The organism is Acinetobacter sp. Q186-3, from assembly GCF_013420655.1.
In the GTDB taxonomy this organism is placed as follows: domain Bacteria; phylum Pseudomonadota; class Gammaproteobacteria; order Pseudomonadales; family Moraxellaceae; genus Acinetobacter; species Acinetobacter indicus.
Genome location: NZ_VOXS01000018.1, coordinates 1 through 49199, shown reverse-complemented (window position 1 = coordinate 49199; position 49199 = coordinate 1). Strand labels below are relative to the sequence as shown.

The window sequence follows — 49199 nt, the reverse complement described above, 5'->3', positions numbered from 1 at the left end:
TCACGTAATTCATTTAATCACATGACAAAGTCCCCCTTTGAAAAAGGGGGATTTAGGGGGATTTAGGGGGATTTTTAGTTCCCCCTTTAATAAAGAGGACTAGAGAGATTCTTAAGAAATCGAATCATCCAAATTTGGCGCTAACCAACGTTTCGCTTCATCCAGTGTCCAACCTTTACGCTGCGCATAATCTTCAAGCTGGTCGCCTGCGATTTTACCCACGTTAAAGTACTGGCTTTCAGGGTTGGCATAGTAGAAACCACTGACTGATGAAGGTGGCCACATCGCAAAGCTGCTGGTCAGTTGCGTACCAATCTTGTCAGTTGAGCCTAACCAGTCAAATAAAGGCGCTTTTTCAGAGTGCTCTGGGCAAGCAGGGTAGCCCGGTGCAGGACGAATCCCGACATACTTCTCTTTAATCAGCTCTTCATTTGACAGTTGTTCATTGGCCTGATAGCCCCAGAACTCTTTACGGATACGTTCATGCAAATGCTCGGCAAAGGCTTCGGCAAAACGGTCACCTAAAGACTGTACCAGAATGGCATTGTAGTCATCGCCTTTGGCTTTGTACTCATTGGCCATTTCTTCTGCACCAAAGATCGACACGGTAAAGCCACCTAAATAGTCTTCCGCTTCACCTTTTGGCGCGACAAAATCGGCCAGTGACAGGTTCGGTTTGCCAGTGACTTTGTCTGACTGCTGACGAACGTGCTGGAAAGTATGCGTGACATGCGTACCTGTTGCATCATACACTTCGACTGAATCTGCACCGGAACGGTTGGCCGGATACAGGCCAAATACCGCGCGCGCATCAAAGCGTTTATTGTCGATAATATCTTTTAGCATCGCCTGCGCCTGATTGTATAAATCGGTCGCTGCTTCACCCACCACTTCATCGGTCAGGATGGCTGGGAATTTACCGGCCAGACTCCATGAAATAAAGAATGGCGTCCAGTCAAAATATTCAACCAGTGTTTCCAGCGGATAGTTGGTCAGGGTCTGGGTACCAATAAAGTTTGGTTTTACCGGTGTATTGGCTTTAAAGTCAATTTTCAGGCCGTTTTCAATTGATTCTGCATAAGACAGTTTCGCCGCTTTAGGCTGCTTGTTGGCAATCCGCTCACGTACTTTGGCATATTCAGCACGAGTGTCTGCTACAAAGGCTGGTTTCATGTCTTGTGACAGCAGGGTGGTTGCCACACCAACAGCACGTGAAGCATCAGCCACATAAATCACCGCATCATTGGAATATTGTGGATCAATTTTCACAGCCGTATGCGCTTTCGAGGTGGTCGCACCGCCAATCATCAATGGAATATTGAAGCCTTTACGCTGCATTTCTTTGGCCACAAAGACCATTTCATCCAAAGATGGGGTGATCAGACCCGACAGGCCAATAATATCGACTTTTTCATCAATCGCGGTTTGCAGGATTTTCTCTGCCGGTACCATCACGCCTAGGTCAATAATGTCATAGCCGTTACAGCCCAAGACCACACCGACAATATTTTTACCAATATCGTGGACATCGCCTTTTACCGTGGCCATCAGCACTTTACCTTTGGACTCGCCCACAGTTTTTTCTGCTTCGATGTACGGGTTTAACCAGGCCACCGCCTGTTTCATCACACGGGCCGATTTCACTACTTGCGGCAGGAACATTTTACCGGCACCAAACAGATCGCCGACCACGTTCATACCGTCCATGAGTGGACCTTCAATCACATCTAGCGGACGTTTGGCTTTTAAGCGGGCTTCTTCGGTGTCTTCATTAATAAAGGTGGTAATTCCTTTGACCAGCGCATATTCCAGACGTTTTTCCACCGGCTGGTTACGCCATTCCAGGTTTTCTTCTTCTTTTTTAACGCCCGACTGACCGCGATATTTTTCCGCGACTTCCAGCAGTTTTTCCGTAGCATCCTGACCGCTGGTACCCTGATTCTGGTTCAGAATCACGTTCTCAACCACATCTTTCAGTTCCGGGTCAATATCATCATAAATGGCTAGCTGACCAGCGTTTACAATACCCATGGTCAGGCCCTGTTTAATCGCATAGTACAGGAACACGGCATGAATTGCTTCACGCACTGGCTCATTACCACGGAAAGAGAACGACACGTTAGAAATACCGCCAGAAATCATGGCATGTGGCAGATTCTGTTTAATCCAGCCCGTCGCTTCAATGAAATCTACCGCGTAGTTGTTGTGTTCTTCAATACCGGTTGCAACCGCAAACACGTTCGGGTCAAAGATAATATCTTCAGCCGGGAAGCCCACGTCATTGACCAGCACATCATAAGAACGTTTACAGATTTCTTTTTTACGTGCGGCAGTATCGGCCTGACCATTTTCATCAAAGGCCATTACGATCACGGCAGCACCATACTGACGGCATAGACGCGCTTTTTCGACAAACTCGTCATAACCTTCTTTCAGGGAAATCGAGTTGACGACAGCTTTACCTTGTACACATTTCAGACCGGCTTCAATAATTTCCCATTTAGATGAGTCAATCATGATTGGCACACGGGAAATGTCCGGCTCAGAGGCCACCAGATTCAGGAAGTGCACCATCGCGCCCTGTGAATCGAGCATGCCTTCATCCATGTTGATGTCGATGACCTGTGCACCGCTTTCAACCTGTTGACGGGCCACATCCAGCGCTTCGGCAAAGTTTTCTTCACGAATCAGACGCAGGAATTTTTTCGAACCGGTCACGTTGGTCCGCTCACCGACGTTCACGAACAAGGAATCTTTGGTGATGTTAAATGGTTCTAAACCACTTAAACGGCAGGCAGGTTCAATTTCTGGCAGTTGACGCGGTGCAATACCTTCAACGGCTTGTGCAATGGCACGGATATGATCCGGCGTGGTGCCACAGCAACCACCGGTAATATTAATTAGACCGCTTTCGGCAAATTCTTTTAAGAAGGCAGCAGTTTGTTCCGGGGTTTCATCATAACCGCCAAAGGCATTTGGCAAGCCGGCATTCGGGTGTGCAGAAACAAAGACATCGGCCACATCGGATACGGTTTTTACGTGTGGACGCATGGCATCTGCACCTAAGGCACAGTTAAAGCCAATAGAGAGTAAATCACCATGACGCACCGAGTTCCAGAACGCTTCGGCAGTCTGGCCGGTTAAGGTACGGCCTGAGGCATCGGTGATGGTGCCGGAAATCATCAGCGGTAATTCGCGGCCCAGCTGTTTAAAGACTTCTTTTACCGCAAAAATTGCCGCTTTACAGTTCAGGGTATCGAAAACGGTTTCAATCAGCAGAATATCGGCACCGCCTTCAATCAGGGCGTGCGCAGCTTCAATATAGTTTTCTTTGAGTTCATCAAAAGTGATATTACGGAATGCCGGATCATTCACGTTTGGTGAAATTGAACAGGTGCGTGAGGTTGGCCCCAAGACACCCGCCACAAAACGTGGTTTTTCCGGTGTTGAATATTTTTCACAGGCAGCTTTGGCCAGACGCGCAGCTTCACGGTTAATTTCCGGAACCAGCGTTTCCATGTGGTAATCCGCCATGGAAACACGTGTGCCGTTAAAGCTGTTGGTTTCAATAATATCGGCGCCGGCATCTAGGTAGGCTTCATGAATGCCTTGAATAATCTGCGGCTGGGTCAGTACCAGCAGGTCATTGTTGCCTTTCAGGTCATAGGCCCAGTCAGCAAAACGCTCACCACGATAATCGGCTTCTTCCAATTTATGGCGTTGGATCATGGTACCCATGGCACCATCGATAATTAAAATTCTTTTGGCAAGAAGTTCTTTCAGGGTAGCAAGCGTGGACATAAAAAACCCTTGTTTTGATGAATCAGAAATGCGCAATATTTTAGCAGAGTTCGACTGCTTTTTTCCGCAATTGATGGGATGGAACGGAACTTTGTGGCATCTTTGCTGAAAAAGTATACGTTTTCATGGGCTTATTTTGAAAATATACACATCGTTATAAATAAATCATTGTAAGGATTCATAAAATTGTCATATAGCTATGGCAGTATGAGAGAGTCTAAAAATGGGCCGGGTTTTGCTGTACTTGTAATATTTCAGGCTCATGAAAGATGACAGCAGTGACAGAAAACCGGATGAAGATGAGATGGTGGTTTATAAGTTTTTGATTTATTTTAAATATTTTGATTTTTTGTCTATAAAATTATCAGGAAATTGTGGCAAATAAAGTAGAAAAATTACTTTATTTGACCTGCTTTTGTCATATAATTGTCACAATTTAACTGAACAATAAGGGGATTTTGTATCCTCTTTTCCTGCTTGCATGAATTCTAATCAAACTCCCGTAGATTCAGCACACCAGTCGGCTCCGAAAAAGTCGACCAATGTTCATGTGCCAACACCGAAATTCTTTATGCCGGTGTTTCTAACGCTTATTATTTCAACGCTTATTTATATTGGCTTTCAATTATCGGCAGATTTATCGCATGTTCCGGCGCTTAGCCTGTATTCGGTGATTCTGCTGGCCACCGCTTTATTTATTGCGCTGGGCTTTGAATTTGTTAACGGTTTCCATGACACCGCCAACGCGGTGGCTACGGTCATTTATACCAATGCCTTGTCTGCACCAGTTGCGGTAATGTGGGCCGGTTTCTGTAACTTCCTTGGGGTGATGGTCGCCAGTGGTGCCGTAGCCTACGGTATTATTGCCTTACTACCGGTCGAGCTGATCATGAATGTTGGCTCAGGCGCAGGTTTTGCCATGGTCTTTGCCATGCTGATTGCGGCCATTCTCTGGAATTTAGGTACCTGGTTCCTCGGTATTCCGGCTTCAAGTTCGCATACCTTAATTGGTTCCATTCTGGGTGTGGGGATTATGAACTACATCCTCAATGCGGGCGCTGGTGCATCCGGCGTGGATATGGAACAGGTGATGAAAGTCGGTAAGGCTTTGCTGTTCTCGCCATTAATTGGTTTTGCCTTTGCTGCCGTACTGTTCCTGCTGGTGAAAAAGATTTTTAAACGTCAGCTGGAATTGTTCCAGCCGCCTGAAGGTAACAAACCACCACCGCCATTAATCCGTGCCATCCTGATCTTTACCTGTACCGGGGTGAGCTTTGCCCACGGTTCCAATGACGGCCAGAAAGGCATGGGCTTAATCATGCTGATCCTGATTGGGATTGTGCCATTGGCTTATTCCTTGAATAAGGAACTGGACAATCAGCATATCCAGTCTTTCCAGCAATTGTCGACACAAACTGCGTCTGCAATTTATGCCAACCATACCGATATTCCGGATGCGCAGGCCCGTGAAGTGATCACCAAGTACATCCAGACCAAGGAAATTACCCCGGAAGTGGTGCCGGCCTTGGCCAGTTTGACTGATCATTTAGGTGAGCGTGTGGGTCAATACGGCGATTTGAAAAATATTCCGGAAGCAGAAGTGGCAGCATTGCGTAATGATATGTACCTCAGCACCACGTCATTCAAGCGTCTGGATAAAGCGGAAGCTTTACCTGCCATGAGCAAGGAACAGGAACAAGTGGTCGATGATTACCGTGACCATCTCGATTCCTTCCTGCAATATATTCCAACCTGGGTTAAAGTTGCGGTGGCACTGGCACTGGGCTTAGGAACCATGGTCGGCTGGAAGCGTATTGTGGTCACCGTGGGTGAACGGATTGGTAAACAGCACATGACTTATGGTCAGGGTATGTCAGCCGAGCTGGTGGCGATGTCGACCATTGCTGCAGCAGATGGCTTTGGTATGCCGGTATCGACCACGCATGTCTTGAACAGTGCGGTGGCCGGGACCATGGTGGCGAATAAATCTGGCCTGAATTTCCAGATGGTTAAAACCATTCTATCGGCGTGGATTTTCACCTTGCCTGCAACCATCTGTTTATCGGGTGGCCTGTTCTGGTTATTCCTGAAAGTATTCTAAGCCGGTTCATCCGCAATAAAAAACGCTGCCTGGGCAGCGTTTTTTTATATCTGTAGATGAAACAGATGATCCAAATGCTAAGTCGTGACGTCCTTTATTTTTTAGATAGACAGCAAATCTACAATGCATTCTCTCAAGGGGTGAGGGCTGGGGGTAAGGAAATAGCCTAAGCAATATCAAAGCTTCTCTTTCTTTAATGAACCTATCCACTCTTTTATCTTTCAGGTAGACAGCAGGTCTCTAAAAAAATCTCCCTCTCCGTTTTGGATACGTAGCACCGCTACACAAGAGAGAGGGAACGATCGAAGAGAGATTAAAATCTCTTATTTCTTTAACTTGGCCAGTAAGCCTTTAGGCAGCTTCTCGGTAGCAAAACCATATAAGGCTGCAAAAGGCAGGGCAGTACGGGCCAAATATGCGACACGCCATAAACCGCCATGGTTGGCCCCTTCCATCATCAACTCTAAAGGATGGTTCAGAGTCACTTCCGGATTGGCCACGGACTGTGGATTACGCAGGTCATGAATCCAGAGTGCGGCCATAATCGCATTGGTGGTTTCTGGCGCAAAAGCTTCTACATCAAACAGGCTGGCACCATTAAATGCCGCTTTTAATAATGGATTTTTAGTCACCGAATAGGTCGTGGTTGATGGTGCAATATTAATGCTGACGCGTTGTCCCTGATGACGGGCGAGGGTGGCGCGCCATTGCTGAATACGTTTGGCCAGCGCATAGTTCGGTCCTTGTTCCACCACCAGACAGTCGGCAATCCCGTAATCCTGTCCATTGTCTGAATGCACCAGATCATGCAGGTTTTTCTGGAAGAAATGTTGCGCCGTGACCGTTGAAACCCCACGGGTCAGCAGTTGCTGGGCTTTCGAGCGTTGCTGATACTTGTCTTTTGAGGCCTGAATCACATCGGCAGGCACTGCATAGACATCAGTTGGGGTGCACATAAACATCAGGCTGGTCTCGGCTTTTTGCGCGCTGACGGCCTGCATAATTGCATCCATCGCCATGGCCACACGCACGTGTTTTTCACCATCTAAATAGGCAATTGCAGCCAAATCCAGCTGCTGTTCAAACTGGGTTAGCCACTGGGCAATTTCAGGAGTTTGAGTCAGTAAATTGGCGCCAAGCTGCTCTTTTAATAGCTCAGTCGTGCTGTTTTCATCTAGCGCTTCAGTCGCTGGTGCATACAGGGTGGCATTACCCTGTTGCACGGTCTCTAGAATTTTGTTCCAGACCCGGGCATTGGGTAAATCGACCGCGACAATATTGGCTTTCCATTTCGATAGCCAGGTCAGAGGGCCAGCTTCAGAAGCAGCGCCAAACAGCACCATGGTGCGGTCCGATAAATCAAACCATTCCGGATGAGCCACTGCTGCACGTAAAGCTTGAGCATGACTGTGTTCGATAATCCCGCCATCTTCCCAGCGCTGGATTTGCTCAAGCAGTGCCTGACCTTGCAGTTTCTGTCCCTGATACGGCACATACCACTCTGGTGCTGCCGTGCTTTGGCCCTGGATTTTAACTGTGTGCAAAGGCTGGGCATCGAGGCTCATCACATCTTTCAGCAGATGTTTTTGACCATGTCGATAAAACTCGAAACTGCCATGTGCTTTATTCAGGCCCTGTTCAGCAATTTGAATCGGGTTCTGGCAGGTCTGAATGCCGTATTCGACCAGCGCCTTAAAATATTTGGGATACTGTTTGCGCCAGTTTTTTTCAGACAGGGTTTGCTGGGACAGTTGCGGTGCAACACCGGCCAGTGCCTCGGCAATAATCGCACGTCCTGTGCGTGAAGTACTGGGTTTCTGGTTTTCGAAATGTGGAAATTGTAGGCCGTCTAATGTGGACATGCAAAAACTCGCAGCTTGAAAGCAAATTAATATACAGATGTATACATTATCTATGCCAAATTGTGAGATGGGGTGGCATTAACTACCAAAATTGTATGAATTATCCAATGAAATTGCAGTTTATGAGGACGCAGTAAAAAGCCTCCATTCTGGAGGCTAAATGGAAAAATGGGCTTAGCAGCGGCCTTTTTTGGCCTGACCTGGTGGGCAGAAATCTCCTGGATGGCCATAAATACGTGAGTCAGGATCAATCACCAAACGGCCTTCTGGGGTATGGACGGCACAGGCACTCAAGCTCAGTAAACAGCCAGCAATCAGAAATAACTTTTTCATCTCTCATCTTCCATCTTCGTTATTATTCGAGTTATTTTAGACGCCAACCGCTGCGGCATACTGTGTTAATTTGTAGTTATGCGTTGTCAAAATATACCGCAGGCGCTTCAGATTGCTCAAATTTAGAACGGAAGCTGGCTAAGTTTATTCAGGAAATGTGGAATTAAACGCGGCTCAATCATGATGGTGATAATCACCCCATAGGCTGCTCCCCACAAATGCGCGCTGTGGTTAATATTGGAATTGCCACGTTTACCCGACCAGATGCTATAGGCCACATACAGCACCGCAAAAATAATAGCCGGAACCGGAATAAAGAACACGAAAATCAGTTTCCACGGTTCAAACAGAATATAGGCAAACAGTACTGCAGACACCGCACCGGAAGCGCCTAGACTGGCCCAGCGATGATCATTTTTGTGTTTCAGATAACTCGGTAAAATTGCGGCAATCAGACCGCCTAAATAAAACAGTACAAAGCCCAGATCATACAGATACTGACGGTAAAAGCTTTCAATAATGCTGCCGAAGAAAAACAGGGTAATCATGTTAAACAGCAAGTGGGTACCATCGGCATGGACAAAACCGTGGGTAATGAAGCGGTCATATTGACCACGTTCCAACGCCGGTGGCCAGAAAATCAGCCGGTTCATGACTTTTTCTTTGGAAAAAGCAATAAAGGAGATAATCGCTGTAATCACAATCAGCGTAACAGTATGATTAAACGGTAAATCTAACATAAACAGATGTTCTTCTTTTCGGGTTTCCTGATCATAATGCCATTAAAAAACAAATGAAACAGAACTTTCATAGGATAATTCCGAGAATTTTAGTTGAATTTTTTTAATTCCCCCGCATCTTCAGTTAAAATGGCAACTTCAGCATGAGGAAATATTGTTATGTCGACTGAGAACCACAGCACTGCAGTTGCAGAAGAGATTCCAAACTTATTGATCACCCCAAATGCTCAAGAGTATTTAAAAGATTTATTGGCAAAGCAAAATACACCGGGGATTGGTGTGCGTGTTTTTGTTGAGAATCCTGGAACGCCGCGTGCTGAGTGTTGTATGGCTTATAGTGCGCCAGAAGAAGTCGTACCAACAGATTATAAGCAGGATTATCCGGATTTTCCGGCCTATATCGACACCCCGTCTATTCCATATTTACTGGATGCGGTTATTGATTACAACAAAGACCGTTTTGGTGGTCAGCTGACCTTCCGTGCGCCTAACTCGAAAGTGCCACGCGTGGGTCCGGATGCCTCAATCGAAGAGCGTATTACTTACGTGTTACAGTCTGAAATTAACCCGGGCCTTGCCGGTCACGGCGGTAACTGTGCCTTGGTGGAAGTGGTTGAAGATCCGGAACACGGTTTAACCGCGATCCTGAAATTCGGTGGCGGTTGTCAGGGCTGTTCAGCGATTGATGTCACGCTGAAACAGGGTGTGGAAACCACATTAAAACAGCATGTGCCTGAATTAATGCGTGTGGTAGACCAGACTGACCACAGCCAGGCCGAAGGTGCTTATTTTAAATAATAAATAAGTTTCACTTCAGCAAATGAGCCTCCCATCGTGGAGGCTTTTTACTGTCTTAAATAAATATAATAATGATAATAATTATCAGTATTAATTGAATTATCAGTCAAGATTGTTACAATGCGCAACGAAATACACAGAATTTCTCCTTAATTAAATTGGGATAACCTGATGAATAAAACTCTGAACCAGTCAGCATTATCTTTTGCGGTCCTTGCCGTGATGAGCAGCCTTGCTCAAGCAAATCCAGACAATAGCACTGCAGATGCGACCCAGTTAAATACCATTGTGGTAACCGCTACCGGCTATGAACAGGACCTGTCCAAGGCGCCGGCGTCCATTACCGTGATTGATCGGGAAGAGCTGGAAAAGCGTGAATATAATGATATTACAGATGTACTTAGACATACTCCCGGCGTGGTGGTGTCCGGTTCTGGCTCGGCACAAACCATCAGCATTCGCGGTATGAGCTCGAATTACACCTTGTTTCTGGTCGATGGCAAACGTCAATACGGCCGTGATGTCAATCCAAATGGCGATGATGCCGGTTTTGAGAAAAATATTTTGCCGCCGGTCTCCGCGATTGAGCGAATTGAAATTATTCGTGGGCCGGCCTCAACACTGTATGGAACAGATGCGATGGGCGGGGTGGTGAATATTATTACCAAGAAAGTCAGTGACCGCTGGTCGGGCAGTGTCGAACTGGGCAGTGTCATTCAGGATCAGGGCAATGCCGGTGATATTCAAAATGGCTCGGTCTATCTGGCGGGTCCATTACTAGAGAACAAGCTTGGTTTACAGCTGTCGCTGAATAAGCAAAAACGTGAAGAAGATGCCTATGTTGGCGGTTTTCGCGGGACTGAACGGGAAAGCCTGAACAGCCGCTTGAGTTATATACTCAATGACAATCATGATCTGCAACTGGAAGCCAATTTTGTCCAGCAGGAATCGGAAACCACGGTGGGTAAAACGGTTGCACCGGCCAACAATGCCGCCGATTCCAGTTCACGTAATTATCGTCATGTTTATGCCTTAACCCATCATGGCCGTTATAGCGATCAGCTTGATAGTACCACCTATCTGCAGTATGAAAATTCTAAAAACCCCGATCGTGGTAATACCCAGTTGGGCACCAAAGGCATTGAACTGGATACCTGGACCTTTAATAACCAGTGGAACTGGTTGCTGGGCAATCATACACTGTCTTTTGGTGCGCATTATAAAGATGAGAAACTCACCGATAAGGCCACCAACCGTAATCCGAATGCGCCGGAGTTTAGTGAATTAACCCGCTGGTCGGCCGCGGCTTTTCTGGAAGATACCTGGCATTTGAGTGACCGTTTCGATTTAACCGCCGGGCTGCGCTATGACCATGACGAAAACTACAGTGGTCATGTTTCGCCGCGCTTATATGGCGTGTATAGCCTGAATGACCAATGGACCGTGAAAGGTGGGGTGTCAACCGGTTATAAACAGCCGGATATTCGTGCTGCCACGGAAGGCTTTTATAGCGTCACCGGCGGTGGTGGTTCACCGTTAGCCACCGGACGCGGCATTATTCGCGCCAATCCGGACCTAGACCCGGAATCGAGTCTGTCTTCAGAGCTGGGCGTGAACTGGCAAAATGACAGGGTCAAGGCGTCCTTAACCGCTTATGTCACTCAGTATAAAGACCGGATTACCGAAGTGCGTGCCTGCGAAACCGATACCGATGGCAGCTCGACCAACCGGGATAACTGGCAGGAGTGGAAATGTTTTGAAGGCGATACACCGTTTTATTTCATCAGTGAACGGATTAATGTCGATGAAGCCGAGTTAAAAGGTGTGGAAGCGACTCTGGAAGCCAGCCTGAGTGATTACACCACGCTCATGGCCAACTATACCTTTACCGATTCCGAATTTAAGACAGGTGAGTTCAAAGGCCAGCCTGTAAACCAGATGCCGGAGCATATGCTGAATATTACGGTCGATCATGAAATTAATGATGCCTTGAATATCTGGTCACGCCTGCATTATCGTTCAGAAACATCTGCCTATTTAAGCCGGACTTCTGTTGCCCAGCCAAATCCGGGTTATGAGTTTTTAGATGTGGGTCTGAACTATAAATTTACCCCAAATATCAGTGGTAAATTTGGCGTGTATAACCTGCTGGATGAAAAAGCTGAAGACCGTGATGGTGATCAGCTTTTAGATGGCCGCCGTTATGGCATTAGCCTGATGGCCAAGTTCTAATCATCAACGGCTAAACATTACGTTTCAATGATCAAGCAAGAAAAAGCCGCAATTGCGGCTTTTTTTGAGGCTTAGGTACGGGTGTTCAGAATTTTCTGTGCCGGCTCGGAATAATAAAACTTTTCTAGATAGAGCCGCGCACGTTCCCGTAAATACTGCTGCGACAGTATCTGCTGAATCACGGGGTTTAACAGCTGCTGTAATTCTTGCTGAATCAGGGCTTCATCAATATTCAGATCACGCAATAACAGGTCAAAAGTGCGTTCCTGATTACGGACATACCAGGCGTGTACCCCATCATGTAGCTGCTGTTTTAAATAATCACTCTGGCGCATAAAGTCCCAGATTTCATGACCCAGCGCCACAGTCTGTGGCAGATCCTGTACTTCAATATAGTTTTTTAAGACCGACAAAGGCAGGTCTTTAATCTTGTGCCAGATATTGGCCTGCAGATGATAGAGCTTGTCATCATCAAAATGCTGGTTCAGGACCGATTCACTCATCAGGCTAAGCTTTAAGATATTCTTTTGCAAATAGGCGCTGACTGCACTGTCTAAACTGGAATCGGTCACTGTTTCCAGTACCGATTTACCCATTTTCATAAAACGCGATACACCAGGCACGCTTTTGGCAATCAGTGAATTGTCCAGATAATCCTGAATCGAGTGCTGGATTAACTGGCTGATCATTGCAGAAAAGGCCGGATTGCTTACTACGGTTTTAATCAGACGCTGACGATGACCACTTTTGCTGGCCACATACTGGGCAATTTTATCAATGGTCAGTACCGGAATGACATCGGCAATTTTGGCGCTGTCATTCACCGGATGCACTAGGGCAAAGCGGATGTGTTCTGCAATCTGTTCAATCAGAAAGGCGCTGGCCGGCGTGTCTAGAATCTGTTTTTGCAGCAGGGCATTCAGCTGTTCGCAGCTCCAGAGATCTTTCAGATGCTGCTTGCGGAACCAGTGATAAAAATGCAGAAATTCCTGCTGTACGGTTTCAGGCTGAGAAAACTCATGTGCTAAAAAGTCAAGATGAGCTTCAATCAACTGCTCAAGCATCGGGTTTTGCTGCATACAATCTCTGGAACTTAGTTTAAAGGAATCAGTTTATCAGCTAGCGGGTTTTTTAGGTTCTGTGTTTTGGCCAGGAAGGGTAAATAATGTTGTACCACCTGCTGTTCGGCTTCCAGCATTGGCACATGACCGACATTATTTAAAATGACCGGCGTTTCCGCGCGTTTAAACAGACCCTGTAATTCTTTGGCGACTTCAACATTAATAATTTTATCGTGCTTGCCCCAGAGAATCAGGGTCGGTGCTTCAATATTGCGGGTGAGGCGGGCAAAGCTGTCCGGGGTATAAATCCGGTTTAGGGTTACCATCTGATCAATAAATTTTAAGGATTGACTGGCCCGTGAAATTAACAGTTTTTCCTGGGCAGATTTAAACTGCTCTGGCACTTTCGGCGGGTTTTGCATCAGCTGATGCGCAATATGGTCTAAATCGCCCGGCGCGGTGACCACCAGATTTTTCAGTAACAGCGGGTCTTTGGTATAAGGCGTATTGGAGTGTTTGTAAATACCGGCACTGTTCAGCAGGAACAGGCTTTGGGTATCAAACGGATATTGGGCCGCATAGACCGTTGCCACAGAGCCACCCAGAGAATGCCCGGCAATATTCAGCTTGTCGGCAATATTCAAGGTTTCTACCAGCTGACGCAATTGCGCGCTCATGCTCGGTACAGACAGGTCAAAATTGCCCGAACTCTGGGTTTCACCGGTATTGGGTAAATCGGGGATAATCACATGATAGGACGGGGTGAGAAATTTGGCCACCCGGTTCCAGTTGTCGCGGTGTCCGGCAAAGCCATGTAACAGCAAAATGGTTGGCCGATTAACATCGCCGCCTTCATTATAGCGCCAGGTAATATTGCCAATTTTCAAGCTTTTCGAGACCAGACCCGCCGCCTGGCGTTCAGTCTGATAATAATGCTGCACCACCTGCTGTTCAGGCGAGAGTTTGGCGGCAGAGCTGAGCAGAGGCGCAGACAGTGCCAGTGCCAGGACTACCAGTCGTGGCCAAGACAAAAATCGCGAAGAATCCTGCTTCATTGACGATATCCCCAAGAATATTTTTTAAATAGGCGTCGGCTTGGCTTGTTTGAATTGTGTAAATTTTCGCCTTAAGTCGAATTGAAAATGCTGTTTCTGGTTATTGTAAGGGCTTTGCAGAAAATGTCACCTAGCTGTTTTTTGATCGGGTTGGTGTGCTGCTTTTGAAGTGTGATGTAAATCGCAATTACTTTAGGAAAATTTGAAAAAATTTATCTTATAAAAATTGATCAGCTATTTTTTTTGCAAGTGACTTTGCCCCGGCAGAGGATTAAAATGCTGAAAATTCAAAAACTGGTGGTAACAAGAATGCTCACAGCTCAAGAGGCTTTAGAACGTCTTAAACAAGGAAACCAACGTTTTGTTTCGGGCAATACCAATCATCCGAAACAACTAACCCACCATCAACGTGCAGAGATGGCCGAAGACCAGAATCCTTTTGCGATTGTGCTCGGTTGTTCTGATTCACGTGTACCTGCAGAAATGGTTTTTGATCAGGGACTCGGCGATCTGTTCGTGATTCGTGTGGCAGGGAATATTGTTGCGCCATCTCAGGTCGGCAGTGTTGAATTTGCGGCAGAGCGTTATGACTGCGCCGTGGTTGTGGTTTTGGGCCATAGTCACTGTGGCGCGATTCAGGCCACCATTGATACCTTGATGTGCCCGGACTGTCCACCATCTGCCAATCTGATGTCAATTGTGAACCGTGTTCGCCCGTCCGTAGAAACGCTGATGCAGACTGAACTGAAAAATGATTTGGCCAAGCTGTCGAAACATGCGGTTCGTTCCAATGTGTTTGCCTCAGTCAATCAGCTACGTCATGGTTCAGCAGTGTTAGAAAACCTGATTGAACAGGGGCAGCTGAAAGTCGTAGGTGCAGAATATTCATTAGAAACCGGTGAAGTAACTTTCTTTGATTTTTAATTGATTCTAAAAATAATCAAAAAGCGGGCATTGATGTCCCGCTTTTTTTATGGCTGAAATCCGGATCTTGAAAACCATCTCAGCGTTGAATCGGCTTTATTTTAATGCTGCCTGAATGAAGGGATAGGCATTTTTCAGCAAAATGGGCTGGGCTGCAGCCGACGGATGGATCAGATCTTTTTGCATCAGGGTATTTTTACCGGCGACACCGTCTAGGAAGAAGGGCAGTAATTTGACCTGATAACGCTGGCTCACCACTTTGTAGTTATTTTCAAACGCCTTGCTGTAGGCGCTGCCATAATTGGGTGGCATTTTCATGCCAAATACAATCACCTTGGCTTTGGCCTGTTGACTGTGCTGAATTAGCCGCGCCAGATTATTTTGAATCAGCTGCGGTGGCTGACCACGCAAGCCATCATTACCGCCCAGTTCAATTACCACCACATGCGGCTTATGCGTTTGCAGTAATTTGGGCAAACGTGCCAGCGCGCCGCTGGTGGTTTCGCCACTCACACTTGCATTGACCACTTTATGCTGTTTCGGATACTGTTGCTCTAAACGTTTTTGTAACAGATGGACCCAGCCTTGTTGTGGTTGCAAACCGTAACCGGCACTTAAGCTGTCACCCAGAATCATGATGGTTTTGGCAGACACCAGCATGGGCATGAAGGCAAGCCCCGCCACAGCGAAATAAGCAAAACAACTCATTTTGAAATTGCGAATGTGCATTTAAGGATACTATGACTCAATTCACTACAGATACCGCCATCATGCCACAAAGCATTATTTCTGCCCAACAATTGACACAAAAGATACAACTTGCACAAAAAACACTGATGATTTTTGAAAATTTAAATCTGGAGATCCGGGCGGGGGAGCAGGTGGCGATTACTGGTCGTTCCGGTTCAGGCAAATCGACCTTATTGGGGATTCTGGCGACCTTGGATCAGGCCAGTGCCGGGCAGTTAACGGTCTGTGGTGAATCAATTCAGGAGCTGAATGAAGAACAGCGTGCGCTGGTGCGGCTGAAATATATTGGTTTCGTATTCCAGTCGTTCCAGTTATTGCCGCATTTAACCGCACTGGAAAATGTCATGCTGCCGCTACGCTTGCAACCGAATTTTAAATTTGCCGAGGCCGAACACAAGGCGCGTAATCTACTGAAAAAAGTCGGACTGGAACGGCAGGCAGAGCAGACCCCGAAAGTCCTGTCGGGTGGTGAGCAGCAACGGGTGGCGATTGCCCGGGCTTTAATCAGTGAGCCTAAAATCATTTTTGCCGATGAACCGACCGGGAATTTAGACGGCGAAACCGCCAAAGAAATTGAACAGCTGTTATTTCAACTGAACCGTGAACTGGGGACCACCTTGGTGCTGGTGACGCATGATCCGAAACTGGCGCAGCAATGTCAGCGTCATTTTGAACTCAGTCAGGGACAATTGCTGGAACACCCGGCAGGAGGATGAGATGAACCCGTTATTTCGTCCTTTACTGACCCAGAGTTTTAAAAGTACCGGTGTTTATCTGTTACTGATTGCGCTAATTCTGGCAATTAGTGCCACAACCGCGCTGAAATTCAGCAATGAGCAGATTCAAAATGCGGTGGCTTTGCAGGCGGCAGAAATGCTGGCCGGTGATCTGGTGCTGTCTGACAATAAACCGATTGCACCGCGCTGGGAAGCGGCGGCCGATGAGTTAGCGCTAAAGCAGTCGCATGTTACGGTGTTTAGCTCGATGGCGCACACTGGCGATGAATTTGTGATGGTGAATGTCAAAGCCATTGATCAGGCCTTTCCGTTACGCGGCGAACTACGGGTTGCACCGCAGCCTGCTGCTGCCATTCAACCGGGCGAGGTCTGGGTCAGCCAGCGCGCGATGGAGCTGCTGAAAATTCAGGTGGGCGATACCTTAAATATTGCCGATGGTGCCTTTCAGGTCACGGCCAGCATCGAGCATGATTCCAATCAGGAACTGGGCTTTAGCGGTTTTTCACCGACGGTGATCATTGCCCAGCAAGATGTGGCGCGTACCAATGCCATTCAGGTCGGCAGCCGGATTAATTACCGCTTGCTGATGGCTGGTACACCCCAGCATACCCGCCAGTTCGAGCAGGATTTTAAACAGTATCAGGAGAGCTTGCCTAAGACTCAGGAAGTCGATGGGCAGAATATTAGCGAACCAGATGGGCTGCGCCTACGCAATGCCAGTGAAGGCAATACCCGCTTGATGCGTCCAATTGCCAATCTGGATACCTTTTTACAGCTGGCCAATATTCTCACCATTTTACTGTGCGGCATTGCCATTGCCCTAACCAGCCAGCGCTATGTACAGCAGAATCAGGATCATATTGCTTTAATGCGTTGCATTGGCGCGACCAAGAAGCAGATTCTGGGCGCTTATCTGACCTTGTTGGCGGTGGTGCTGTTACTGGCGATGCTGCTCGGTAGTGCGGTCGGCATTACGCTAGGCTATGGGCTGTTGCAATTGATGTTACAGCTGATTCCGCATTTGCAATTGCAGTTTTCCGCTGTCGAGATGCTGCTGGGGCCACTCCCGATTGCCATGCTGACCAGTGCCGTGGTACTGCTGGGCTTTATTTTGCCAAGTCTGTGGCAGCTGCTCAATACCCCACCAATCCGGGTGATTCGCCAGCAGGAAAAATCGGTTCAGTCGATGTTGTGGATGCTGCTGACCGGCACACTCAGCCTGATGCTGTTTAGTGTGGTGCTGACTGAAAATATCGTACTAACGCTATGGGTCATGGGCGCCATCATCCTGCTGTGCAGCGTACTCTATGCTGTAGTCTGGAGCTTCCTGAAACTGATCCGCAATTTAAAAAGCGGCATCTCGGCCTATGTGCGCACGCCGTATCAGACTGCATTTCAGATTACCGCACTGGCGCTGGGCCTTAGCCTGATTACCGTGCTGGCAGTATTACGTACCGATCTGCTGGATCGCTGGCAGCAGCAATTGCCGGAAGGTACGCCAAACCAGTTTGTCTATGGTTTACCACCGTTTGATATGCCAGAGTTTCAGGCGCAACTTGAACAGCAGGGCTGGCACAGTACGCCGCTGTACCCAAATGTGCGCGGGCGGCTGGTAGCGAAAAATGATCAGCCCTTTGCAGAAGCGCTAATCCAGCACAATAATTCGCTCCGACGTGAACTGAACCTGACCCAGGCCGAACGCTTTCCGGCCGATAACCTAATTGTGGCCGGACAGGAACAGTTTAGTCAGGTCGGGCAGGTTTCGGTTGAAGCCAATACTGCGCAAGAACTGGGCATTGAGATTGGCGATACGCTGACCTTTAGTTTGCCAGAAGGCTTGTTGCAGGCCAAAGTCATTAATCTGCGCAGCGTGGAATGGGAAAGCTTTAGTCCGAATTTCTTCTTTATTTTTTCACCGCAAACCATGGATGAAAATGCCGGCAGCTATCTGGGCAGTTTCTATGTGCCGGAGCAGGACCGGCCGGCACTGGTGCAGCTGATCCAGCAGTTTTCCAATACCGTATTTATTGATGTCAGTCTGATTCTGGAAGAGATTAAACGGATTGTGAATGTGTTGGTACAGATTATTACCATTCTGGCAGTGTTGGTGGCGGTCTCCGGGATTCTGGTGCTGATTGCCTGTTTAAACCTGCTGATGGATGAGCGGAAACGTGAGGTGGCCTTGCTGCGTTCTTTTGGTAGTTCCAAGCAGAAATTAAAACGGATGATGAGTCTGGAAATTGGCCTGATTGGCGGGATTGCCGGAGTGGTGGCCTGTCTGTTTGCCGAGGTGATTAGTGCGATTGCCAGTTACCGGATGGAACTGGCAATTCAGCCACACTGGGAAATCTGGCTAATCTTGCCGGTTGTAATGACTTTATTGTGTGCTTTAATTGGCCGTTATCGGCTTAGTTATTTATCGGATATTCCGCCTTTGCAAAGTCTGCGAGAGATGAATCAATAAGTTTCATCTCTGCATTAAAATGGTGGGGTATGCGTTACAGCTGCAATTGCTGGCGCATCATCTGTAGAATTTCCTGCCACAGCGGGGCAAGCATCTGTACCTGTTGCAGACAGTACTGATAAAACAGCCAGCTGATGATGGCGGCGCCGGTCAGCGCCAGCAGTGAAAACAGCGCTGACTTGTGCAGCTTCTGGCCGATGTACCAAAGTGCTGCCAAGGCTGCACCCATCACCATGCCGCCAATATGTGCGGCATTGTTAATTCCGCTAATCATAAAGCCCATAAACAGGTTCAGGCCCATCACCAGTAACAGGGTTTTCTTATCCAGCAGAAAACGCTGTTTCGGCAGGCGTGGCAATAATGATAAAACCGTCAGGGAAGCACCCAAACCCATCACCGCACCGGATGCACCAGCGCTCACACTTGGCAGTAAATCCGGGCTGGTCAGGCCATGCGCGAGAATCTGTAAGGAATCCTGAATCTGTAAATAGCCACTGAGCAGGCTGCCCATCAGTCCGGCCAGTACATACAGGCCTAAAAAATACGGCCGGCCAAAAAGCTGTTCGGCCACGCTGCCAAAAATATACAGGGCCCACATATTCAGCATCAGGTGAATCATGCCAAAATGGAAAAACATGCTGCTGAACAGACGCTGCGGCTGTTCGAGAAAGGTCAGGGGAGCATAGTCGGCGCCCCAGAGAATCGCATCTCGGGTGCTGGGCTGGCTGGCATCGACACCGGTCAGGATTTGCCAGGCAAATACACCAATATTGAGGGCAATCAACAGGGCCGTCAGCCACCATAAATGCGTTTCGGGTTTACGGTGAATCAGCGGCGGTGAATATTCAGACATGCTATTTTTATACAATGATGATTTATTTCGTTATAAGCTTAACACGAAAAATTCACGCCTCAGGAGCCCCAAGCTGACATGAAAGCTTTTATTGTCCGTACCTTATTAATTCTTGTCAGTCTGTTTTTATTGATCCAGTTGTGGATTTTCTCGAGTCTGGCCTGGTGGCGAACCCAGCCGGTACAAAGTACCATGATGATGCGCCTGGACTACTGGTCAGATACTTCCCAGCCTATCCGGCATGAATGGCGTGACTATGACCAGATCAGTGAATATCTGAAAAAAGCCGTGGTCGCTGCCGAAGATGGCAAGTTTATGCAGCATCATGGCTTTGACTGGGAAGGTATTCAGCATGCACTAGAACGTAATAAAGATCAGGGTCAGGTGGTGGCTGGCGGTTCGACCATTTCCCAGCAGCTGGCGAAAAACCTGTTTTTATTTAACCAGCGTTCGTTTTTGCGTAAAGGTCAGGAAGCGATTGCCACTTGGATGATGGAACGCATGTGGAGCAAGCAGCGGATTCTGGAAGTGTATTTAAACTCGGTAGAGTTTGGCGACAACATTTACGGCATTGAAGCCGCGACCCAGCATTATTTTGGCAAGTCTTCACGCAGCCTCAGCCGTGAAGAAGCGATTTTTCTGGCTGCGATTTTGCCGAATCCAAAATATTATCAGGACAACCGTTCCGGCCGTGGTCTGGAACCACGTAAACGCATGATCCGTAAATACATGCGTTACAGCGAGATTCCTTGAGTTGTAAAATTGAAAAAAAGCCCACAGCAGTGGGCTTTTTTTATGAAATTGTCACAAAATTGAAGCATACTTATGAATAGTGAATACTTGAGAAAAAGTCATAGGGTGCATATGAATACGGCAGCGAGCGCGACCCCTGCGCAAATAGACTATACCTATAATGATCGATACATCAATCGTGAGCTTTCTATCCTCGATTTCCATTTGCGCGTGCTGGAGCAGGCAGTCGATCCTTTGCATCCGTTGCTGGAACGTATGAACTTTTTACTCATCTTTTCACGTAACTTAGATGAGTTTTTTGAAATTCGTGTTGCAGGTGTCATGGAGCAGCTGGATCTGGGTAATGAAAGCCGTAGCCCGGATGGCTTGACTCCAAAACAGGTACTGGAGCAGATTTCCCAAACTGCCCACGCTGCCATTGAGCGCCAATACCGTATTTTAAACCAGGAAATTCTGCCTAAACTGCGTGAAGAAGATATCTGTTTCTTGCGCCGTGGTGAACTAACGCCAGCCCAATCGGCCTGGGTGAAAAAATATTTTCAGGAACAGGTGGCACCGGTTTTAACGCCAATCAGCCTGGACCCGGCTCATCCATTCCCGCGTCTGGTCAATAAAAGCCTGAACTTTATTGTAACGCTGGAAGGGAAAGACGCTTTCGGTCGTCAGATTGACTTGGCCGTGGTGCCAGCACCGCGCTCTTTACCACGTGTGGTGCGTTTACCAGATGAATTGACCGGTGGTAAAGAACATCACGTGATGCTGTCTGCGATTATTCATGAGCATGTATCGGACCTGTTCCCGGGCATGACTGCGACTGGCTGTTATCAGTTCCGTGTCACCCGTAATGCTGACTTGGCCTTAAACGAAGATGTCGAAGATCTGGCCAAAGCGCTGAAAGGCGAGCTGAACTCCCGCCGTTTTGGCCGCGCGGTGCGTCTGGAAGTGACCCAGAACTGTCCGCAACCGATTTATGAATATCTACTAAATGAGTTCGATCTGCATGAAGACCAGCTCTATAAAGTGGATGGTCCAGTGAATCTGGCGCGTTTATTGTCTAACTTTAAACGTCCGCATTTACGTTATGACTCACATACGCCAGTGATTCCGAAAGTGTTGAAAAAGTCCGAGAATATTTTCTCGGCCATGCAAAAGCAGGATATCTTGCTGCATCATCCGTTTGAATCCTTTGCCCCGGTGATTAACCTGCTGCGTGAAGCGGCGCGTGACCCGCAGGTACTGGCAATTAAACAGACCCTGTACCGTAGTGGTGCCGATTCTGAAATCGTACAAGTCTTAGCGGAAGCGGCGCGTAATGGTAAAGAAGTGACCGCGGTCATTGAGCTGCGTGCGCGTTTTGATGAAGAATCCAATATTGCCGTGGCCAACGTGCTGCAAGAAGCCGGCGCGGTGGTGGTCTATGGCATTGTCGGTTATAAAACCCATGCCAAAATGATTCTGGTGGTACGCCGTGAAAATAACAAGCTGGTGCGTTATGTGCATTTGGGTACCGGTAACTATCATGCCGGTAATGCGCGGATTTATACCGACTACGGCTTGCTGACCACAGACAAGGAACTCTGTGAAGATGTACACCGCATTTTCCAGGAACTGACCGGCATGGGTAAAATGGCCAAGCTGAAAAAGCTGCTGCATGCGCCGTTTACCCTGCATACCCAGCTGATCAACTTTATTGATGATGAAATTGCCAATGCCAAAGCTGGCAAACCAGCGCAAATTATTGTGAAGGTGAATGCCTTAACCGAAATGCAGCTGATCAATAAACTGTATGAAGCTTCCCAGGCTGGCGTGCAGATTGACCTGATTATCCGTTCGATTTGCTGCCTGCGTCCGGGCTTGCCGGGGCTGTCGGAAAATATCCGGGTACGTTCCATTGTCGGCCGATTCCTGGAACATACCCGCGTGTATTACTTCAGCAATAATGGTGATGCACGTATTTACTGTTCAAGTGCTGACTGGATGGACCGTAACCTGTTTAACCGGGTGGAAGCCTGCTTCCCGATTGAAGATCCGGCACTGAAAAAACGCATTTATCAGCAAGGTCTGCAAATTTATCTGCAAGATAACCAGCAGGCGTGGCTACTCCAGGGGGATGGCACCTGGGTTCGTGCACAGGCCGCAGAAGGTGAGCCGGCTTCCAATGCACAGCGCACCCTGATCGAGATGATTCAGTAAGCGAAGCAAGCCTGATATTTAAAGAATGTCAGGCTTTTATCCGCTAAAAAAATAAGGAGCTGATGCTCCTTATTTTTATGGGTATTGAAGAACTTAGCTGTGCGAGATTTTTTGCAGAATTTGCAATAACACATCAAATTCGCTTTGCAGCGGAGTACTCTTACGCGTTACTAAGGCCAGGGTACGGGTAGGTGCCGCGTCAATCTGTTTCACCACCAGCTCTGAATTGGCCTGAATCATATTGGTATGAATGGCAATTTCAGGCAGTAAGGTAAAGCCGAGGTTGGCTGATACCATTTCCACCAGAGTTGGTAGTGAGCTGGCTTTTAAACGATGATCATTTTTACGCTCGCCAATCGGGCAGGCACTTAAGGCATGATCACGCAAGCAGTGGCCTTCTTCCAGCAGCATCAGGCGAGACAGGTCCAGATCTTCTAAAGATTTGGCCTGAGCCGAGTGTGCATCGGATTTATGGTGGACCAGTACCAGATTTTCTTTGGCAATTTCGGCAACTTTCAGACTGCGGGTATCAAACGGCAGCGCCAGTAACACCATATCCAGGTTACCATGTTCCAGTTTTTCTACAATTTTTTCACTTTGTGCTTCATGCAGGTGTAACTGGATTTTTGGCAGTTGCTTATGCACTTCATCTAACAGCTGCGACAAAATGAACGGTGCAATGGTTGGAATCACACCTAAATGCAGGTCGCCGGTTAAGGGCTCGCTCATTTCACGGCTTAGGCGCATCAAGTCCTGCGCATCGGCCAATAGAACACGCGCTCGGGCTACAACTTGTTCACCGAGAGGAGTCAAACGTACATTCTGGCGATCGCGTTCAACCAATACGCCACCCAATAAGCGCTCTAACTCCATGATCCCGCCCGACAATGTCGATTGAGTCACGAATGAACGGCGCGCCGCTTCTGTAAAATGCAACGTTTCAGACAGTGTAACGAGGTATGACAGCTGTCTTAAGGATGGTAATGCAGCCATAGTGTCCTAATGCTTATAATTTAAAGTGATGAGCAAATAATTCGCTAAGATATGGAATGAAATGCGGAGGGATATCATGCCCCATTCCTTCAATTAATTCAAATTTAGCGTCAGGTATTGCTTTCGCAACAGCCTTACCATGTGCAGGTGGAAGTAAGCGGTCACGAGAACCATGAACAACCAGCGTGGGCTGTTGGATCTGCTTGTCCAGACTGCGCAATGAGCCTGTACATAATATTGCTAAAAACTGCTGAAGTACACCCGCTGGATGGTAACTTCGCTGATATAATTTACGGGCGGTCTGTACCGCTTCCATTTCATTCAGATAACCTGGCGAACCAATCACTTTAAACAGTTTCAGGCTGTGGTTAATAATACCTTCTTCATCATTGGATGCCGGCTTGCCCACTAAGCTGAACAGCTGTTTTGGGAAAGGAGGCGGTAGGAAAGGCTGGTTGTTGCTGGTAAACAATAGTGCCAGTTTTCTGACCTTGTCCGGATAGCGGGCCGCCAGAATCTGTGCAATCATGCCGCCCATTGAAGCGCCAATCACATCAACCTGTTCCAGCTCCAGTTTATCAATCAGCAGGGCCACATCATCGGCCATATCATACAGGTTATAAGGCGCCCCCTGATTTTCTAAACCCAAGGCAAAACGGCCCATCAGTTTTAGGGTATTCAGGCGCTCGCCCTGATGGCGTACTTTGGAGGACAGGCCAATATCGCGGTTATCAAAACGGATGACCCGAAAGCCTTGGTCAATGAGTGACTTGCAGAAAAAGTCCGGCCAATACAGCAGCTGCGCGCCCAAGCCCATGACCAGTAAAATGGTCGGATTGCCAATTTCGCCGCCCATTTCGACATGCAATTCAATGCCATTGCCCAAGTCGACTTTGGTTTCGTGCATAAAACTGCTGTAAGGTGAAACATTTAACCGCAAACTATTCATTCTTATATTCCTTTCTTCAAGGTGAGCGCGCACCCCTGATGGATTAAAGCGCTAAACTGCCGCTGGAATCAAGTCAGGAACAAGTTTACTTAAAGCCAGGCGCTGTTTGCCGGCTGTTGGCCCGAGCAGCACAAAGCCGCGTAAGGTGGCAGTGCTGTCAAAGGCTTTGGCAATCATGCCATCGTCCAGTTCTTCATTTTGCCATGTCACTTCCACATCTACCGGGGCCGGTAACACCGTTAATGGTGCCGCCGGGGTTTTCACTGCAACCGGCATAGCCGGGTAGTGCACTTGTGTGGTTTCACCATTTAAGGTTTTGGCCAGGGCACGTGCCTGCTGCATGATTGGCATGACATACGGCAATAAAGTCCCGTTGACTTCAGCGCAGTCGCCCACTGCATAAATATCAGCCAGGTTGGTTTCCAGTAAGCCATTGGTGAGCACGCCGCGACTGGTATGAATGCCAGCTTCTTTGGCTAAAGTAATATTCGGCTGTAAACCGACGGCGGACAGTACCACATCAGCGCTCAGGCTACGGCCATCGGCCAGTGTCACCAGATAATCACCCTTATCCAGTTTTGATACTTTATCGACCGTGGTGCCCAAGACAAAATGAATCCCAGTTTCTTCCAGGTTCTGTTTAAATGCAGTGGCAATAAATTCAGGCAATAAACGGCCCAGCGGTTGAGGTGCCAGATCAATCACCGTGACTTGATGCTCGGTATTTTGCAGGTCATTGGCAAATTCACAGCCAATCAGGCCCGCGCCTAAAATCACCACACGTTTGTCCTGACGCGCTGCCAGCTGTTCGCGGAAGGCTTTATAGTCATTTAAATTATTGACCACGTGAATATCATCACTGCCATCACCTGAAATGGCCAGACGAATCGGGTTGGCACCGACTGCCAGTACCAGTTTGGCATAGGCTTGCTGGCTTTCGACGCCATCTTTCTCTAAAGTCAGCAGATGCTGCTCGGCATCAATGGCTTTGACCCAGGTATGCACTTCAATACGCATATTCAGCTGTGCCCCCATTTTTGCGGCATCCCCCAGCGCAATCTGTTCGGGTGCTTTTTTGCCGGCCAGGGCATTGGAGAGGGTAGGTTTTGCATAGTTGATTGCATCATCTGCGCAAATCATGACCAGTTCCTGTTCAGGGTTCAGTTTGCGAAATTCACGGGCGACTGTATAGCCAGCCATACCAGAACCAATGATGACAATCGGATGCATTATTTTCTCCATAAAAGGTTGAGCATAAGTTTCAAGACATAAAAAAAGACCATGCAGTTATGGTCTTCGAGGCGTACTTAGATTTCGACCATTTCAAAATCGACTTTAGATACGCCACAGTCCGGGCAGGTCCAGTCATCTGGAATATCTTCCCATTTGGTGCCCGCGACGATGCCATCTTGCGGCCAGCCTTCTGCCTCGTCATAAATCCATCCACAAACGATGCATTGATACTTTTTCATTTGACTCTCCAAAAGCCGATCTTCAATAAACCTGACCGGCAAAAAATTCCCTAACCAGCATGACTCAGTTGATATGATTTTAACACTTCATATTCGCTTAAATTTTTACGCAGTTATGAGGTTAAAGTAAAGTAAATATCGGAGTCTAATGCTTCATTTCTAAAGCTGAATGGCTAAGAAGGACAAAATTTATCTTTAAAATCTCAAACATTGCATAGTGTCGGACAATATGCACACTAAAAACCAGCGCAAATCTTTTCAAAATATATGAGAGATCATCTAAATTTCGACTAAAGTCGGACAGCTATTTTTGCTTAAATAGGCTATTCTATAATTAGAATAATCTATATTGGTTATTTAGTATAAAAATACCAATAATAAAAACAATGATTTACTAATTTTAATCAGGTTTTATTTAAACCTGAAGGGCGGATTTTGGCTGGTCTTCGCGGTCAAGACGCTGTAAAATTCACCTATTCTTTTTAATCTCTCTCCGATCTCCTTATGAGCAAGCTGTCTACAACGTTGTGGTCTCACATTCGTACTGTCCAAAACTTTCCTAAAGCCGGTATTTGTTTTTATGACTTGACCCCTTTATTCATGAAAAATATTGGTCCGTTGACAGATGCTTTAATTGAAAGTATTCCTGCAGAAAAGCTGGCTGAAGTAGATAGCTTTATTGCGGTAGAAGCACGTGGTTTTGTGCTGGCCAGCCTGTTGGCACAGCGTACTGGCAAGGGCTTATTGCTGGTGCGTAAAGCCGGTAAATTACCACCACCGGTAGTGGGTGTGGGTTATAGCCTGGAATACGGTCTGGACCGTCTGGAAATGGCGGCGGATGTCACCGGTCAGAAAGTTATTATTGTGGATGATGTATTAGCGACTGGCGGTACCTTAAAAGCAGTGAAACAACTGGCGGAAAAATGTCAGCATGAAATTCTGGGTGCGAGCATTTTCCTGGATTTACCAGATTTACACGCAGATTTGGGTCTGAACATCTGGTCGGTACTGGATGAACGCTCTAAGCCGATGGAAGCAGTTGCTTAAGTCTGAGCACTACCCTGTGAAACATAGAAAGCCTTGCCGAGTGCAAGGCTTTTTTATTTGTGCAGTGATTGCTGTTCCAGTTGCCAGATTAAAGGATTGATATTTTCCGGACATACCAGTCGATGATGACCGCCTTTAAAAGCATGAATTGGCATGTAATTTTCCAGCTGGGTTTGTACCCAGTGCATGTCCAGCTGTTCATCGCCGAGTTCCAGATAGGCCAGCTGCGGAATATCATGGTCCAGTTCCTGTTCGGAAATCTGCGGATAGTCCGGTCGAAAGTCGGGCTGTAAACTCGGATTGGCAATCACGCAGGGAATACCATGCAGCGCCGACATCTTTAAGGCCCAATAGCCGCCGAGGCTATGTCCGACAATAATTTCAGGCTGGATTTTAACAATAATATCGTTATAGAAACTGGCCACCGTCTGGTAGTTCAGATTGCGATAATCCACGGTAATACAGTATTTTTTATCTGCGCAGATGGCATGAAACTTACTCGATTCACGTGAGGAATCCAGCCCATGCAGAAATAGGATTTTCGAGGTGCATCTATTCATTGTTTTCATTCACACTCAAGCATCTATTGAATAGTTGAAAAGTTCCCTTTTCAATTAATTTCTCCTGCTTATTGTAAGAGTGGTGGCGCAAGAAAGAAGTTAGCTATTGGTCTAACAGTTCAGCAAAAGGCGAGGTGCTGTTTAGCAGAGGTTTAGAAAATGAAAAAAATGGCTTAGGATTCAGCAGAGCATACGAAAAGCCAAATAAATCTGCTATGCTATTGCACTTCATTTTTTAGTAATTTTCGAGGCAGAGATGACGCAACCAAACGCTCAGTCGACTTCTGAACCCACTATTTCCGAAAACGATTTAATTGCACAGCGTCATGCCAAGTTAAAGCAAATCCAAGAAAAGGCTCAGGAAAGCAACAGCAGCCCATGGCCGAACACCTTCAAGCGTGAACATTACGCGCAAGATTTACAAGAACAGTTTGCCGACAAATCTAAAGAAGAAATTGAAGGCGGCGACAAGGTGTATGTGTCGGTGGCTGGCCGTGTCATGCTCAACCGTGGTTCGTTTATCGTAATTCAGGACATGACCGGTCGTATCCAGCTGTATGTGGCCCGTAAAGAACTTAGCCCTGAAACCTTGGAAACCATTAAAGGTTTGGACCTGGGCGATATTATTGCTGTTAAAGGTTATATCGGCCGTTCAGGCAAAGGCGATTTATATGTGCATATCGAGCACTTTGAATTGCTGACCAAATCGCTGCGTCCATTACCAGACAAGTTCCATGGCCTGACCGATACTGAAGTGAAGTATCGTAAGCGTTATCTGGACCTGATTGTAAACGAAGAAACCCGTAAGACTTTTGAAATTCGTGCCAAAGTGGTATCGGGCATCCGTGCGTTTTTAACTGAAAAACGTTTCATGGAAGTTGAAACCCCAATGATGCACGTGATTCCAGGTGGTGCATCGGCGCGTCCATTTGAAACCCATCATAATGCACTGGATATGCCATTATTCCTGCGTATTGCGCCAGAACTTTATTTAAAACGTCTGGTGGTGGGCGGTTTTGAACGCGTGTTCGAAATTAACCGTAACTTCCGTAACGAAGGTGTATCGACCCGTCATAACCCGGAATTCACCATGATTGAATTCTATCAGGCTTATGCAGACTACAAAGATTTGATGGAACTGACCGAGCAGATGCTGGAGAAACTGGCCATCGACATCTTGGGTTCGACCGATGTGCCGTATGGCGATGAAGTGTATAGCTTCAAAGGTCCGTTCAAGAAAATCTCGATGTTTGATGCGATTCTTGAGCACAACCCGCAATTCACCCCTGAAAACGTGAATGACCGTGAATTTCTGGCCAACTTCGTACAAAACGAATTGAAAGAGCAGGTAAAACCAGGATTTGGTTTAGGCAAGCTGCAAACCATCGTGTTTGAAGAAACAGTTGAAACTCAACTGCGTCAGCCAACCTTCATTACTGAATACCCGGCAGAAACCTCGCCGCTGGCACGCCGTAATGATGAAAACCCGCACATCACTGACCGTTTTGAATTCTTCATTGGTGGTCGTGAGCTGGCAAACGGCTTCTCAGAGTTAAATGATCCAATTGATCAGGCAGAGCGTTTCCAGGCACAGGTAGCTGAGAAAGATGCTGGTGATGATGAAGCGATGCACTACGATGCAGACTTCGTTGAAGCACTGGAATATGGCTTGCCACCTACAGCAGGTGAAGGGATCGGGATTGACCGTCTGGTGATGTTGTTCGCCAATGCACCAAGTATCCGTGATGTGATTTTGTTCCCGCATATGCGTCACAAGAACTAAAATCTGCTACATCAAATAACCCGCGAATCTCGCGGGTTATTTTTTTGTTTGAGTATCATCAAGCTATACGTAAAGCACAGATCAGAAGAATCGCTTAGATTAAACTGGTCTGAATACGCACTTTCATGTTCAGGCTTTGCTGCACAATAAACGATTTCATCCACTGCACCTGTTCACCCATTGGATTGGTTTTGACTGCGGTGTCGAGGAAGGCCAGTTCCGGGCGCTGGAACAGTTGCTGTTCAATGGCCTGTTCCAGCTGGCTTGAGGTGGAGGCCAGTGGCATGCTGACCAGATAAAAGGCCTTTGGATAATTATAAAAGGCATACATCAGGTTAAAGGCTTTCTGGTCACCTTTTAAATTGCCGGCACCAATTTCATAACCGCGATCCTGATTACTGTGGGTCAGACCAATCAAAAACTCGATATTATGGTCCGAAAGTCGTAGACCAAATTGCAGCCCGATCTGATCGGCACTGAACTCGTGCTGGACAAAGGTATTTAGTGCAGAACCATCTTCATCAAACGCTTCCTGCAACACCAGCATGTGCTGCTGATGCTGATACAGAAAGCCGGCAAGCTGCGCCTGTTCCAGCTGGGCTTTTAAGGTGGCTAAATCGTAATGACTATAAGGCATGGGAGCAATCAGAAAAAATTAAAATTTGTTTTATTTTAGGTGTTTCACTTGGAAAATGAAGCGATCTATTAGAGCTTTTAACAATAACTCAATAGATAGAAGTGAGCATAAAAAACGGCGACTGGAAAATAGTGATTAGGCTAAAAATAAGCGATGCTGTGCAGGGTATGAGTAAACTTTGATAGCAATATCAGTAATCCTGTATATGACGTTTTTGCATATTAATATAATAAAACAAGCAATAGTACAGATAACTAAATCTCTATAATGAATATAAATTTTATAAAGTGTAATAAGTACACGTTGATTTAAGCTGGTGTTGTCCATGTCATTAAATGAGGAAAGACTTACTCATCTGAAACAGCTTGAAGCTGAGAGTATTCATATCATCCGTGAAGTTGCTGCCGAGTTTGAAAATCCGGTTATGCTGTACTCGATTGGTAAAGATTCTGCGGTGATGCTGCATCTTGCCTTGAAAGCCTTCTATCCTGCAAAACTTCCATTCCCTCTGTTACATGTCGATACAGGCTGGAAATTCAAAGATATGATTGAATTCCGCGACAACATGGCCAAGAAACATGGTTTTGATCTGATTGTGCATCAGAACCAGGAAGGCCGTGACGCCGGAATCAATCCATTTGATCATGGTAGCTCAAAATACACCGACATCATGAAAACCCAGGGGCTGAAACAGGCGCTGGACAAATACGGTTTTGATGCTGCATTTGGTGGTGCGCGCCGTGACGAAGAAAAATCACGTGCCAAAGAACGTGTCTATTCTTTCCGTGATTCCAAACACCGTTGGGACCCGAAAAACCAGCGTCCAGAACTGTGGAACCTTTATAACGGTAAGGTCAACAAGGGCGAAAGCATTCGTGTGTTCCCATTGTCGAACTGGACCGAGCTGGACATCTGGCAATACATTTATCTCGAGCAGATTCCAATTGTTCCGTTGTACTTTGCTGCTGAACGTCCAGTGGTAGAACGTAGTGGCACGCTGATTATGGTTGATGATGAGCGTATGCGTTTACATGAAGGCGAAGTACCACAAATGAAATCGGTACGTTTCCGTACACTTGGCTGTTACCCACTGACCGGTGCAGTTGAGTCAGGCGCAGATACCTTGCCTGAAATTATTCAGGAAATGTTGCTGGCCACCAGCTCGGAACGTCAGGGTCGTATGATTGACCATGATGAAGCCGGCTCGATGGAGAAGAAGAAGCAAGAGGGCTACTTCTAATTTCTCCCGACCTCTCTTTAGACAAGAGAGGAAATTCCCTCTGGGTAAAAGGGGGATACAGGGAGATTAAACCGGTTTCTAAAGAATTTGTGGAGTTTGAGCAATGTCTCATCAATCAGAACTCATTAGCCAAGATATTTTGGCCTATTTAAAACAGCACGAAAATAAAGACTTATTGCGTTTCCTGACCTGCGGTAACGTCGATGATGGTAAATCGACCTTAATTGGTCGTCTGCTTTATGATTCAAAACTGATTTATGAAGATCAGTTGCAAGCGGTAACCCGTGACTCGAAAAAAGTCGGGACGACAGGGGATGCACCTGACCTGGCTTTACTAGTCGATGGCCTGCAGGCAGAACGTGAGCAGGGTATTACCATTGATGTGGCGTATCGCTATTTCTCGACTGAAAAGCGTAAGTTCATCATTGCCGATACCCCGGGACATGAGCAATATACCCGTAACATGGCCACTGGTGCATCAACTGCGGATCTGGCGATTATTTTAATTGATGCACGTTATGGCGTGCAGACCCAAACCCGTCGTCATACCTTTATTGCCAGCCTGCTGGGTATTAAGAACATTATTGTTGCCATCAACAAAATGGACCTGGTGGAATTCTCTGAAGCGCGCTTTAATGAAATTCAGGCGCAATATAACGAGTTCGTGAACCAGCTTGGTGACCGTAAACCGGCCAATATCATTTTCACGCCAATTTCTGCCCTGAATGGCGATAACGTGGTGAACAAGTCGGCCAATACTCCGTGGTACAGCGGCGAAACTTTGATGGAAACGCTGGAAAACGTGGAAATTAGCCGGACTTCAGGTAAAAACGAATTCCGCTTCCCGGTGCAATATGTCAACCGTCCAAACCTCGACTTCCGTGGTTTTGCCGGCACCATTGCTTCGGGCGACATCCGTGTGGGTGATGAAATTGTCGCTTTACCATCAGGCAAACGTTCTACCGTCAAAGACATTGTAACTTTTGATGGCAATTTAGAACGTGCATTTGTCGGTCAGGCGGTTACCCTTACCCTGAATGACGAAATTGATATTTCACGCGGTAACCTGCTGGTCAAAGCGGGCGATCAACCGGAAATTTCACGTTCTGCACGCGCAACTGTGGTGTGGATGAATGATCAGCCACTGGTCAAAGGCAAGCTGTACAACATTAAGCTCGGTACGCAAACTGTTCCAGCCAAAATTGCTGAAATTAACTATCGTGTAAACGTGAATACGCTGGAAAAAACTCAGGTAGAGCAGCTGGAACTGAACGCGATTGCTGATGTTCAGATCGAGTTTGATGCGCCAGTGGTATTTGACCGTTATCAGGACAGCCGTTATACCGGCTCGTTTATTTTCATTGACCGTTTAAGCAACGTGACCGTTGGTGCGGGTATGGTGGAAGCGGCGGTAGAATGGACCGCACATGATGAACCTGTGACTGCGGAAGACCGTGCTGCCCGTTTAGGTCAAAAACCTGCTGCGGTGACTGTCACTGCACAAGCACTGGAAAATGCACAAGCGCTGGAAAGCCTGCTGATTCAGCAAGGTGTAGTTGCAATTGCAAAAGCGGGTCTGAATGCTGCTCAAGTGGCATTACTTCGTGAAACTGGTGTTGTGGTGGTCACCGATGTTGCTGAAGGCACTGACGTAAGCTATGGCACCGAAGCCGTTGAAGAACTGGCTGAGAAAATTGTGGAGCTGGTTCGTCTATAAGACTGGGCTGGTTAAAGAAAACCTACCGCAAGGTGGGTTTTTTTATGGCTTTTAGATTCTTGGTGGTACTGCTGTGTCTATTTTAAACTTAATGATCTACGCGAATATTCTTACTCTATACAATCTGGTGTAGAGCGGGAAGATACACAAGATTTTATTTATATTGCGCTTATGTTTGGCTGTGCCAGTAGAGTTCAGGCAGAGCAATCAAAGTGTGGTTACGATTAAATGACGAATAATTGAAAAATCCATCGAGAGTGATCAGGAGAATTTTCAATCTGCTTATCATAGTGCAAAAAATAGCAGTCGCTGCGCTAAGCATAGTGCTGATCATCGGGCGGATGACTATTCACCACTTTACTATCCGGAGGAGAGGGGTGAGCGTATGCTCAAGGGCGATCAGACGTGGTTTTAACCCACTAAATTTTAAGGTGGGCAATCTAAACTTCAGTGAAATAGAAAATAGCATTTATTCTCTTAAATCTACAGGCTGAGAAGAATCATCCAAAAGCTGCGCTAGAATAGATTTCATCTCTGTCAGACTTTTGACCCCTGCAATTCTGTGGATGATCTGTCCCTGCTTGAAAATCAGGGTCGAAGGTAATCCATAGACATGATAACGCAGGGTGAGAATAGGAGATTGATCGACATTGATCTTGCCAAATTTAATCTCTGGCTGATGGTGGGCATAATAGCCGGCCAGTTCGGCAAACACCGGAAAATTCTGTACGCAGGGTGCACACCAGTCTGCATAAAAGCGGATCACGGCAAAGCCATCAAACCATTCAAATTCACTGTAATTATTTTCGTTATAGTCGATGACTTGGGTCATGGCTCACCTGAGTTATCAATCTGCGAAATATACATCTCATTATACATAAGTCCGGCTTGGCTTCATTCCGTCATTTATCTATGTTCAAATAGAGCACAGAAAACTTGCACTGAACAATTAAGGAAAATCCATGTCACAAGCGACGATGCAGCAGGTCATTATTACAGAACCAGGCGGCCCGGAAAAACTGGCCTATGAAAGTGTGGCTATTCCGACACCGGCAGCCAATGATGTGCTGGTTAAGGTTCATGCCTTTGGTTTAAACCGCCCGGATATCTTGCAGCGCCAAGGCCTTTATCCAATGCCGAAAGGGGTGACGCCTGTGCCGGGGCTGGAAGTGGCAGGTGAAGTGGTAGCGGTAGGCGAAGAGGTCAGCAAATTTAAAGTCGGCGATAAAGTTTGTGGCCTGACCAATGGCGGTGGCTATGCAGAATACTGCGTGGTTCCGGAAAGCCAGACCCTGACCATTCCTGAAGGCTTGGGTTTTGTACAAGCTGCGGCTATTCCAGAAACCTTCTTTACCGTATGGGCCAATGTGTTCCAGATGGGACAAGCCAAGGCTGGCGAAACAGTACTGGTACATGGAGGCAGCAGCGGTATTGGTACCACAGCGCTGATGTTATGTAATGCGCTGGGCATGAAAACCTTTGCCACTGTGGGTTCAGATGAAAAAGTTGCAGCTATTTCACACCTGACCACCGCCATTAACTACAAGACACAAGATTTTGAGCAGGTGATTAATGAGCAGACTGACAATGGCGGCGTCGATGTTATTTTAGATATCGTTGGTGCACCTTATCTGGAACGTAACCTGAACTTGTTACGCCGTGATGGTCGTCTGGTTTATATCGCGTTCTTGGGCGGTGCCAAAGCCAAAGATGTGAAACTTGGCCCGATTATGATGAAGCGCCTGACCATTACCGGTTCGACCATGCGTGCGCGTAATACTGCAGAAAAAGCTGAAATTGCCCAAGGCTTGCAAGACACAGTGTGGCCATTATTGAGCAAAGGTGAATGTCTGCCGATGATTTTTAAAACCTTTAAATTTGATCAGATCCAGGAAGCGCATGCGGCCATGGATACCGGTGATCATATTGGCAAGGTTGTGGTAGAAATTATTTAATTCGGCATCTAAAAAAGACCGGCTATAGCCGGTCTTTTTTATGCTCATCTCAAGTTAGTACATTGATGTTTATTACTTAAACTGTACAAGTTTTACTAAAAATTAAAATATATGTGATGTATTTGACACAACCTGTCGAAACTGTGTTGTACATTAGCCCACATCCAAAACAGACATCATAAAAATAAACTGGATATTTCAATGAAGAGACAGAGGGCAAAATCATGAGAATTTCATCTACAGCATATACCACCACCCAGAATATACGTGCTTTAAGGCGCATTCATCGGGCCATTATCCGTCAAAAAATAGGTCTGGCAGATATCCACCGGGTGTATAGTGCCATGCTGCATTTAGAGCGTTATGTTGATCGCCTAGATCAGAATAAGCCTTAAGTCTAAGCTGAATGCAGCCTTGTGATACGTATTTTGATTTACTTTTAACGTAAATGTATTTAAAGTTTTGGTCTAATTATTTATATGATTTTTATTTAATAAATTTTAATTTACGGTTGTTTAATTGATAGAAAAAACAGTGCCTTAAAACAGCACCATGAGGGTATCATGAAGTGTGTTACTTCAACACATGAACGACTGGCTGAACGGCTGGTCAGTATTTTAACCAAACTCAATGTAGGGCATCAGCTGAGTATTCCGGAACTGGCCCAGGAATTTAAAGTCAGCACCCGCACCATTGAACGTGACTTTGATCGGCTGAATGCCTATCTACCTTTATTGCAGGACAAACGCAGCAAAAAATACTATCTTGATGCTTCCTATTTGGGACGGTTTAAACTTCAGGATATCCAGAACTTTGCCCAGTTGTCGGGCATTAGCGATCTTTATCCCTCGCTGGATATTTCGTTCCTACGTGAGCTGATGGATCATCGTGCCAATCTGGTGTTTTCCGCCAAAGGTTATGATTATGAAGACAGTAGCCAATATGCCGAACATTTTAAAACCCTGACCCAAGCCATTCAGCAGCGTCAGTACATTGGCTTTGTCTATAAAAACAAGTCCCGTCGGGTGCAGCCTTATCGCCTGATTCATCATCATGGTAACTGGTATCTGGCTGCGGTGCATTCGGATACCTTAAAAGTGTATCGCCTGAGCCTGATTGAGCAGATTGAACTCAGCTATGAACTGGATCCGTTTGAGCATGATCCGGCTATTCTGCAACAGCTGGAAGATGAAGAAGGCATCTGGTTCGGTCATGAACAGCAGGAAGTGCATTTATCGGTTGCGGCAGATGCTGCAGTGTATTTTAAACAGCGCCGGCTGTTTCCAAAGCAGCAGATCCTGGAAGAAAAGCCGTGTGGCAGCCTGCTGATTTCCTGCCAGATTCGCCATCATATTCAGCTTTATCCGCTGGTGCGCTACTGGATTCCCTATGTCAAAATTGTAGCGCCGCTGTATTTACAAACTGAGCTGGAGCAGAGCCTTAGCCATTATCTGCATTAATTCGTATTGTGGGTATGCATTTGAGTTTTGATGACCATTAAAACTGGCCCCCTTATTCCTGTCATAATTGCTACGGAATCTGTCGAGCTTTAAGCGAAATTATGCGAAAATAGTCTTTTACTTTTTGCCCAAGGCTATTTCATGATTGACCAGTCTCCTGAATCTTTAAGCGATATTGAAATTATAGACATCCTTCAGAGTATGAAGAATGATGTGCTCAATAGCGAAGCCAAAGAGATTATCCGCAAAGGTGGAAAAGTGGGACGTCAGGAAGCGCATAAACAGGCCTTGGTGGCATTGCATCAATCTTTTGAAGAAAAATTTGTTGAAGCGGTGACGCTGGCATTGAGCCTAAATGAAGCCCAAGCCAAAAAAATCCGCTATAAAAAAGACCGGATTCGTATTTTAAAAGCCCGTCAGATTGATTATCTGGCCATTGATGGCGCAGAAACCGCCCAGGTACTGGCACAAATTGCACAAGCTATTGTCCGTGAAGATGCGATTGTGACCCATGACCTGCACAATATTTTCCCGTTCTGGAAAGAAGGCTGGCCAATGGTGCAGTTCGACAGCGCCTATAAAATTCTGGAAGATGACATTGCCATTCACTATCAGGCGGTGCTGGATGAATTGCTGCGTCAGTTTTAAGTGAATTGCTGCATGAAAAAAACCTTCTAGAGTCTAGAAGGTTTTTTTATCGCTCTTGATTAGAGAAAGATAGATTATTCCTGTTCCGGCGGTTGGTTATTTTCCAGTAAACGTGTCACCAACAGCTGGTCAATTTTAAAATGATCGACATCGACCACTTCAAATTTATAACCGCCATATAACACGGTATCGGCTGGACGCGGAATCTTGCGCAGTTGATACATCATAAAACCGGCCAGAGTTTCATAGTTTTCTTCATCGGGCATCTCTTCAATTTCAAGCGCATGTTTCATGTCTTCAATTGGAGTACTGCCATCAATCAGCCATGAATTATTATCACGTTTAATAATCTGCTGTTCTTCTTCAATAGGGGTTACCCAGTCGCCCATTACGGTAATCATAATATCGGACAGGGTAATGACGCCGACCACCAGTGCATATTCATTAATCACCACCGCAAATTTTTCTTTGGTTGAGCGGAAGCGGTCCAGCACTTCAGACAGAGTCAGGGTATCGGGAATGGTGAGTACATTACGAATGGTTGATTCATTCAGCTGGTTAATTTTCTGGTTATTTAGAATCCGTACCAGAATGTCTTTGGCATCGACATAGCCAATCACCTGATCAATATTTTCATTACAGACCAGAAATTTGGAATAGGGAAATTCGGCCAGTTTCTGGCGAATGCTGTCTTCGGCTTCATTTAGGGTAAAGTACACCACATTTTCACGCGTGGTCATGCTGGATGGGACATTACGTTCTTCCAGTTCAAACACGTTTTCAATAAAGTGATGTTCCTGTTTTTGCAACACACCCGCTTGGGCGCCGGCATCCATCACCGCGGAAATATCATCAAAGGTAATATTGTCATCGCGGATGGTATTGACCTTAAACAGCCGGAACAGCATATTGGCGATGGCATTAATAAACCAGGCCAGCGGTTTGCAGACGGTAATAAATACCTGCACCGGATTGATCACGGAAATAGAAATTTTCTCTGGTGCAATCATGGCCAGGCGTTTCGGCATCAGGTCGGCGAACAGAATAAATAAAGAGGTGACTAAGGTAAAAGACAGCGCGAAGCTGAGGGTTTCGGCCCACGGTCCGGTATAGAAGCGGGTGACAAAATCGTAGAAATACGGGCGAAAAGCACCTTCACCTAAAATACCGCCTAAAATGGCAATCGCATTCAAGCCAATTTGCGAGGCGGCAAAAAAGTCTGCCGAGTTTTCCTGTAAATCCAGCACTTTTTGCGCACGTTCATCTCCGGCTTCAGCCAGAATTTTTAATTTGACCTTACGCGCACCGGCCAGGGCGATCTCGGTCAGTGATAAAAAACCTGCTCCTGCAATCAGTATGAAAATAATAACAATGTTCTGGAAGAGGCTCACGAATCCACCTGCGGATTTTTATTCTGAATATTTTTAACGTCAAAAACATCGAGTAGTGCACCGGGCACTACTCATGTTCATCTTAGTATAAGCTTTAAAAAGAGAGATTTATGAGCGTTTTTTGTCAAAATTGAGAAAATTGTGAGTTATTCATTAAAAACTCACGGTTTTCTTCTTCAATCATTTGACGGGCCACATACAGAATCAGCTGGCGTAACCAGCGATGCGCCGGATGATGATGCAGTAACGGACACCAGGCCATCTTCAATTCAAATTCCGGAATATAAAACGGCGGGTCTTTAATCAGCAGATTCTGGCTTTTGGCCTGTAAACGGGCAATTCGGGTCGGTAAGGTAGCTACCAGATCCACATTGGATGCCAAGAGTGCCGGCATCTGATAATGACGGGTAAATACCGAAATCTTACGTTTTTGACCAATCCGCTCCAGTGCCTGATCAATCCAGCCTAATCCGGCCTGTTTTTCCGGATTAACGCCAAAGCCAACGCCCATACCGGTTTTAGAGACCCAGATATGCTGTGCATCTAAATAGCTTTTGAGGTTCAGGTTACTGGCCGCCGGGTGTTTCTGATTGAGTAGACAGGAAAAACTGTCACGCCAGACCAGTACCTGGTGGAAACTTTGCGGAATTTCATTAAAGCGGTTGATGGCTAGGTCTACCTTGCCTTGTTCCATGTCACGATAGGAGACATCACTTGGGGTCAGAAAGTCGAGCACCACATTTGGCGCTTCAGAACGCAAGGCTTTGACCAGACGCGGCACCAGAGTGGCTTCGGCATAGTCTGAAGTCATAATCCGGAATACGCGATTAGAGGTATACGGGCGGAACTCGGTACGGGGTTCCAGAATCATGGATAAATCGGACAGGGCATCACGAATACGCGGTTGTAATTCAAGTGCGCGTTCGGTCGGGGTCATCCCTTCAGATGAACGGATGAGCAGGGGATCATTAAATAAGTTACGTAGACGACGTAAAATGTTACTCATGGCGGGTTGGGTAACGCCCAATTGTTCAGCTGCTCGAGTGACATTTTTTTCGCGAAGTAATACGTCCAGGTAAATTAGTAGGTTGAGATCGACCCGCTCCAGATTCATAAAAAAAATACCGAAAATAAACCCAAGAAATTATTTGGATTATGCCATAAGCCTGAAGGCTTGGGTAGAACAATTACCGAAAAAGCCTGTTCCCTGATCGGATCAATTCCTGCATATTTACCGGGTTTTTCGGCCCAATTCGCGCGGGGTTTAAGCGGCTTATATCAGCGCGTGTCGGGTTGATTCAAACCTCATCGCATCCACCTGCAGAAATGCTTGAGTTGAGCGACTCAACACAAGCATGGTCTTCTTCTATTCACTGTCAGGTTGGGTCTACCAGGCTAAAAATAAGCCGGATATTGCCTTGATTTTGTACGGAAAAAGCCGTACCCGACTTAAGTATAATGAATATAAAAAAAGCAAATGGTGTGTTTTTTAATCGGTTATTTGAATTGTAAAATAAAATTTATTTAATAAAAATCAAATATTTGTTTTGTAATATAAATTTTCGGATACGACTTTGATCTACATATTTTTTAAATAAATAGTGAAGATTCTTTGAGGATATTGGATTAATTTTCTAACTCACTCTAATCTGTACCCAACACGACGAAGTGCTCTAAATCTGAACACATCCAGAGGTATGATTTTAGTCATTTCGTTGGAGAAAATCCTAAAATTAATACAGGAAAATATCATGACTACATACCAAACAGCGATTGATGCAATCCGCGAATTGAAAGCGAAATTCGGTAACACTTGGGCAGACATCAGTCCTGAAGATGCTGCGCGTATGCAGATGCAAAACCGTTTCAAAACTGGTTTAGACATTGCTAAATATACAGCTGCGATTATGCGTCGTGATATGGCTGAATACGATGCAGACAGCAGCAAGTATACTCAATCATTAGGTTGCTGGCACGGTTTCGTTGCGCAACAAAAAATGATTGCGAACAAAAAATACTTCGGTACAACCTCTAAGCGTTATATCTACCTGTCTGGCTGGATGGTTGCTGCACTTCGTTCAGAATTCGGTCCACTTCCTGACCAATCTATGCACGAAAAAACTTCTGTTCCTGCATTGATCGAAGAAATCTACACTTTCTTACGTCAAGCTGACGCAAAAGAATTAAACGATTTGTTCCGTGCACTGAAAAAAGCACAAGACGCAGGTGATACTGCTAAAGCAGCTGAAATCACTGCTCAAATCGACAACTTTGAAACTCACGTTGTGCCAATTATTGCCGACATCGACGCTGGTTTCGGTAACGAAGAAGCAACTTACTTACTTGCGAAGAAAATGATCGAAGCGGGTGCTTGTGCACTGCAAATCGAAAACCAGGTTTCTGATGCGAAACAATGTGGTCACCAAGCAGGTAAAGTAACTGTTCCACACGAAGACTTCATCGCGAAAATCCACGCGCTTCGCTATGCGTTCCTGGAAATGGGTCTTGACGACGGTATCATCGTTGCACGTACTGACTCTGAAGGCGCTGACTTGACTCAAAAAATCCCAGTGGTTAAAGAGCCAGGCGACATCGCTTCTCAATACATCAGCTACTTAGACACTCAAGAAATTGACATCTCTGAAGCGAAAGAAGACGAAATCCTGATCAAGCGTGATGGTAAATTACACCGTCCTAAGCGTTTAGCATCTGGCCTGTACCAGTTCCGTGAAGGCACTCAAATTGACCGCGTTGTACTTGACTGTGTAACCAGCTTACAAAACGGTGCTGACCTGCTTTGGATCGAAACTGCAACGCCTAACGTTGAAGAAATCGCTCACATGGTGAACCGTGTACGTGAAGTTGTGCCAAATGCGAAGCTTGTTTATAACAACTCTCCATCGTTCAACTGGACTTTAAACTTCCGTCAACAAGCGTACGACCGTTGGGTTGCTGAAGGTAAAGATGTATCTGCATACGACCGTGCTAAGTTAATGAGTGCTGAGTACGACAACACTGAATTAGCTGCTGAGGCTGACGAAAAAGTACGTACATTCCAAGCAGATGCTTCTCGTGAAGCGGGTGTATTCCATCACTTAATCACACTTCCGACTTACCACACAGCTGCTCTGTCTACTCACGAGCTTGCTCAAGGTTACTTCGGTTCTGAAGGTATGTTGGCTTATGTTGCTGGCGTACAACGTAAAGAAATCCGTGGCGGTATCGCTTGTGTGAAACACCAAGCAATGGCGGGTTCTGATATCGGTGATGACCACAAAGAAATCTTCGCTGGTGACAACGCGCTTAAAGCGGGTGACGATGCGAAAAACACAATGAACCAGTTCAACGGCTAATCGTTAGACGGTTTAGAAAAAACCCTGCATCTGCAGGGTTTTTTTATGCTTGAATAAAAAGAATAAATAAGAAAGAAAAAAGAAGATCAGTACAGCAAGATAAAAAGAAACGGCAGAATAGAAAATGAAAGAAAAAAGAAAAGCTATTTCACCTTAATATAGTCCGCCACCGCATTGTCCGGATAATTAAAGCTGATTTTATTGTAGCGGGTTTGCTGGGCCGGAATAGGTTCTAAAAAGCTTTCATCAACCAGCGCGTTATATTCCTGATAGTTTTGATCGACCAGAATAATATCGCTGACTTTCAGTTTTAGCGGCTGATCTGACTGGTTATGAATACGCATATAGTAGTCATGCGCTTTGACGGTATCGGTAATATCGCGAAAGCTTAAGCTATCAATATGTTCGGCCTGAATGTCGGCATGTTTCAGCGCATTGCTGACTTCAATGGTCGCAACACGTTCCAGTTTTAGTGCTGGCTGTTTGGATGAGGCATCTACAAGTTCCAGCCCGTTTGCTGTGGGCTGCAATTGTTGAATCTGTTGATCAGTACTGATTAATTGGGCAGTCTGTTCATTGGTATAGCTGACCTGACCTTGTGTATTCTGGCTACGCTGACGGCGAGCATAGATACGGGTATCTTGCAGGCTGTAGCTCTGATCCGGATGAATCTTTAACTCAAGAATACGCTGCTGGCAATCATCACAGTCAAGGATGGTTTTGTAGTGACCGGCCAGCGGCTCCGGCTGTGGTGCTGCTGTTTCAGCAGCAGGCATTAGGCTGTCTTGCGGTTGGGTTTCAGTTTGGGCCTGGGCATTGCTCATGGTACTGCTTTTTTCAGCTTGCCCACCGCAACCACTTAAACACAAGGACAAGGTGCTAATTGCAAGAAGAGGACGAGATAACATGGCAACAGATCAATCTTTGGATAAGGTATTAAACATAAACTTTTCGGGCATATTCGCCTAGAGCAGAGGGCTAAATTGAGCCGCTGTTTTGTAGCAAATTTTATCGCGGGCAAAAACCGTTTTGAAACAAGAAAAGCCACCAAAATGGTGACTTTTAGCGATGCTAGATCTTGTGCTTTATTGCAGGTCTTTTTGCAGACGATAATTCTGGCTGGCATCAATATTGTCGCCATTGTTGACATCGCGCGCTTCAATAAAGTTTTCACCGACAAAGAATTTACGGTTATTGGCAGCCTGATCCAGAATAATAACGGCAGGATCATTCGGGTCAAATTCAAACGTACCGGTAATTTTGGACTCCTGACCATTGGCACGACCCAGGAATTCTTCACTCAGCTCATAAGTTTTATCCATTTTTAGCTCAAGCTCGGTTTCAATGCCCTGGCAGTCGCTACACGGCAAGACCCCTTTATATTCTCCCGGCCAGTCCAGTGCGGTGGCGGCTGTATCATTGGCGCTCATGTCAGTGGCTGCGGCAGGCGAGGTGGTTTCTGCATCGCGGGCGGTTTCAGGGGTTTTATTGTTATCACAGGCGGCCAGTAACAGCGCCGTGAGGGCAAGGCTCAGAATTTTTATTTTCACCGATCAATCTCCTGACAGGACAGATAGGGTCAGCATAGCCTGATTGTAAAAATTGCCCTGTTGGGTTTCTGTGAGTATTTATTTTCAGTTTCCGGCATCCGGTTTATTTAAGAAAAACCCGAAAGATTGGCAGGAATGGCGATTGACGGTTTGGCTAATTGTATACATTTATATATTAATTGATTAAATATTCGGCAATCTGCTCTTTTTTAAATCTGTTGAGTTGTTAAACTTCGCGCAATTTTTATTGTGTGGATTGTGCTTGTGTTTGAGAAGTTGGCAGAACAGAGCTTGGGGTTGATGGGCTGGGAAATTGACAATCACTGGCCGCTGGATTTGGACCAGTGTGTGATGATTGCCGCGCCGCATACCAGTAACTGGGATGCACTATATGCACGTTTGGCGCTTAAAGCCTTGGGCGTGAATGTTCGCCTGACCATTAAAGACAGTTATATGAAGTTTCCGTTTGGGCCTTTTGTCCGTGCAATGGGCGGAATTGGCATTGACCGTCGTCCGAAGGCAGCCGGTGAGCAGCGTCCGAGCATGGTGCAGCTGATGAGTGATTTGTTCAAGCAGCATCCCAAGCTGGTGATGCTGGTTACGCCAGAAGGTACACGTGCCAAACAGGAACAGTGGAAAACCGGTTTTTACCATGTGGCAGTAACGGCTGGCGTGCCGATTGCATTGGCCTATATGGACTACGCCCAGAAAAAATGTGGGGTGGGTAAAATTGTCTATCCATCGGGAGATATGGAAAAAGACATGGCCGAAATCATGGCGTTTTATGCCAGCATTGCCGCCAAATTCCCGGAACAGTTTAGTGTCGATACTCGTTACTATGCAGAACCGGCTGAATAGTCACTCATTGTTAAAAAAACAGAAGACAGGGCATCGACCCTGTCTTTTCATTTATGCACTTTCAATATCAACATTGGCCGTACATCAAGATGTGAGAGATTGAAGCTTCTCTCTGATTGATCCGCTGTTTTGTGTGATCAAACTTCTAAATATCTAATTTTGATTTAAGGCTGTTCTGCTTTGGGGGAAATCCCGCCCAACGATTGGCAGGCTGCGGTATAAAGCTGATATTGCTGCTGCACAATTTCATCCACCGCCAGGCTGGATTGCTGTTCACCTTCCCGATATTGCTCGACATAACGGCTGGCTTTTTGCCGGGCGGCAACCAGCGCATGTTCGTGATAGCTGTTAATAGCACTATGGGTCATCAGCGTTGTTTCAATATTGTGGCATTCAAATTGCGCCAGCAATTGTTCAGCGCGTTTTAATTCTTGGGAGTTACCGAACATACAGGCGCTCAGCAGGGTACAGCAGGCCAAAGCAAACAGGGGTTTCATGTTAGCAAAATAGTGAAGAGAGGATGGACCATAGTCTAGCGAATTCAGCCCACCTCTAGCATGACAAACCGGTTTAACTGCTTAAAAATTAGTTTATTGTGATAAAAGTCACACAAAACTGCAGTTAACCTTTGACCAGACCGCCATCGACAATCAGGTTTTGCCCGGTGACTGCACGCGAATACGGTGACAGGAACATCATAATGGCAGCAGCAAATTCTTCCGGGGTGGTAACGCGGCGTAGTGGCGTCGAGGCAGCAATTAAATCAAATACCGCATCTGGCGTGGCTTTGCTGGCATCGGTGGTTTGGAGCAGCCCGCCAGACAACATATTCACGTTAATACCATATTGGCCCAGATCATGCGCTGCAGTACGGGTAAAGGCCAACAGTGCGGCTTTGGCGGTGGTGTAGTCATGATAAGGCACCACCGGATTCTGCACGAGGTTGGTACCAATATTCACAATACGGCCAAATCCGGCAGTTTTCATATCCTCAAGCGCTGCTTGGGTGGTATTGAGGGCAGCCACAACTGCACCATCAAACTGTTGCTGCATGATGGCCGGCGTCAGATCTTCGACTTTGGGACGGGCATCACCATTAAACTCAAAGTTAATTAAGGCATTGTTGATGACACTATGAATGGCCTGACCAAAATGCGCCTTGGCTGCGGCAAAGAGTGCCTGCACCTGGGCTTTGTCAGTGACATCGGCCTGATAGGCAAAGACCTGCTCAGGATACTGTTGCACCAGTTGCTCGGCAGCAGCGGCACTGTTTAAATAATTTACCACTACACGCGCCCCTTCCGCCAATAAGGTTCGGGTAATCGCCAGGCCTAAACCGCGTGCGCCGCCAGTCACTAAAACAATTTGATCACGAATTTGCATATTGTTCACATCCTCATTCCCTATGCAGATGCACCATAGCAAGAAATGGCAGTCAGCCAAAGCGAAATCTGCGCCGATAGAAACTGGTGCAGTTATTGCTTAATGCCAGGGCATAGACTTCAAAAAGATACGAATTGAGCAAAATGAATCAGCTGGTGGTAACAGAAGTGAAGCCTGCGGTGCAATATTGGTTTGCACAGCTCGAACTTGGCTTTAAAGGCGCAGAAAATCGCACCGTATTGGAACATCGTAAACATCATGGTCCTGTTCGGGTGCAAAAAATGCTGTGGCCGGAAAAAACCGGGGTGTGCCACGCCATTATTGTGCATCCACCGGCAGGCATTGCCGGGGGTGATCATTTAACCTTTCAGATGTCGGCAGAGCAGGCCGCACATGCCTTGGTGACCACGCCGGGTGCAGGAAAATGGTACAAGACCAATCAAAAACAGGCTTTCCAACATATTGATATTACAGTTAAAGATGCCTCTATTTTTGAATGGCTACCACAAGAAACCATGCTCTTTAATGGTGCACATGCCAATTCTGAAACCAGAGTTATTTTGGAGGATGTCGCCAGTTTTATTGGTTGGGATATGTTGGTACTGGGCCGTCAGGCGCGCCATGAAACATTTATCGAGGGCAGTTATCAAAATCGATTTCAGCTGTACCGGAACAATAAATTACTGGTCACTGACCGTTTGAGTTTTAGTGGCAATGACCGCTGGCTCAGCTCCTGTTTGGGAATGAACGGTCATGCAGTCATGGCTAGCTTCTGGGCAGTGCCGCCAGAAAAATTCCGCTCAAAATTCTATTTAGATCAGCAGATTGATCAAATCCGTGAGCTGATTATGCGCATGGATATTAAGGTGACGTTAACCCTGCTGGATGATGTGGTGACAGCACGTTATCTGGGGGATGACGTACGCCAGTGTCATGATGCCTTTGCCGCAATACGTGCCAAGCTGCGCCGTGACTGGTTTGATTTAGATGAAGAATTTCCGAGGATTTGGCGGACATAAAATGAAGTTCTCCCTCCCAATGGGAGGGAGCTAGAGGGAGGGTAAATACATTGGGTTTATTACCTCTCCCTAACCCTCTCCTGAAAGGAGAGGGAATATCATTTTTTAGCACACATTTTGCATTACATCCTTTAGAACAAATTTAGGAACGAGATATGGAACTCAATCCCACTGAAAAAGACAAAATGCTGATTTTTACTGCGGGCTTGGTGGCCGAACGTCGTAAAGCACGTGGGCTAAAACTGAACTATCCCGAGGCGATTGCTTATATTTCTGCCGCGTTGTTAGAAGGCGCGCGTGATGGTATGAGCGTGAGTGAGCTGATGCATTACGGTACCACGTTATTAAAATGTGAAGATGTGATGGAAGGTATACCGGAAATGATTGCCGAAGTTCAGGTTGAAGCGACTTTTCCAGATGGCTCAAAACTCGTCACTGTGCATCAACCGATTGTCTAGGAGTCAAACATGATACCTGGAGAAGTGATTACCCCTGATTTAGATATTGAAATGAATGTGGGGCGTCAGACCTTAAAAATGACCGTGGCAAATGCCGGTGACCGTCCGATTCAGGTCGGTTCACATTTTCATTTTTATGAGGCCAATGATGCCTTGCAGTTTGACCGTGAAGCGGCACGAGGTTTTCGTTTAAATATTGCCGCAGGCACAGCGGTACGTTTTGAGCCGGGTCAAAGCCGGGATATTGAACTGGTGGCTTTAGCCGGTAAACGCGAAGTCTATGGCTTTGCCGGTCGTGTCATGGGTCCATTGGATTAAGGAAAAATTAAAATGAAAATGTCACGCCGTGCCTATGCGGAAATGTTTGGTCCAACGGTAGGCGATCGGGTTCGTTTGGCCGATACCGAACTGTTTATTGAAGTGGAACAAGACCTCACCACTTATGGTGAAGAAGTTAAATTTGGTGGTGGTAAAGTCATTCGTGATGGAATGGGGCAGTCACAACTTTTGGCTGATGACGTTGCCGATACCGTCATTACCAATGCTTTAATTGTAGATTGGTGGGGCATTGTTAAAGCTGATGTCGGTTTAAAGAACGGACGTATCTGGAAAATTGGTAAAGCCGGCAACCCTGATATTCAGCCGGATATTACCATTCCACTTGGTGCTGCTACTGAAGTGATTGCAGGTGAAGGACAAATTTTAACACCAGGTGGTGTGGATACCCATATTCATTGGATTTGCCCACAACAAGTGGAAACTGCACTCATGTCAGGCGTCACCACCATGATTGGTGGCGGTACAGGTCCTGCAGCAGGCACATCGGCAACGACGGTGACTCCGGGTCCTTGGCATATTTCCACCATGCTGCAAGCCATTGACGATTTACCCATGAATATTGGTTTATTGGGTAAAGGTAACCTCAGTCAGCCTGAACCGATTGCCGAGCAAATTCGTGCAGGTGTAGTGGGTTTAAAACTGCATGAAGATTGGGGCTCGACACCTGCAGTGATTGATAACTGTTTGACTGTGGCAGATGAATTTGACGTGCAAGTCGCAATTCATACCGACACTTTAAATGAAAGTGGTTTCTTGGAAGAAACGTTGGCGGCATTTAAAAACCGTACCATTCACACTTATCATACCGAAGGTGCCGGTGGTGGACATGCGCCTGATATTTTAAGAGCCATTGGTCAGCCAAATGTGTTGCCATCGTCGACCAATCCAACCCGTCCTTATACCATCAACACCATTGATGAACATCTGGATATGTTGATGGTCTGTCACCATTTAGATCCTGCAATTTCGGAAGATGTGGCGTTTGCGGAAAGTCGTATTCGCCGTGAAACCATTGCTGCGGAAGATATTTTGCAAGACTTAGGCGCAATTGCCATGATGTCATCGGATTCGCAAGCGATGGGGCGTGTTGGAGAAGTGGTGATACGCACATGGCAAACCGCACATAAAATGAAAGTGCAGCGTGGACCTTTAGAGGGTGACAATGCCACGCATGACAATCATCGTGTGAAGCGTTATATCGCCAAATATACGATTAACCCTGCGATTACCCATGGTTTAAGTCATGAAATTGGCTCGGTGGAAGTCGGTAAACTGGCCGATTTAGTATTGTGGAAGCCCGCATTTTTTGGTGTAAAACCATCGATGATTATTAAAGGCGGGATGATTGCGGCAGCGCCAATGGGCGATATTAATGCGTCAATTCCAACACCGCAGCCAGTGCATTATCGTCCGATGTTTGGTGCCAATGCCCGTGGTGTGCATAACACCTGTATTACGTTTTTGTCGCAAGTGGCGATTGATGCGAGTGTGCATGAAAAGCTAGGGCTGAAAAAGTTGATTAGCCCATGTAAAGGCACACGGGATATTCAGAAGAAAGATATGAAGCTGAATACTTACTGCCCTGTGATGGAAGTTGATCCTGAAATTTATGAGGTTCGGGCGGATGGGAAATTACTGACGTGTGAACCTGCGGAAGTGTTGCCGATGGCACAGCGGTATTTTTTGTTTTAAGAATCTCCCTAAATCCCTCTTTAAAAAAGAGGGACTTT

General features: G+C 46.4%; 43 protein-coding genes. 22 read left to right on the top strand and 21 right to left on the bottom strand.

Going from position 1 to position 49199, the window contains the following annotated elements:
- Positions 1–111: 111 nt before the first annotated feature.
- Positions 112–3801, bottom strand: a complete 3690-nt coding sequence (metH, locus tag FTT64_RS12445; RefSeq protein WP_180182438.1) for a methionine synthase — start codon at positions 3799–3801, stop codon at positions 112–114.
- Positions 3802–4282: 481 nt separating this feature from the next.
- Here metH and FTT64_RS12440 point away from each other — a divergent pair, with 481 nt between their 5' ends.
- Complete coding sequence (locus FTT64_RS12440; protein ID WP_168390105.1) at positions 4283–5902, top strand: inorganic phosphate transporter; 1620 nt, start codon at positions 4283–4285, stop codon at positions 5900–5902.
- A gap of 323 nt (positions 5903–6225) precedes the next feature.
- Here FTT64_RS12440 and FTT64_RS12435 read toward each other — a convergent pair whose 3' ends face one another.
- The 3 genes from FTT64_RS12435 to FTT64_RS12425 all read right to left on the bottom strand — a co-directional run bounded on the left by FTT64_RS12435 (position 6226) and on the right by FTT64_RS12425 (position 8837).
- Positions 6226–7764 carry a hypothetical protein gene (locus FTT64_RS12435; protein WP_180182439.1) on the bottom strand — a complete coding sequence of 513 codons (1539 nt, stop codon included), beginning with the start codon at positions 7762–7764 and terminating at the stop codon, positions 6226–6228.
- Positions 7765–7938: 174 nt separating this feature from the next.
- Positions 7939–8097: a hypothetical protein gene (locus FTT64_RS12430; protein WP_005179424.1), complete on the bottom strand. Its 159-nt coding sequence runs from the start codon at positions 8095–8097 to the stop codon at positions 7939–7941.
- 122 nt (positions 8098–8219) lie between these two features.
- Positions 8220–8837 (bottom strand): rhomboid family intramembrane serine protease, encoded by a 618-nt coding sequence (locus tag FTT64_RS12425; RefSeq protein WP_005179422.1) that lies wholly within the window; start codon positions 8835–8837, stop codon positions 8220–8222.
- 159 nt (positions 8838–8996) lie between these two features.
- Here FTT64_RS12425 and nfuA point away from each other — a divergent pair, with 159 nt between their 5' ends.
- A complete protein-coding gene (nfuA, locus tag FTT64_RS12420) occupies positions 8997–9635 on the top strand; it encodes a Fe-S biogenesis protein NfuA (protein ID WP_005179419.1) in 639 nt (212 codons plus the stop codon).
- Positions 9636–9806: 171 nt separating this feature from the next.
- Positions 9807–11867: a TonB-dependent receptor domain-containing protein gene (locus FTT64_RS12415; RefSeq protein WP_168395371.1), complete on the top strand. Its 2061-nt coding sequence runs from the start codon at positions 9807–9809 to the stop codon at positions 11865–11867.
- A 71-nt stretch (positions 11868–11938) separates the two neighbouring features.
- Here FTT64_RS12415 and FTT64_RS12410 read toward each other — a convergent pair whose 3' ends face one another.
- Positions 11939–12946 carry a hypothetical protein gene (locus tag FTT64_RS12410; protein WP_180182440.1) on the bottom strand — a complete coding sequence of 336 codons (1008 nt, stop codon included), beginning with the start codon at positions 12944–12946 and terminating at the stop codon, positions 11939–11941.
- A gap of 14 nt (positions 12947–12960) precedes the next feature.
- Positions 12961–13983 (bottom strand): alpha/beta fold hydrolase, encoded by a 1023-nt coding sequence (locus FTT64_RS12405; protein ID WP_180182441.1) that lies wholly within the window; start codon positions 13981–13983, stop codon positions 12961–12963.
- Between the two features lie 309 nt (positions 13984–14292).
- On the opposite strand from FTT64_RS12405, the gene FTT64_RS12400 reads away from it, so the two are divergent.
- Positions 14293–14907, top strand: a complete 615-nt coding sequence (locus FTT64_RS12400; RefSeq protein WP_034598190.1) for a carbonic anhydrase — start codon at positions 14293–14295, stop codon at positions 14905–14907.
- Positions 14908–15003: 96 nt separating this feature from the next.
- Here the strand turns inward: FTT64_RS12400 and FTT64_RS12395 are convergent, their stop codons facing one another.
- Complete coding sequence (locus tag FTT64_RS12395; RefSeq protein WP_180182442.1) at positions 15004–15615, bottom strand: arylesterase; 612 nt, start codon at positions 15613–15615, stop codon at positions 15004–15006.
- Positions 15616–15647: 32 nt separating this feature from the next.
- Between FTT64_RS12395 and FTT64_RS12390 the strand changes: the two genes are divergently transcribed.
- Together FTT64_RS12390 and FTT64_RS12385 are read left to right on the top strand one after the other, a co-directional pair.
- A complete protein-coding gene (locus FTT64_RS12390) occupies positions 15648–16373 on the top strand; it encodes an ABC transporter ATP-binding protein (protein WP_180182443.1) in 726 nt (241 codons plus the stop codon).
- Position 16374: 1 nt separating this feature from the next.
- Positions 16375–18858: an ABC transporter permease gene (locus FTT64_RS12385; RefSeq protein ID WP_005179389.1), complete on the top strand. Its 2484-nt coding sequence runs from the start codon at positions 16375–16377 to the stop codon at positions 18856–18858.
- A gap of 34 nt (positions 18859–18892) precedes the next feature.
- Here FTT64_RS12385 and FTT64_RS12380 read toward each other — a convergent pair whose 3' ends face one another.
- Entirely contained in the window at positions 18893–19711 is an 819-nt protein-coding gene (locus FTT64_RS12380) for a rhomboid family intramembrane serine protease (protein WP_104513533.1), read from the bottom strand.
- Positions 19712–19789: 78 nt separating this feature from the next.
- On the opposite strand from FTT64_RS12380, the gene mtgA reads away from it, so the two are divergent.
- Together mtgA and ppk1 are read left to right on the top strand one after the other, a co-directional pair.
- The gene (gene mtgA / locus FTT64_RS12375) at positions 19790–20464 is read left to right on the top strand and encodes a monofunctional biosynthetic peptidoglycan transglycosylase (RefSeq protein WP_045796058.1); all 675 of its coding nucleotides are present in this window, start codon (positions 19790–19792) and stop codon (positions 20462–20464) included.
- 111 nt (positions 20465–20575) lie between these two features.
- Positions 20576–22657 carry a polyphosphate kinase 1 gene (gene ppk1, locus FTT64_RS12370; protein ID WP_104487327.1) on the top strand — a complete coding sequence of 694 codons (2082 nt, stop codon included), beginning with the start codon at positions 20576–20578 and terminating at the stop codon, positions 22655–22657.
- Positions 22658–22750: 93 nt separating this feature from the next.
- On the opposite strand, the gene oxyR is transcribed toward ppk1, so the two are convergent.
- From oxyR to rubA, 4 genes are all read right to left on the bottom strand, one after another.
- Positions 22751–23650 (bottom strand): LysR family transcriptional regulator OxyR, encoded by a 900-nt coding sequence (gene oxyR, locus FTT64_RS12365; RefSeq protein ID WP_005179377.1) that lies wholly within the window; start codon positions 23648–23650, stop codon positions 22751–22753.
- A 13-nt stretch (positions 23651–23663) separates the two neighbouring features.
- Positions 23664–24599 carry an alpha/beta fold hydrolase gene (locus FTT64_RS12360; protein WP_045796061.1) on the bottom strand — a complete coding sequence of 312 codons (936 nt, stop codon included), beginning with the start codon at positions 24597–24599 and terminating at the stop codon, positions 23664–23666.
- 51 nt (positions 24600–24650) lie between these two features.
- Positions 24651–25829, bottom strand: a complete 1179-nt coding sequence (locus tag FTT64_RS12355; RefSeq protein WP_005179371.1) for an NAD(P)/FAD-dependent oxidoreductase — start codon at positions 25827–25829, stop codon at positions 24651–24653.
- A 77-nt stretch (positions 25830–25906) separates the two neighbouring features.
- Positions 25907–26071 carry a rubredoxin RubA gene (rubA, locus tag FTT64_RS12350; protein WP_005179369.1) on the bottom strand — a complete coding sequence of 55 codons (165 nt, stop codon included), beginning with the start codon at positions 26069–26071 and terminating at the stop codon, positions 25907–25909.
- Between the two features lie 504 nt (positions 26072–26575).
- On the opposite strand from rubA, the gene FTT64_RS12345 reads away from it, so the two are divergent.
- A complete protein-coding gene (locus FTT64_RS12345) occupies positions 26576–27118 on the top strand; it encodes an adenine phosphoribosyltransferase (protein WP_168396777.1) in 543 nt (180 codons plus the stop codon).
- 53 nt (positions 27119–27171) lie between these two features.
- Here FTT64_RS12345 and FTT64_RS12340 read toward each other — a convergent pair whose 3' ends face one another.
- A complete protein-coding gene (locus FTT64_RS12340) occupies positions 27172–27678 on the bottom strand; it encodes a YqiA/YcfP family alpha/beta fold hydrolase (protein WP_034598188.1) in 507 nt (168 codons plus the stop codon).
- 256 nt (positions 27679–27934) lie between these two features.
- Between FTT64_RS12340 and lysS the strand changes: the two genes are divergently transcribed.
- On the top strand, positions 27935–29461 hold the full coding sequence (lysS, locus tag FTT64_RS12335) for a lysine--tRNA ligase (RefSeq protein ID WP_005179355.1): 1527 nt from the start codon (positions 27935–27937) through the stop codon (positions 29459–29461).
- 94 nt (positions 29462–29555) lie between these two features.
- Here lysS and FTT64_RS12330 read toward each other — a convergent pair whose 3' ends face one another.
- The gene (locus FTT64_RS12330; RefSeq protein WP_016659284.1) at positions 29556–30098 is read right to left on the bottom strand and encodes a hypothetical protein; all 543 of its coding nucleotides are present in this window, start codon (positions 30096–30098) and stop codon (positions 29556–29558) included.
- A gap of 325 nt (positions 30099–30423) precedes the next feature.
- Here FTT64_RS12330 and cysD point away from each other — a divergent pair, with 325 nt between their 5' ends.
- Both cysD and cysN read left to right on the top strand, forming a co-directional pair.
- On the top strand, positions 30424–31338 hold the full coding sequence (gene cysD, locus FTT64_RS12325) for a sulfate adenylyltransferase subunit CysD (RefSeq protein ID WP_005179347.1): 915 nt from the start codon (positions 30424–30426) through the stop codon (positions 31336–31338).
- Positions 31339–31441: 103 nt separating this feature from the next.
- The gene (cysN, locus tag FTT64_RS12320; RefSeq protein ID WP_127800567.1) at positions 31442–33055 is read left to right on the top strand and encodes a sulfate adenylyltransferase subunit CysN; all 1614 of its coding nucleotides are present in this window, start codon (positions 31442–31444) and stop codon (positions 33053–33055) included.
- A gap of 469 nt (positions 33056–33524) precedes the next feature.
- On the opposite strand, the gene FTT64_RS12315 is transcribed toward cysN, so the two are convergent.
- Entirely contained in the window at positions 33525–33887 is a 363-nt protein-coding gene (locus FTT64_RS12315) for a co-chaperone YbbN (protein ID WP_104487331.1), read from the bottom strand.
- A 130-nt stretch (positions 33888–34017) separates the two neighbouring features.
- Here FTT64_RS12315 and FTT64_RS12310 point away from each other — a divergent pair, with 130 nt between their 5' ends.
- The 4 genes from FTT64_RS12310 to FTT64_RS12295 all read left to right on the top strand — a co-directional run bounded on the left by FTT64_RS12310 (position 34018) and on the right by FTT64_RS12295 (position 37118).
- Positions 34018–35010: an NAD(P)H-quinone oxidoreductase gene (locus tag FTT64_RS12310; RefSeq protein ID WP_180182444.1), complete on the top strand. Its 993-nt coding sequence runs from the start codon at positions 34018–34020 to the stop codon at positions 35008–35010.
- A gap of 224 nt (positions 35011–35234) precedes the next feature.
- Positions 35235–35405 carry a hypothetical protein gene (locus FTT64_RS12305; RefSeq protein WP_005179332.1) on the top strand — a complete coding sequence of 57 codons (171 nt, stop codon included), beginning with the start codon at positions 35235–35237 and terminating at the stop codon, positions 35403–35405.
- Between the two features lie 168 nt (positions 35406–35573).
- Positions 35574–36470 (top strand): YafY family protein, encoded by an 897-nt coding sequence (locus FTT64_RS12300; RefSeq protein WP_180182445.1) that lies wholly within the window; start codon positions 35574–35576, stop codon positions 36468–36470.
- 141 nt (positions 36471–36611) lie between these two features.
- Positions 36612–37118 (top strand): hypothetical protein, encoded by a 507-nt coding sequence (locus FTT64_RS12295; protein ID WP_016659280.1) that lies wholly within the window; start codon positions 36612–36614, stop codon positions 37116–37118.
- A 74-nt stretch (positions 37119–37192) separates the two neighbouring features.
- On the opposite strand, the gene FTT64_RS12290 is transcribed toward FTT64_RS12295, so the two are convergent.
- Together FTT64_RS12290 and FTT64_RS12285 are read right to left on the bottom strand one after the other, a co-directional pair.
- Complete coding sequence (locus FTT64_RS12290) at positions 37193–38509, bottom strand: hemolysin family protein (protein WP_005179329.1); 1317 nt, start codon at positions 38507–38509, stop codon at positions 37193–37195.
- 124 nt (positions 38510–38633) lie between these two features.
- A complete protein-coding gene (locus FTT64_RS12285; protein WP_075167072.1) occupies positions 38634–39623 on the bottom strand; it encodes a LysR family transcriptional regulator in 990 nt (329 codons plus the stop codon).
- A gap of 637 nt (positions 39624–40260) precedes the next feature.
- On the opposite strand from FTT64_RS12285, the gene FTT64_RS12280 reads away from it, so the two are divergent.
- On the top strand, positions 40261–41862 hold the full coding sequence (locus FTT64_RS12280) for an isocitrate lyase (protein ID WP_005179327.1): 1602 nt from the start codon (positions 40261–40263) through the stop codon (positions 41860–41862).
- 143 nt (positions 41863–42005) lie between these two features.
- Here FTT64_RS12280 and FTT64_RS12275 read toward each other — a convergent pair whose 3' ends face one another.
- Entirely contained in the window at positions 42006–42770 is a 765-nt protein-coding gene (locus FTT64_RS12275) for a copper resistance protein NlpE N-terminal domain-containing protein (protein WP_005179324.1), read from the bottom strand.
- Positions 42771–42947: 177 nt separating this feature from the next.
- A complete protein-coding gene (locus FTT64_RS12270; protein ID WP_005179322.1) occupies positions 42948–43412 on the bottom strand; it encodes a copper resistance protein NlpE in 465 nt (154 codons plus the stop codon).
- 264 nt (positions 43413–43676) lie between these two features.
- Between FTT64_RS12270 and FTT64_RS12265 the strand changes: the two genes are divergently transcribed.
- Positions 43677–44270, top strand: coding sequence for a 1-acyl-sn-glycerol-3-phosphate acyltransferase (locus tag FTT64_RS12265; protein WP_127800579.1), 594 nt, complete (start codon positions 43677–43679; stop codon positions 44268–44270).
- Positions 44271–44434: 164 nt separating this feature from the next.
- On the opposite strand, the gene FTT64_RS12260 is transcribed toward FTT64_RS12265, so the two are convergent.
- Both FTT64_RS12260 and FTT64_RS12255 read right to left on the bottom strand, forming a co-directional pair.
- Positions 44435–44767 carry a hypothetical protein gene (locus tag FTT64_RS12260; RefSeq protein WP_168407943.1) on the bottom strand — a complete coding sequence of 111 codons (333 nt, stop codon included), beginning with the start codon at positions 44765–44767 and terminating at the stop codon, positions 44435–44437.
- A 124-nt stretch (positions 44768–44891) separates the two neighbouring features.
- On the bottom strand, positions 44892–45653 hold the full coding sequence (locus FTT64_RS12255; protein WP_168370105.1) for a 3-oxoacyl-ACP reductase: 762 nt from the start codon (positions 45651–45653) through the stop codon (positions 44892–44894).
- A 143-nt stretch (positions 45654–45796) separates the two neighbouring features.
- On the opposite strand from FTT64_RS12255, the gene FTT64_RS12250 reads away from it, so the two are divergent.
- The 4 genes from FTT64_RS12250 (at position 45797) to ureC (ending at position 49161) form a co-directional block, all read left to right on the top strand.
- A complete protein-coding gene (locus FTT64_RS12250) occupies positions 45797–46672 on the top strand; it encodes an urease accessory protein UreD (protein ID WP_180182446.1) in 876 nt (291 codons plus the stop codon).
- A gap of 155 nt (positions 46673–46827) precedes the next feature.
- Positions 46828–47130: an urease subunit gamma gene (gene ureA / locus FTT64_RS12245; protein WP_180182447.1), complete on the top strand. Its 303-nt coding sequence runs from the start codon at positions 46828–46830 to the stop codon at positions 47128–47130.
- Between the two features lie 9 nt (positions 47131–47139).
- Positions 47140–47448, top strand: coding sequence for an urease subunit beta (locus FTT64_RS12240; protein WP_127800928.1), 309 nt, complete (start codon positions 47140–47142; stop codon positions 47446–47448).
- A 12-nt stretch (positions 47449–47460) separates the two neighbouring features.
- Positions 47461–49161, top strand: a complete 1701-nt coding sequence (gene ureC, locus FTT64_RS12235; protein WP_180182448.1) for an urease subunit alpha — start codon at positions 47461–47463, stop codon at positions 49159–49161.
- Positions 49162–49199 lie beyond the last annotated feature (38 nt).

What these genes read in the sequence shown, in the direction of transcription:
- FTT64_RS12435 (WP_180182439.1), bottom strand. Translation starts at nt 7,764, where the DNA reads ATGTCCACATTAGACGGCCTACAATTTCCACATTTCGAAAACCAGAAA.
- FTT64_RS12380 (WP_104513533.1), bottom strand. Translation starts at nt 19,711, where the DNA reads ATGTCTGAATATTCACCGCCGCTGATTCACCGTAAACCCGAAACGCAT.
- FTT64_RS12295 (WP_016659280.1), top strand. Translation starts at nt 36,612, where the DNA reads ATGATTGACCAGTCTCCTGAATCTTTAAGCGATATTGAAATTATAGAC.
- FTT64_RS12305 (WP_005179332.1), top strand. Translation starts at nt 35,235, where the DNA reads ATGAGAATTTCATCTACAGCATATACCACCACCCAGAATATACGTGCT.
- FTT64_RS12260 (WP_168407943.1), bottom strand. Translation starts at nt 44,767, where the DNA reads ATGAAACCCCTGTTTGCTTTGGCCTGCTGTACCCTGCTGAGCGCCTGT.
- ureA (WP_180182447.1), top strand. Translation starts at nt 46,828, where the DNA reads ATGGAACTCAATCCCACTGAAAAAGACAAAATGCTGATTTTTACTGCG.
- FTT64_RS12255 (WP_168370105.1), bottom strand. Translation starts at nt 45,653, where the DNA reads ATGCAAATTCGTGATCAAATTGTTTTAGTGACTGGCGGCGCACGCGGT.
- nfuA (WP_005179419.1), top strand. Translation starts at nt 8,997, where the DNA reads ATGTCGACTGAGAACCACAGCACTGCAGTTGCAGAAGAGATTCCAAAC.
- rubA (WP_005179369.1), bottom strand. Translation starts at nt 26,071, where the DNA reads ATGAAAAAGTATCAATGCATCGTTTGTGGATGGATTTATGACGAGGCA.
- FTT64_RS12340 (WP_034598188.1), bottom strand. Translation starts at nt 27,678, where the DNA reads ATGAATAGATGCACCTCGAAAATCCTATTTCTGCATGGGCTGGATTCC.
- FTT64_RS12275 (WP_005179324.1), bottom strand. Translation starts at nt 42,770, where the DNA reads ATGTTATCTCGTCCTCTTCTTGCAATTAGCACCTTGTCCTTGTGTTTA.
- FTT64_RS12310 (WP_180182444.1), top strand. Translation starts at nt 34,018, where the DNA reads ATGTCACAAGCGACGATGCAGCAGGTCATTATTACAGAACCAGGCGGC.
- FTT64_RS12415 (WP_168395371.1), top strand. Translation starts at nt 9,807, where the DNA reads ATGAATAAAACTCTGAACCAGTCAGCATTATCTTTTGCGGTCCTTGCC.
- lysS (WP_005179355.1), top strand. Translation starts at nt 27,935, where the DNA reads ATGACGCAACCAAACGCTCAGTCGACTTCTGAACCCACTATTTCCGAA.
- ppk1 (WP_104487327.1), top strand. Translation starts at nt 20,576, where the DNA reads ATGAATACGGCAGCGAGCGCGACCCCTGCGCAAATAGACTATACCTAT.
- FTT64_RS12405 (WP_180182441.1), bottom strand. Translation starts at nt 13,983, where the DNA reads ATGAAGCAGGATTCTTCGCGATTTTTGTCTTGGCCACGACTGGTAGTC.
- FTT64_RS12355 (WP_005179371.1), bottom strand. Translation starts at nt 25,829, where the DNA reads ATGCATCCGATTGTCATCATTGGTTCTGGTATGGCTGGCTATACAGTC.
- FTT64_RS12400 (WP_034598190.1), top strand. Translation starts at nt 14,293, where the DNA reads ATGCTCACAGCTCAAGAGGCTTTAGAACGTCTTAAACAAGGAAACCAA.
- cysD (WP_005179347.1), top strand. Translation starts at nt 30,424, where the DNA reads ATGTCATTAAATGAGGAAAGACTTACTCATCTGAAACAGCTTGAAGCT.
- FTT64_RS12385 (WP_005179389.1), top strand. Translation starts at nt 16,375, where the DNA reads ATGAACCCGTTATTTCGTCCTTTACTGACCCAGAGTTTTAAAAGTACC.
- FTT64_RS12285 (WP_075167072.1), bottom strand. Translation starts at nt 39,623, where the DNA reads ATGAATCTGGAGCGGGTCGATCTCAACCTACTAATTTACCTGGACGTA.
- FTT64_RS12300 (WP_180182445.1), top strand. Translation starts at nt 35,574, where the DNA reads ATGAAGTGTGTTACTTCAACACATGAACGACTGGCTGAACGGCTGGTC.
- FTT64_RS12250 (WP_180182446.1), top strand. Translation starts at nt 45,797, where the DNA reads ATGAATCAGCTGGTGGTAACAGAAGTGAAGCCTGCGGTGCAATATTGG.
- cysN (WP_127800567.1), top strand. Translation starts at nt 31,442, where the DNA reads ATGTCTCATCAATCAGAACTCATTAGCCAAGATATTTTGGCCTATTTA.
- FTT64_RS12315 (WP_104487331.1), bottom strand. Translation starts at nt 33,887, where the DNA reads ATGACCCAAGTCATCGACTATAACGAAAATAATTACAGTGAATTTGAA.
- metH (WP_180182438.1), bottom strand. Translation starts at nt 3,801, where the DNA reads ATGTCCACGCTTGCTACCCTGAAAGAACTTCTTGCCAAAAGAATTTTA.
- FTT64_RS12430 (WP_005179424.1), bottom strand. Translation starts at nt 8,097, where the DNA reads ATGAAAAAGTTATTTCTGATTGCTGGCTGTTTACTGAGCTTGAGTGCC.
- FTT64_RS12410 (WP_180182440.1), bottom strand. Translation starts at nt 12,946, where the DNA reads ATGCAGCAAAACCCGATGCTTGAGCAGTTGATTGAAGCTCATCTTGAC.
- FTT64_RS12280 (WP_005179327.1), top strand. Translation starts at nt 40,261, where the DNA reads ATGACTACATACCAAACAGCGATTGATGCAATCCGCGAATTGAAAGCG.
- ureC (WP_180182448.1), top strand. Translation starts at nt 47,461, where the DNA reads ATGAAAATGTCACGCCGTGCCTATGCGGAAATGTTTGGTCCAACGGTA.
- FTT64_RS12330 (WP_016659284.1), bottom strand. Translation starts at nt 30,098, where the DNA reads ATGCCTTATAGTCATTACGATTTAGCCACCTTAAAAGCCCAGCTGGAA.
- FTT64_RS12395 (WP_180182442.1), bottom strand. Translation starts at nt 15,615, where the DNA reads ATGAGTTGTTTTGCTTATTTCGCTGTGGCGGGGCTTGCCTTCATGCCC.
- FTT64_RS12360 (WP_045796061.1), bottom strand. Translation starts at nt 24,599, where the DNA reads ATGAATAGTTTGCGGTTAAATGTTTCACCTTACAGCAGTTTTATGCAC.
- FTT64_RS12425 (WP_005179422.1), bottom strand. Translation starts at nt 8,837, where the DNA reads ATGTTAGATTTACCGTTTAATCATACTGTTACGCTGATTGTGATTACA.
- FTT64_RS12345 (WP_168396777.1), top strand. Translation starts at nt 26,576, where the DNA reads ATGAGCAAGCTGTCTACAACGTTGTGGTCTCACATTCGTACTGTCCAA.
- mtgA (WP_045796058.1), top strand. Translation starts at nt 19,790, where the DNA reads ATGAAAGCTTTTATTGTCCGTACCTTATTAATTCTTGTCAGTCTGTTT.
- FTT64_RS12240 (WP_127800928.1), top strand. Translation starts at nt 47,140, where the DNA reads ATGATACCTGGAGAAGTGATTACCCCTGATTTAGATATTGAAATGAAT.
- FTT64_RS12390 (WP_180182443.1), top strand. Translation starts at nt 15,648, where the DNA reads ATGACTCAATTCACTACAGATACCGCCATCATGCCACAAAGCATTATT.
- oxyR (WP_005179377.1), bottom strand. Translation starts at nt 23,650, where the DNA reads ATGGCTGCATTACCATCCTTAAGACAGCTGTCATACCTCGTTACACTG.
- FTT64_RS12440 (WP_168390105.1), top strand. Translation starts at nt 4,283, where the DNA reads ATGAATTCTAATCAAACTCCCGTAGATTCAGCACACCAGTCGGCTCCG.